The sequence below is a fragment of the Serratia sp. LTN-2 genome (genome assembly GCF_059740205.1).
In genome coordinates, this window is record NZ_JCAXDO010000004.1 from 165,484 (window position 1) to 220,818 (window position 55,335).

Here is a 55,335-nt window from a genome sequence, read left to right on the forward strand (position 1 = left end):
TCACCACCCTGATCACCGCGGTCATCCTGTACGCAGTCGGCACCGGTTCGATCAAGGGCTTTGCGATCACCACCGCTATCGGTGTGGCGACGTCCATGTTCACCGCGATTGTCGGTACCCGTGCCATCGTCAACCTGCTTTACGGCGGCAAACGCATTAACAAGCTGTCTATCTGAGGAGTGCGTTGTGGCACAGGATTATACTGTTGAGCAACTCAACTACGGCCGTAAAGTCTACGACTTTATGCGCTGGGACTACGTGGCCTTCGGCATCTCGTTGGTGCTGTTGGTCGCGTCGATCGCCACCATGTCGGTGCGCGGCTTTAACTGGGGTCTGGATTTCACCGGCGGTACGGTGATTGAAATCAACCTGGAGAAGCCGGCTAACCTTGACCTGATGCGCGATACGCTGGAGAAGGCCGGGTTCCAGGATCCGATCATCCAGAACTTCGGCAGCAGCCGCGACGTGATGGTGCGCATGCCACCGGCGACCGGCACCGCAGGCCAGGAGCTGGGTAACAAGGTGATCGGCGTGATCAACGACTCGGTGGATAAGAACGCCACCGTGAAGCGCATCGAGTTCGTCGGCCCGAGCGTGGGCAGCGAACTGGCGCAAACCGGCGGCATGGCGCTGCTGGTGGCGTTGATCTGTATCCTGATCTACGTCGGTTTCCGCTTCGAATGGCGCCTGGCGCTGGGGGCGGTTATCGCGCTGGCGCACGACGTGATCATCACGCTGGGCGTGCTGTCGCTGTTCCACATCGAGATTGACCTGACCATCGTCGCTTCCCTGATGTCGGTTATCGGTTACTCGCTGAACGACAGCATCGTGGTATCTGACCGTATTCGTGAGAACTTCCGCAAGATCCGCCGCGGCACGCCTTACGAGATCATGAACGTGTCGTTGACCCAGACGCTGAGCCGTACGCTGATGACCTCCGGGACCACCCTGATGGTGGTGCTGATGCTGTACATCTTCGGCGGCGCGATGCTGCAAGGCTTCTCGCTGGCGATGCTGATCGGCGTGTCGATCGGTACCGTTTCCTCTATCTACGTCGCGTCCGCGCTGGCGTTGAAACTGGGGATGAAACGCGAACACATGCTGCAGCAAAAAGTGGAAAAAGAGGGCGCCGATCAGCCTTCGATTCTGCCTTAATCGCCGCAGTATTCAGCGAAATGAGAAGGAGCGCCGATGGGCGCTCCTTTTTTTTGCCTCGGTTTCAGCGCGGCTGCACCACCGCCGGCTGGGCGGTCGAAACCAGGCTGTGCAGACGGATGTAGCCCAATTGTTCCGGCGTCAGGCCGCTGAAGCGCAGCTCGAAGTCCTGGCCGGGTTTCGGCAGCAGCGAGTCGGCGCTGGCGATCGGTTGCGACAGCGCCTCGGCGGTCAACGGCCGGCCGGTGGCTTCATCCAGTGGGCCCCATTCCACCACCGCTTTGAACGGCGGCAGCGTGGCCTGTGAGAGGATGCGCACATGCAGTTGCGCCTGCGTGCCGTTGGCTTCGCTCTTGATGTGGCTCAGCGAAACGCTCAGCTCGCCGATGCCGCTTTGCAAACGGGCGGCGCTGCGGGCCGCCGGCAGCAGGTAGACGCCGTTGTCGGAGTGCTGATTGAGCAGATTCTGTCGCTCCAGCGCGGTGGTTTGGTCGGTCAGCACGCTTACTTTCTGGTTCAACGCGGCGACCTGATGGCGCAGCTGTGGCACGGCGGGGTTGTGCGCGCAGCTCGCCAGCAACAGGGCGGCGGCTAGCAGGCCGATTTTTGGGTAACGGGTTGTCATGACGGCGATTTCCTATGCTGAATCTCCTGCTATCAAGCTTAGCCCGCATGGCGGTGAAAGTCATATCGACGCCGCCTTCCCGCCGCCTGTCGCAACAAATGGCCGCCGCCCTTTGTTGTGGCTGCACTTCGGGTTAAACTGCATTTATCTATAAAAAAAGTTTATCAGGACGTGTTATGCATTGCCCTTTCTGCGCCGCCGTTGATACCAAAGTCATTGATTCCCGCCTGGTGGGGGACGGTTCGCAAGTGCGCCGCCGCCGCCAGTGTCTGGTGTGCAATGAACGCTTCACCACCTTCGAGGTGGCCGAGTTGGTGATGCCGCGAGTGATTAAAAGCGATGAGGTGCGCGAGCCGTTCAACGAAGACAAGCTGCGTCGCGGCATGCTGAAAGCGCTGGAGAAGCGCCCGGTAAGCTCGGACGACGTGGAAAACGCCCTTAACCATATCAAATCCCAACTGCGCGCCACCGGCGAACGCGAAGTGCCGACCAAATTAGTCGGTAATCTGGTGATGGACGCGTTGAAAAAGCTGGATAAGGTGGCCTACATTCGCTTTGCGTCGGTATACCGCAGCTTCGAAGACGTGCGCGAGTTCGGCGAAGAGATCGCCCGCCTGCAAGACTAAAGGATCTTTCATGCATCACGACGAATTTTACATGGCGCGCGCCTTCGAGCTGGCGCGGCTGGGGCGTTTCACCACTGCGCCCAATCCGAACGTCGGCTGCGTTATCGTGCGCGACGGCGAAATTGTCGGTGAAGGCTATCATCTGCGCGCCGGCGAGCCGCACGCGGAAGTGCATGCGCTGCGCATGGCGGGCGACAAGGCGCGCGGCGCCACCGCCTATGTCACGCTCGAACCGTGCAGCCATCACGGCCGCACGCCGCCCTGCGCCGATGCGCTGGTGGCCGCCGGCGTAACGCGGGTGGTCGCGGCGATGCAAGATCCCAATCCGCAGGTGGCGGGGCGCGGGCTGTACAAGCTGCAGCAGGCCGGCGTCGAAGTGCGTCATGGCCTGATGCTGGCCGAAGCCGAAGCGGTCAACCTGGGCTTCCTCAAACGCATGCGCACCGGTTTCCCCTATGTACAGCTGAAGTTGGGTGCGTCGCTGGACGGCCGCACGGCGATGGCCTCCGGCGAAAGCCAGTGGATCACTTCACCCGAAGCGCGTCAGGACGTGCAGCGCCTGCGCGCGCAAAGCGCCGCGATTCTCAGCACCAGCGCCACCGTGCTGGCGGACGATCCGTCGCTGACGGTGCGTTGGGATGAGCTGGACGCCGAAACCCAGCGCCTCTATCCGCGCGAAAATCTGCGTCAGCCGCTGCGCATCCTGCTGGACAGCCAAAATCGCATTACCCCGCAACACCGCGTGGTGCAGCAGCCGGGCGCCACCTGGCTGGCGCGCCTGCAGGCGGATGAACAGGCCTGGCCGCAAGACGTCGAGCAGTTCATCTGCCCGGCGCACGGTGGCGGGGTCGATCTGGTGGTGATGATGATGCTGTTGGCCAAGCGCCAGGTGAATTCAATCTGGGTGGAGGCGGGGGCGACGCTGGCCGGTGCGCTGCTGCAGGCCGGCCTGGTGGATGAGCTCATTTTGTACATCGCGCCAAAACTGTTGGGCGATAATGGCCGCGGCCTGTGTCATTTGCCGGGCCTGGAGCGTTTGGCCGACGCGCCGGAATTCGTCTTTAGCGACGTGCGGCAGGTTGGCCCCGATCTGCGTTTGCGCCTGCGGGCGAAACACTGAATCTCGCGCCCGCGCGCCGGTTTTACAAAAGCGCCGCGCAGGCGATGAAAGAATATGATAGAATCCGCCCCCCTGCGGGGTATTGAACCCATTTTTAAGGAAAGCCCATGAAAGTTATCGAAGGTGTTGTTGCTACTCCAAATGCCCGTGTGGCGATCGCAATTGCACGTTTTAACAATTTCATCAACGACAGCCTGCTGGAAGGTGCCATCGACGCGCTGAAACGCATTGGTCAGGTTGCTGACGACAACATCACCGTTGTCTGGGTCCCGGGCGCTTACGAGCTGCCGTTGACGGCGAGCGTATTGGCCAAAACCGGCAAATACGACGCGGTTATCGCGCTGGGCACTGTTATCCGTGGGGGCACCGCGCACTTCGAATATGTGGCGGGCGAAGCCAGCTCCGGCATCGGCAACGTTGCGATGAATGCCGAAATCCCGGTTGCCTTTGGCGTGCTGACCACCGAAAGCATCGAACAGGCGATCGAACGCGCCGGCACCAAAGCGGGCAACAAAGGCGCTGAAGCCGCGCTGACCGCACTTGAAATGATTAATGTTATCAAAGCTATTAAAGCCTGAATTTAGTTAAGGGGAATTCCGTGAAACCTGCTGCTCGTCGCCGCGCTCGTGAGTGCGCTGTTCAAGCGCTTTACTCTTGGCAGTTGTCTAAAAACGACCTTGCCGATGTTGAACACCAGTTCCTGACGGAGCAGGATGTCAAAGATGTTGACGTCGCCTATTTTCGCGAGTTGCTGTCCGGCGCGGCAGTGAATGCAGGTATGCTGGACGAACTGATGGCGCCATACCTGTCGCGTCAGCTCGAAGAGCTGGGCCAGGTGGAGCGCGCAGTGCTGCGCGTCGCGCTGTTTGAACTGAAAATGCGCGAGGATGTCCCTTACAAGGTGGCGATCAACGAAGCGATCGAACTGGCGAAAACCTTCGGCGCGGAAGACAGCCACAAGTTTGTGAACGGGGTGCTGGATAAAGTAGCGCCAACCCTTCGCAAGAAAAAGTAAAACATTAAGGCCGGTATCCCCGGCCTTAATTTCTTCTAGTGGAATATCGATATGGCATGCGGCGAATTTGACCTCATTGCCCGCTATTTTGACCGGTTTAAGCGCGTGCGCCGGGATGTACAGTTGGGCATTGGAGATGACTGCGCACTGCTGGCAGTGCCGGAAAAACAGCTGGTGGCCGTCAGTACCGATACGCTGGTGGCGGGCATTCACTTCCTGCCGGACATCGATCCGGCCGATCTTGGTTACAAAGCACTGGCGGTCAATCTCAGCGATCTGGCGGCGATGGGCGCCGATCCTGCGTGGCTTTCGCTGGCCCTGACGCTGCCGGAGGTGGACGAACCCTGGCTGAAGGCCTTCAGCGACAGCCTGTTCGATCAGCTCAACTATTACGGTATGCAGCTGATCGGCGGTGATACCACGCGTGGCCCGCTGAGCATGACCTTGACCATTCAGGGGCTGATCCCGGCCGGCCGGGCGCTGACCCGCAGCGGTGCGCGCATCGGCGACTGGATCTACGTGACCGGCACGCTGGGCGACAGCGCCGCCGGTTTGGCGATCCTGCAGGATCGTCTGGCGGTGACGGATACGGCGGCGCGCGATTACCTGATCGCTCGCCATCTGCGCCCGCAGCCGCGGGTGTTGCAGGGGCAGGCGCTGCGCGATCTGGCCAGCTCGGCGATCGACATCTCCGACGGCCTGATCTCCGATCTGAAACACATCCTGAAGGCCAGCGACTGTGGCGCACGCATCGTGCTGGACGAGCTGCCGATGTCGCAGGCGCTGAGCAGCCACGCGGATGCCGAGCAGGCGCTGCGTTGGGCGCTGGCGGGCGGCGAAGATTACGAGCTGTGCTTCACCGTGCCGGAAATCAACCGCGGCGCGTTGGAAGTGGCGCTGAGCCATCTCGGGGCCGACTACACCTGTATCGGCCAGATTGGCCCGCTGTCTGAAGGCATTCGCTATTATCGCAACGACGAGGCGGTGGAGCTGGACTGGGTCGGGTTCGACCATTTCAATGCGGAGCCGGGCAACCATGGATGAAGCCAAGCGCCGGCTGCGGATGAGCAATCCGTGGCACCTGTTGGCCACCGGCTTCGGCAGCGGTTTGTCGCCGATCATGCCGGGCACCATGGGATCGCTGGCGGCGATCCCGTTCTGGCTGTTGCTGATCCAACTGCCGTGGCAGCTCTACTCGCTGGCGGTGATGTTCAGCATCTGCATCGGCGTCTATATTTGCCATCGCACGGCGAAAGACATGAAGGTGCACGATCACGGCAGCATCGTCTGGGATGAGTTCGTCGGCATGTGGATCACGCTGATGGCGCTGCCGGTCAACGACTGGCGCTGGGTCGCCGCCGGTTTCGTCATCTTCCGCATTTTGGACATGTGGAAGCCGTGGCCGATCCGCTGGTTCGATCGCAACGTGCATGGCGGCATGGGCATCATGGTCGACGACATCATCGCCGGCGTGTTGTCCGCCGGCATCATCTACCTGATTGGGCACCACTGGCCGATCGGGTTGTTCTGACAGACGGGCGCGGTGTTTCGCACCCGCTGCTCTTTATTCAAACCCCGTCACCCGATGCGGCACGTAAGCCGTCTCCAGTTCTGCCACCTCTTGCGGCGACAAACTCAAATCGACCGCGGCGATGGCGTCGTCCAGCTGTTCGCTGCGCGAGGCGCCGACGATCGGCGCGCTGACCGCCGGTTTGTTCAGCAGCCAGGCCAGTGCGATCTGCGCCCGCGAGACGCCGCGTTCTTCGGCGAGGCTGGCGACGCGTTCGGCGATGATGGCGTCGATGCCTTCGGTTTCCTCATACAGGCTCTTGCCGAACTGGTCGGAAACCAGCCGCGCGGTGGTTTCGCCCCAGGGGCGGGTCAGGCGGCCGCGCGCCAGCGGGCTCCACGGCAGCACGGCGATGCCTTCGGCGGCGCACAGCGGGTGCATTTCGCGCTCTTCTTCGCGCTGGATAAGGTTGTATTGATCCTGCATGCTGACGAAGCGCGTCCAGCCGTGCAGATCGGCGGTATACAGCGCCTTGGCGAACTGCCAGGCGTACATCGAGGAAGCGCCGATGTAACGCGCCTTACCGGCTTTCACCACGTCGTGCAGCGCTTCCAGCGTCTCTTCCAGCGGCGTTTCGTAATCCCAGCGATGGATTTGCAGCAAATCGACATAGTCGGTGCCGAGACGGCGCAGGCTGTCGTCGATGGACTGCATGATGTTGGCGCGCGATAAACCGCGCTTCAGATTGCTCAGCGGGAAATAGACCTTGGTGGCGACTACCACGTCTTCGCGGCGGGCATAGTCGCGCAGCGCCCGGCCGAGGATCTCCTCGCTGCTGCCGTCGGAATAGCTGTTGGCGGTGTCGAAAAAGTTGATGCCGGCTTCCAGCGCCTGTTTCAACAGCGGGCGGCTGCTCTCTTCCGGCAGCGTCCAGGCGTGATTGCCGCGGCTCGGTTCGCCGTAGGTCATGCAACCCAGGCAGATGCGCGAGACGTTCAGATCGGTGTTGCCCAGTTTCAGGTACTTCATGCTTGCCTCCCATTCACAGCTCAGACAGTAACTGTAGCGCGGATCCCGGAGGGCGGAAATGAAAACGCCCCCGGGAGCGGAGGCGTTTTTTCAGGCGCGGGCGGCGATTACTGCGCCAGCCAGGTTTCGATTTGGCGCTGAATGCCGGCGGCGTCCAGCCCCAGATCGGCGCGCAGCTCTTCCTGGGTGCCCTGCGAGACGAAGCTGTCCGGCAGGCCGAGGTTCAGCACTGGCACCGGACGGCGTTTGGCCATCAGCAGTTCGTTGACGCCGCTGCCGGCGCCGCCCATGATGGCGTTCTCTTCCAGCGTGACCAGCGCGTCATGGCTGGCGGCCAGTTCGAGCACCAGCTCCTCGTCCAGCGGTTTGACGAAGCGCATGTCGACCAGCGTGGCGTTGAGCGCTTCCGCCGCTTGCGCGGCCTCCGGCAGCAGGGTGCCGAAGTTGAGAATGGCGATCTTTTCCCCCTGGCGGCGCACCACGCCTTTGCCGATCGGCAGCAGGCTGAGCGGCTCCAGCGCCGCGCCGGTACCGGTGCCGCGCGGATAACGCACGGCGCTCGGGCCGGCATTGTAGTGATAGCCGGTATACAGCATCTGGCGGCATTCGTTCTCGTCGCTCGGCGTCATGATCACCATGGTCGGGATGCAGCGCATGAACGACAGATCGAACGCCCCCTGGTGGGTCTGGCCGTCGGCACCGACGATGCCGCCGCGATCGATGGCGAACATCACCGGCAGGTTTTGGATCGCCACGTCGTGGATCAACTGATCGTAGGCGCGCTGCAGGAAGGTGGAGTAGATCGCCACCACCGGCTTGTAGCCGCCGATCGCCAGCCCGGCGGCGAAGGTGACCGCGTGCTGCTCGGCGATCGCCACGTCGAAGTACTGCTGCGGATAGTCGCGGGAGAACTGCACCATGCCGGAGCCTTCGCGCATCGCCGGGGTGATCGCCATCAGCGAGCTGTCTTTGGCGGCGGTTTCACACAGCCAGTCGCCGAAGATTTTCGAATAGGTCGGCAGACCGCCGGCGCTTTTCGGCAGCGTGCCGCTGGCGGGATCGAACTTCGGCACCGCGTGGAAGCTGATTGGGTCCTTCTCCGCCGGCGCGTAACCACGGCCTTTCTTGGTCATGATGTGCAACAGCTGCGGGCCTTTCAGATCGCGCATGTTTTTCAACGTGGCGACCAGCCCCTGCACGTCGTGCCCGTCTACCGGGCCGATGTAGTTGAAGCCCAGCTCTTCGAACAGCGTGCCAGGCACCACCATGCCTTTCAGGTGCTCTTCGGTGCGTTTCACCAGCTCCTTGATCGGCGGCACGCCGGCCAGCACTTTCTTGCCGCCTTCGCGCAGGGTGGAGTAAAGTTTGCCGGACAGCAGCTGCGCCAGATGGTTGTTCAGCGCGCCGACGTTTTCCGAGATCGACATCTCGTTGTCGTTCAGCACCACCAGCATGTCCGGGTTGATGTCACCGGCGTGGTTCATCGCTTCGAACGCCATGCCGGCGGTGATGGCACCGTCGCCGATCACGCACACCGTGCGGCGGCCCTTGCCCTCACGCTCCGCCGCCACCGCCATGCCGAGGCCGGCGCTGATCGAGGTCGACGAGTGGCCGACCGACAGCACGTCGTATTCGCTTTCGGCGCGCCACGGGAAGGGGTGCAGGCCGTTCTTTTGCCGGATAGTGGCGATGCGGTCGCGGCGACCGGTCAGAATTTTGTGCGGGTAGGCTTGGTGGCCGACGTCCCACACCAGATGATCGAACGGCGTGTTGTAGACGAAATGCAACGCCACCGTCAGTTCGACGGTACCCAGCCCGGAGGCAAAGTGGCCGCTGGAACGACTGACGCTGTTCAGCAGGTATTGCCGCAGCTCATCGCACAGCTTCGGCAAGCTCTCTTTGGGCAGCGAACGGAGTTCCTCGGGGTTTTCCGCTAGCGCCAGGGTTGGGTATTTGGCTATATCAAGACTCATTCGATACTCATATCAGAGGAGTTAACGTCACACGTTAATTGTCGCGTTCAATAATGAAGCTGGCTAACGCTCGCAATGGCGCTGTGTTATAAGATTGCGCTGCCAAAGTGTCTAATGCAGCTAATGCTTCCTGATAGAGATCCCACGCTTTTGCTTTCGCGCTGTCAAGCCCGAGTAACGCCGGGTAGGTACTCTTTCCGTGTTGTTGGTCCGCTCCCTGGCGCTTGCCGATTTTCTCAGTTTCGCCGACAACGTCCAAAATGTCATCCTGCACCTGGAACGCCAGGCCGACCGCAGCGGCGTAACGATCCAGCTGCGGTAGCGCCGCTCGTCCGGCTTCGCCGGCGCTCAGCGCGCCCAGTCGCACCGCCGCGCGGATCAACGCGCCGGTTTTGTGGCGGTGGATCTGCTCCAGCGCCTGCAGGTCGACGTGCTTGCCTTCGGCTTCCAGATCCAACGATTGGCCGCCGCACATGCCGGCTACGCCGCTGGCGCTCGCCAGTTCGGAGACCATCGCCAGCCGATCGCGCAGCGCCACGTCGGGCATCTCGGCATCGGCCAGGATTGAAAATGCCAGCGTTTGCAGCGCATCGCCGGCCAGGATAGCGTTGGCTTCGCCGAATTTAATGTGACAGGTCGGCTGGCCGCGGCGCAGATCGTCATCGTCCATCGCCGGCAGATCGTCGTGGATCAGCGAGTAGGCGTGAATGCATTCCACCGCCGCCGCCGGCGCGTCCAGGTTGGTCAGCGACACGCCGAACATTTGGCCGGTGGTGTACACCAGGAACGGGCGCAGGCGCTTGCCGCCCAGTAAGGCGCCGTGACGCATCGCCGCCACCATGTTGCCGTCGTTGAACGGCAGCGGGGCGATGAAATCCAGCAGCGCGCGATCGGCGCGCTGGCGGAACATCTGCAATTGATCGGCAAAAGCGGCCGATGGGGCGATCTCAGACATGTCGGTTACTCGGCATCCGGTGTGAAAGGCGCCAGCGCCGCATCATCGGCGCTGTCGTTAAGGAGTATCTGCACACGCTGTTCCGCCTGTTGCAGTTTTTGCTGGCCTTGACGCGCCAGCTGCACGCCGCGTTCGAATTCGTTCAGCGCGTCTTCCAGCGGCAGTTCGCCTGACTCCAGACGCGTCACGATGCTTTCCAGCTCGCCGAGGGCGCTTTCAAAGCTGGCAGTTTGCTCTGTACTGGCTGATTGTGCTGGTTTTTTCGGCATAATTTTCTTTTTACGTCATCATGTGAACCGTGGCGCCAGAGCCTATCCTAGCGGATCTTGATTAGCAAATCATGGCGCTCATGTGTGGTTTTGTGCGCAGAGCACGGCGATATGGTGATATACTCCGCGCCGTAATTCTTATCTGACAACAAAGACCGCCATGAAGTTTATCATTAAATTGTTCCCGGAAATCACCATCAAGAGCCAATCTGTGCGCTTGCGCTTTATCAAGATTCTCTCGACCAATATTCGCAACGTCCTGAAGCAGTATGATGAAACGCTGGCGGTCGTCCGTCACTGGGATCATATCGAAGTTCGCGCCAAAGATGAAAACCAGCGGCCGATCATCGCCGACGCGCTGACGCGCATTCCCGGCATCCACCATATTCTGGAAGTGGAAGATCGCGCTTATACCGATATCCACCACATCTTCGAGCAGACGCTGGAAGCCTACCGCGCCCAGCTGGAAGGCAAAACCTTCTGCGTGCGCGTCAAGCGCCGCGGCAAGCAGGCGTTCAACTCACAGGACGTGGAGCGCTACGTCGGCGGCGGTTTGAATCAGCATATCGAGAGCGCGCGCGTTAACCTGACCCGCCCGCAGGTCACGGTAAACCTGGAGATCGAAGACGACAAGCTGATGCTGGTCAAACGCCGTCTCGAAGGCATCGGCGGTTACCCGGTCGGCACCCAGGAAGACGTGATGTCGCTGATTTCCGGCGGTTTCGACTCGGGCGTGTCCAGCTATATGCTGATGCGTCGCGGTTGCCGCGTGCACTTCTGCTTCTTCAACCTGGGCGGCGCCGCGCACGAGATCGGCGTGAAGCAGGTGGCGCATTATCTGTGGAATCGCTTCGCCAGTTCGCACAAGGTGCGCTTCGTCGCCATCGACTTCGAGCCGGTGGTGGGTGAGATCCTGGAGAAAGTCGACGACGGTCAGATGGGCGTGGTGCTCAAGCGCATGATGGTGCGTGCCGCTTCGCAAGTGGCCGAACGCTACGGCGTGCAGGCGCTGGTGACCGGTGAGGCGCTGGGGCAGGTCTCCAGCCAGACGCTGACCAACCTGCGTCTGATCGATAACGCGTCCGACACCCTGATCCTGCGTCCGCTGATTTCGCACGATAAAGAGCACATCATCAAGCTGGCGCGCGAAATCGGCACCGAAGACTTCGCCAAAACCATGCCGGAATATTGCGGCGTGATTTCGAAGAGCCCGACGGTGAAAGCCGTCAAGGCCAAGATTGAAGAGGAAGAGAGCCACTTCGATTTCAGCATTCTCGATCGGGTGGTGAGCGAGGCCAAGAACGTCGATATTCGCTCTATCGCCGAGCAGGCGCAGGAGCAGGTGACCGAGGTGGAAACCGTCGCGGCCTTCGGTGCCGACGAGGTGATCCTGGATATCCGTTCCAACGACGAACAGGAAGAGAAGCCGCTGCAGCTGGAACAGGTTGAAGTGAAAGCGCTGCCGTTCTACAAGCTGAGCACCCAGTTCGGCGATCTGGATCAGAGCAAAACCTATCTGCTGTACTGCGAGCGCGGCGTGATGAGCCGTCTGCAGGCGCTGTACCTGCTGGAGCAGGGTTTCAGCAACGTGAAGGTTTATCGCCCGTAACGCGCGGAGCGCCATAAACGATAAGGGCTGAACCGGTGTTCAGCCCTTTTTTTATCGGCAAATCGTTCAGTCGCGGAAATCGTACATCCCGGGGATCAACACCAGCTGCGCGGCGATCTCCGCCGCCTTGGCCTTGCCAAGCAGCAGATCGATCAGTTTCAGCGCAAACTCCATTGCGGTGCCCGGCCCCTGGCTGGTGAGCAGGTTAACGCGAGCGTCGTACACCACGCGGCGTTCCATCCATTTATCCGCCGGTATCTGGTCTTTCAGGCCCGGGAAGCCGGTCATGTTGCCGACCGGGAACAGATCGTGGTGCTGCAGCACCAGCGCAGGCGCTGCGCAGATGGCGGCGACGATGTTGCCCTGCAGATGCATTTGCCGCACCTTTTCCACCAGCAGCGGGCTGTCGCGGAAGCATTCCGCTCCCTTCAGGCCGCCGGGCAGTACGATGGCGTCGAAAGGCTCATCGACGATTGCCACCAGCGGCGCATCGGCCAGCAGTTTGACGCCGCGCGAACAGACGATAGTCAACTCGCCGTCGCCGGCAACGCTGGCGGTGGTGACTTTTACGCCCGCCCGCACCAGCAGATCGATGGTGGTGACGGCTTCGGTTTCTTCACTACCAGGTGCCAGGCAGACCAGCGCCGATACGCTCATATTCATTTTCCTTTCGTTTAATCAGTTCAAACAGTCGCGCATTCTCCGGCAGCGTGAGGCCGTGGCTGCGCGCGCGGCGCAGCAGGTAGCCGGTGATGTAGTCGATCTCGGTGTGCCGCTGGCTGCGGATATCCTGCAGCATCGACGAAACGTTGTCGGCGGTGCTGTGGATTACGTCCATGACATATTGCATCAGGCCTTCGCAAGAGGTGTGGTAACCCTCCATCGCCATCACACTGGCGACTTCACGACACAGCGTTTCGATCTGCTCCGGGTAGCGCTGCAGATCGCCGTTGCGGCAGCCGTACAGCGCCGTCAGCGGGTTGATCACGCAGTTGACCGCCAGCTTGCGCCAGTTGGCCGAGGCGATGTTGTTGTGCCAGGCGACGTCGGGCAGCGCCTGATGCAGCACTTCCGCCAGGTGGCTGAGGCGTTGGGCGGCCGGCGAGGTCGGCCCGATGTGGGTGATGCCGGTGGCGACGTGAATAATGGTGCTGCCTTCGTGGCGCGCGGCGTGGGTGGTGGTGCCCTGCAGAATGGGCTGGCCGTTCGGCGGCAGCTCCTCCTGAGTGCCCATGCCGTTGTGCAGCAGCAAGATGGCGCACTGGGGGTTAAGCTTCGGCAGCAGCGCGCTGACCGCGCTGGACACTTGCCAGGCTTTCAGCGTCACCAGCAACAGCTCGCTTTGCGCCAGATGCTCCGGATCGTTGGTGGGCAGATTGCGATTGAACGAGACGCCTTCCGGCTCTATCACGTTCACGGCGCAAAAAGGCTGAGGCACTCTTAGCCATCCCTGTACATCGTGGCCCTGCTGATACAGCCGGGAGAGCCACAGTTGTCCGAGCGCGCCGCAACCAAGAATGGTTATTTTCATTCAGTCTCCTTGGAAACACGGGAATACCGCTCAATTACCGTGAATTAACTATAGGCTTTATGGCAGCCCGAAGCGCTATCCCTGCGTGCGTTCAGCAGATTTTGTCTGAGGCGGCAAAGCGGTTATCATGCTCGGCATCAAAATCGCCTAAGCTATTAGGCACTCATTCAGGAGGAAGAAGTATGCCATCTTTCGACATCGTTTCCGAAATTGATATGCAGGAAGTGCGTAACGCCGTTGAGAACGCCACCCGCGATCTCGGCACCCGCTGGGATTTTCGCAACGTGCCGGCCAGCTTTGAGCTAAACGAGAAAGACCAAAGCATCAAGGTTGCCACCGAGTCTGATTTCCAGGTGCAGCAGCTGCTCGACATTCTGCGCGAAAAGCTGAGCAAGCGCAGCATCGACGGCGCCGCGCTGGAGATCCCGGAAGAATTTACCCACAGCGGTAAAACTTACAGCGTGGAAGCCAAGCTGAAGCAGGGGATTGAAACCACCGTGGCGAAGAAAATCGTCAAGCTGATCAAAGACAGCAAGCTGAAGGTGCAGGCGCAGATCCAGGGCGAAGAAGTGCGGGTGACCGGCAAGTCGCGCGACGATTTGCAGAGCGTGATGGCGCTGGTGCGCGGCGGCGATCTGGGGCAGCCGTTCCAGTTCAAGAACTTCCGCGATTAATCTCTACAGGGCCGGCATTGCCGGCCCTGATTCTTTACAGCGAATTGACCAGCGCTTCCAGCTGACCGCGATTGGTCTGCTTGGTATCCACCTTGACGTAGGCGCTGCGCTCCTCCGGCACCACGATCGCCTCGGCCACGCCGGGTTGCGCCTTCAGGCGGCTTTCCAGCGCCGAATCCTTCACCGCCAGTTCCGACAGCGTAATGCGCAGGCTGCTGACATACGGCGGCTCTTTCATCGTGCTGCTGACCAGGAACCAGACTGCAGCCAATACGGCGCCGGCGATAAACACCAAGCCTGCCCCCTGCAAACCGTAAAGCCAGCCGCCAAGGCTGCCGCCGATCGCCACGCCGATAAACTGGCTGGTGGAGTAGACCCCCATCGCCGTGCCTTTGTAGCCGGCCGGTGATTCTTTGCTGATCAGCGAAGGCAGAATGGCTTCCATCACGTTGAAGGCCATAAAGAACAGCTGCACGCCGGCGATGATGCCCCACAGGTGCATGCCGGAGAGCCACAGCAGCACTTCGGCACAGAACAGCACCGCCACGCAGCCCATAAATACCTGCTTCATGCGGCGATATTTTTCGGCATAGATGATGAAAGGCACCACGGCAGCGAACGACACCAGCATGGTCACCAGATAGACGATCCAGTGCTCGCTGGCCGCCAGCCCGGCTTTTTCCATCGCCAGCGGCAGCGCCACGAAGCTGGACATCAGCAGGATATGCAGACACATGATGCCAAAGTTGAGCTTCAGCAGGCGCGAATTGCTCAGCACTTTGCGGAAGCTGCCGCGCACGATGCTGGACTCGCGATTCAACAGATGGGTGTCGGCGGAAGGCACCACCGTCAAGGTGATGACAATGCCGGCCAGCGCCAGCACGGCGATCATCCAGAACAGCGCGTGCAGGCCGAAAGCGTGGGTGATGACAGGCCCCACGACCATGGCGATGGCGAAGGTGATGCCGAAGCTAACGCCGATAAACGCCATCGCCTTGGTACGGTTCTGCTCGCGGGTCAGATCGGAGAGCAGCGCCATCACCGCGGCGGCGATGGCGCCGGAGCCCTGCAACGCGCGGCCGAGGATCACGCCCCAGATAGAGTCGGTGACGGCGGCAATCACGCTGCCGAGGGCAAAGATCAGCAGGCCGCCGACGATCAGCGGCTTGCGGCCGATGCGATCGGACACCAGGCCGAATGGGATCTGAAACACCGCCTGCGCCAGGCCGTAGATGCCGATGGCGATGCCGATCAGCGCTTCGCTGGCGCCGTTGAGCGCCATGCCGTAGGTAGTCAGCACCGGCAATACCATAAACATGCCGAGCATGCGCAGGGAAAATACGGTGCCCAATCCCCAGGTGGCGCGGCGCTCCTGCGGGGTCATTGAATTATCGTTCACATCAAACCTCGGTAAAAACCATGCCATCAGACGTTGAGACAGCGCCTGATGGCATGATTTCTGTAAAGCTGCGTCATTTTAGTGTGCAGGGCAGGGGGGGTAAATCGAATGTTGTTTAACAGATATTACAGTTCGAGCGCTTTTCGGCGTGACAAATAAAATGGGCCGCATACGCGGCCCATTCACAGATGATTTGGCTTACCAAACGTAGGTCACCAGCGCTTCAGGCGCCGCCGTGGCGCTGAAGTCGATCGACATCATCACGCTCAGCGAGGTGATGGCGACGATGGAGAACACGAACAGTTTACGCGCCCAGACGCTGTCGTTTTCGGTTTTGTAACCGCGCAGCGCCATGCCGAGCCACCATACGCTCACCGCCGCAGCGACGATCAGGTATTTGTAGCCGGCATAACCCACCAGAGTCAGCATCAGCGTGGCGATCATAAACGCCAGGATGTAGACCGTGATGTGGTTCTTGGCGACGGAAATGCCTTTCACCACCGGCAGCACCGGAATGTTGGCCGCCTGGTAATCTTTAAAGCGGAAGATAGCGATCGCATAAGAATGCGGCATCTGCCACAGGCTAAAGATAGCCAGCAGGATCAACGCGCCGGCGTCGAACTCGTTGGTCACTGCGCAGTAGCCGATAACCGGCGGCGCAGCGCCCGACAAGCTGCCGATCAGCGTGCCGTAGACCGAGTGGCGTTTCATGTACAGGCTGTAAACGCCGACATAAACCACGAAGCCCATCACCGCCAGCCACATGGCCAGCGGGTTGGCCGCGATATACAGCAACGCGAAGCCCACAATACCCAACACGGTCGCATAAACCAGGGTGACACTCGGCGCGATCAGGCCTTTTACCAGCACCCGATTCTTCGTTCTCTCCATTTTCTTGTCGATGTCGCGGTCGATGTAGTTGTTAAACACACAGCCCGACGCGACCACCAACGAGACACCCACCAGGGTGGCGAGAAACAGGGGATAGTCGATGCTCCCTTTGGAAGCGAGCAGGAATCCCCCAACGACAGAAATTAAATTGCCGAAAATAATTCCTGGTTTAGTGACTTGCAGGTATTGCTTAATCATCACGTGCAGCTCAGCTCTTAATCGACCATCATATTGATGTTGAGGTTGTACATAATCCAGAGTGAACCTACAACAACGATACCGATGATCATAGCGGTGAACAGCAATGCCACCAGGTTCCAGCGCTCTTCCGATGAGGTGTTCATGTGCAGGAAGTAAACCAGGTGAACAATCACCTGGATAACCGCCATACCGACAACAACCGCCAGGATGGTGGAATGAGAGGCTGTGCCGTTCATCACCATCGCAAATGGAATTACCGTCAGGATGATCGACAGGATAAAGCCGACCAGGTATGACTTCACGCTGCCGTGGCTTGCGCCGCCGTGAGAGGTTTCATGGGATGAATGGCTCATTACATAACCCCCAGCAGGTAGACAACGGTAAATACGCAGATCCAGACCACGTCCAGGAAGTGCCAGAACAGGCTCAGGCACATCAGGCGGGTTTTGTTGGTCGCGGTCAGGCCGAACTTGCTCACCTGAATCATCATCACGATGATCCAAATCAGGCCGGAAGTTACGTGCAGACCGTGGGTGCCGACCAGCGCGAAGAAGCTGGACAGGAACGCGCTGCGATCCGGACCGAAGCCTTCGGCGATCAGGTGATGGAATTCATAGATTTCCATCGCCACGAAGCCCAGACCAAACAGGAAGGTCAGGAACAACCACGTGTTTACACCGCCAACTTTACCCTTGTTCATGGCGATCATCGCCATGCCGTAGGTGATGGAGCTGAACAACAGCAGGAAAGTTTCGACCAGGACAAACTTCAGGTCGAAGATGTCTTTGCCGGAGGGACCGCCTGCGGTCCCGTTCACCAGGACTGCATAAGTCGCGAACAAGCTCGCAAACAAAATACAGTCGCTCATCAGGTAGATCCAGAATCCGAAGACCTTGGTCTCACCCGCGTCGTGGTGCCCATGCTCTGCATGGGCTGCGTTATGATTGGTCAGAGTTTCAGTTGACATGGTTCACGCCTGCTTTACGGATTTGTTCGTAGTGTTGGTTCTCAATGCGCTCGATTTCATCAACCTGCACATAGTAGTCAACATCGTGATCGAAGCTCTTGCCGATCCAGACAACGATCATACCGATGAAGCCAGCCAGAGCCATCCACCAGATTTCCCAAATCATTGCGAAACCGAATACCAGGCTGAAGAAGGCGATGATAACGCCGGCGCCGGTGTTCTTAGGCATATGAATCGGTTCGTATTTAGCCGGTTTCTTATAGGCTTCGCCTTTTTCTTTCATGTCCCAGAACTCGTCACGGTCATGAATCTGCGGTACTACGGCAAAGTTATAGAACGGCGGTGGAGACGAAGTTGACCACTCCAGAGTACGAGCACCCCATGGGTCACCGGTCAGATCGCGGTTCTGTTCGCGGTCACGGATACTGACGAAGATCTGGGTCAGCTGGCACAGGATGCCGCAGGCGATCAGCGCCGCACCGCCGGCTGCAACCAGCAGCAGAGGGTGGAACTCAGGGTTGATGTTCTGGCTGATACGACGGGTCATGCCCATAAAGCCCAATGCGTACAGCGGCATGAAGGCGGTGAAGAAGCCGATGATCCAGAACCAGAACGCGCGGATGCCCCATTTTTCGTTCAGCGTGAAGCCGAAGGATTTCGGGAACCAGTAGGTCAGGCCCGCGAAGCAACCGAACACCACGCCGCCGATGATGACGTTGTGGAAGTGAGCGATCAGGAACAGGCTGTTGTGCAGCACGAAGTTCGCGCCCGGCACCGCCAGCAGAACGCCGGTCATACCACCCACGGAGAAGGTGATGATGAAGCCAACGGTCCACAGCATCGCGGAGTTGAGCTTGATACGGCCCTGATACATGGTGAACAGCCAGTTGAAGATTTTCACCCCGGTCGGGATGGAAATGATCATGGTGGCGATACCGAAGAAGGCGTTAACGTTCGCGCCGGACCCCATGGTGAAGAAGTGGTGCAGCCAGACGATGAACGACAGAACGGTGATCGCGATGGTTGCCCATACCAGTGAGGTATAGCCGAACAGGCGTTTTCTGGAGAAGGTCGCGGTGACTTCGGAGAATACGCCGAACACCGGCAGAACCAGGATATACACCTCTGGGTGACCCCAGGCCCAAATCAGGTTGATGTACATCATCATGTTGCCGCCCATATCATTGGTGAAGAAATGGGTGCCCAGATAGCGATCCAGGGTCAGCAACGCGATGGTGACGGTCAGAATTGGGAAAGAAACGATGATCAGGACGTTAGTACACAGCGCCGCCCAGGTGAACACCGGCATCTTCATCATAGGCATGCCAGGGGCACGCATCTTCAGAATGGTGGCGAAGAAGTTCACGCCGGTCAGCAGGGTACCCAGACCGGAAATCTGCAGACTCCAGATCCAGTAATCGACCCCGACGCCAGGACTGTACTCTTTACCCGACAGCGGCGGATACGCCAGCCAACCGGTCTGAGCGAACTCACCGACCCCCAGGGAGATGTTGATCAGCACAACGCCCACCACGAAGAACCAGAAGCTCAGGGAGTTCAGGAACGGGAAGGCGACGTCGCGCGCACCGATTTGCAGCGGCACCACGACGTTCATCAGGCCGACCACGAAAGGCATCGCCATGAAGAAGATCATGATAACGCCGTGCGCGGTGAAGATCTGGTCGTAGTGGTGCGGCGGCAGGAACCCGGCTTCGCCGGCGGACGCCAACGCCTGCTGGCTACGCATCATGATGGCGTCGGCGAAGCCGCGCAGCAGCATGACCATCGCCACGATGATGTACATGATACCAATTTTTTTATGGTCGACCGAAGTCAGCCATTCGCTCCACAACCACTTCCATTTGCCGAAATATGTCAGCAGCGCCAGCACTGCCAGGCCCCCGACGATAATTGCGGCTACGGTGACCATGATGATCGGTTCGTGGTACGGAACCGCATCAAGTGTTAATTTTCCCAACATCAGTTATTCCTCGGCTCCGGCGTGAGCAGCATGTTCACCCATGTCCATACCTTGGCTCATGTCCATGCCTTCGTGCGCGCCAGCGCCCTTGTGCATATCCATGTCGCCCATGAATTTGGCAATTGTTTCTTTGAACAAATTCGGTTTGACAGCGGCAAAGTACTCAACCGGGTTGTTTTCACTCGGCTCTGCCAGTTTGTTAAAGTCGTCGGTGGTGTTCAGGTTTTTAGACGATGCCTTCACCTTGGCCACCCACTGATCGAAGTCGCCTTCGGTCGGGGTAACGATCGCGGTGAATTTCATACCGGAGAAGCCTGCGCCGCTGTAGCTGCTCGAGATGCCCTTGTAGGCACCGGCTTCGTTGCCGATCAGGTGCAGTTTGGTCTGCATGCCGGCCATCGCATAAATCTGTCCACCCAACTGCGGGATAAAGAACGAGTTCATTACCGAGTTAGAGGTGATCTTGAATTCGACTGGAACATCTTTCGGGAAAGCCAGCTCATTAACAGTCGCAATGCCTTGTTCCGGGTAGATGAACAGCCATTTCCAGTCGAGCGACACCACTTCGATCGTCATCGGCTTCTTGTCGGTGACAATCGGCTTGAACGGGTCGAGTTCGTGGGTGGTCTTCCAGGTAATGGTGCCAAGGATGGCGATGATAATGATAGGAATGGTCCAGACGACCGCTTCGATCTTGTTGGAGTGGGCCCAGTTCGGACTGTACTTGGCGTCTTTGTTGGAAGCGCGATACTTCCAGGCAAAGGCGAACGCCATGAAGATAACTGGCACCACCACGATCAACATCAACGCGATTGCAGTGATAATCAGTGTCCGTTGCTCAACACCAATTGCTCCTTTGGGATTCATCAAAACCATATCGCAGCCACTGAGCAATACAGTGCCTGCGATTAATGACAGCATCCCAATACTTTTATTGTATTTCTTAAGTCTCATCTAACGACCTCAATAACAAAGGCTCAATTGTCGTTTCATGTGTGCGGGCATTTTACGGGAAGGTTGCAGTACTGTAAACATGCTTAAGGGAGTGTCAGCGGCTTGTTGACACTTTCTGTTAAGGGGGTCACAGATGTAACCTTGCGTGACAATTTACCAATGACAACAACGCGTTGGCACGCTGAATCGTGACGAGCAGCCCGTATGTTAAGGAAAACTAAAGGTATGATGAATTTGGCGAAGAAATGCACGGCGGGGAAATACGCAGAAAAGGTTTATTTAATGTAAAATAATTGTGTCTTAAAGGTGAATTTAATTTTATTTCCGAGTGCGGCAGTCGGATAAAAAAATAATTTCCGCGCCGATTATCTTTTTTTACCAAAATAAATATACCCGCGGATCGCTTTTTTTTTCGGCCGGCGCAATCGCCGGCCGGTCAGATTATGCCAAACGGGTGCGGCGCAGCGCCAGGTAATCCAACGTACTGCCCATTGCGATGCCGAGCAGGCTCAGCGCGGCGCCGGCCTGCAGCAGCCGATCGGCCAACTGTGGGGCCTGGGTCCAGTCCAGCGCATTGGCGATCAGCAGCAGCAGCCACAGGCCCAGCAGCGAACAGCCCAGCGTCAGCAGGCGCAGCGCCCAGCGGTAAGACCCTGAAAACTCGGTGCGCGGCATAAAGTCGCCATGCTGCTGGGTGTGCTCCAGCGTTTGGCGGCAGACGCCGAGCAGCAGCAAGCCGGGCAGGGCGGCGGCGATCGAGAACAGGTAGAACAGCGGCCAGCCGTGAGCTTCGACGAACCAGCCGGCGATTGGGCCGACATAAACGCGGCCCACGGCGGACAGCGCCGACAGCAGCGCGAACTGGGTGGCGGAGAACGACCGGTTGCACAGCGTCATCAGCAGCGCGACGAAGGCCGCGGTGCCCATGCCGCCGCACAGGTTTTCGAGGAAAATGGCGCTGCCCATGGTGAGCAGGCTCTTGTCGGTCACCGCCAGGATCCAATACCCGAGGTTGGACACCGCCTGCAGGATGCCGAACAGCATCAGGGCGCGGAACAGGGTAAGGCGCTGCATCAGCACGCCGCCGAACAGGGCGCCGACGATGGTGGCGAACAGGCCGAGGGTCTTGTTCACCAGCCCCACTTCACCGGCGTCGAACCCCACGCCGCGGATCAGGAAGGTGGTACTCAGGCTGCCGGCGAAGGCGTCGCCCATTTTGTACATCACGATCAGCAGCAGGATCAGCCACGCGTTGTTGCGGCCAAAGAAATCGCGCAGCGGCGCGACGACCGCCTGTTCCATGGTGCGCGGCGCCGGGATGCTTTCATCCGGCTCCGGCGCCAGCAGCGTGGCGGCTACGCCGATCAGCATCAATCCGGCCATCAGCCAGTAGGTGGTTTGCCAGCCGAAATAGCGATCCGCCAACCACAGCGCCAGGCCGCCGGAAACCAGCATCGCCAGCCGGTAACCCAGCACCGAGATCGCCGCGCCCGCGCCGCGTTCTTCGGCTTTCAACAGATCGGTTTTATAGGCGTCGAACACGATATCCTGCGAGGCGGAGCAGAACGCCACCAGCACCGCCAACGCCGCCAGCCACCACAGATGCTGCGCGGGCTGCATAAAGCCCATCGCCACGATCGCCGCCACCAGCAGCAGCTGGCTGATCAGCAGCCAACCGCGCCTCCGCCCAAGGAACGGGGGGGTATAGCGGTCCATGAAGGGTGACCAGAGGAATTTGAAGACGTAGGCCTGGCCCACCAGCGAGAAGATGCCGATGGTTTTCAGATCGATGTTTTCGACGGTCATCCAGGCTTGCAGCGTGCCGGAGGTCAATGCCAGCGGCAGACCCGACGCGAAGCCCAGCAGCAGCAGAATGGCGGAGTTACGCTGGGTGAAGATGTTCAGATAGTGTTTCGACATGAGTTCCCTGTCTGCGCCGCCCGATCCGCCGGGCGGCGCAAGGCGCGTCGATTAACGCGCGTTTTGCTTGATAAAGTCGTTGACGCTGGTGTCCTGCGCCATGTCGGCGATCACGTCGCCCAGCACGGAGTTGACGGCGTCGGTGATCTTCTCATTGGTGGCCGTGAAGGCGCCCTGCACGTTATAGGTGGAGCGGTAATTTTTCACCTGCTTGTTGCCGTTCTTCGCCTGGGCGATGATCGAGATGTCGGCTTTGGTGGTGATGTTGTAGCGCAGGTTGCCTTCGGAGACGTCCGCGTACAGGTTATTGACGACGATCTGCAGCGCGACCGGGCCGTCGGCGCCGATCATGTAACCGCGAGCGCCCATCTGTTTCTCCAGCACTTCCTGCAGCAGGAAGCGCAGATCGCGCGATGGCGTCAGCGTGACCAGTTGGCCGTCGCGATTCACCTTGGCCAGCGCCTGATCGGTACGCTGATCCGCGCCGTTGATGCTGATGGTGATGCCCTGCAGGGTAGGATCCTGCTGCGGCAGAACGATTTTCGGCGTGACGTTCAGGGTGTTGCTGCTGGTCGCGCAGCCGGCCAGCAGCAGGGCGGCCAGCAAAGGAAGACAAAGTTTCTTTAACATGTTTTCTGTCTCATTCTCGATGGATTTAGCAATAATCAGAGCGGGATAGCCGACAACAAATTGCCGACATCATAGCATCGCCGCCGTGCGGTGGAAGCGCGGAAGGCGCCTGAGTGACAAATTTTTACCTGCCGTTGATAAAAACACGCTTTTTTGGCCCGCTCAATCGGCTAATCCCCCAAGCGGCGGGGATGGTGCTCATCCTCTGACCGCAGAAAAGAGAAATTTGTCCAGGTGATGGTCTAAACGGGGGAAAACCGGCTAATATTGAACTAGATGGGCACGGTCCTCTGCCGGTGTTGTAAGGAGATCCTATGATTCGCGAGCAAATAGAAGCAAAGTTAAGGGCGGCGTTTGAGCCCGCGTATCTGGAAGTCGTTGATGAAAGCTATCGTCATAACGTTCCGGCGGGTTCAGAAAGTCATTTCAAAGTGGTATTGGTCAGCGATCGCTTCGTCGGCGAACGCTTTCTGACGCGTCACCGCTCCATCTACGGCGTACTGTCGGAAGAGCTGGCCGATGGCGTACACGCGCTGGCGCTGCACACCTATACGCTCAAAGAGTGGGAAGGATTGCAGGATACCGTGCCGGCCTCGCCGCCGTGCCGCGGCGCCGGGACGCTGGCCTGAGGGGGAAATTTTCAGGTATCAGTGGAACTTTGCCCTCGAATTAGGGTATTACTACTGACGAATTTTGAAACGGCCTGCGGGCCGTTTCTGTTTTTGACGACGACGCGGCCGATGCGCAATATGGCCAACGTTCGGTCTGTTTTGGCGGCCTTTTGGCGATTGAATCGACAAAAGTGTGAGTTTTAGCGCGCCTGCGCCGCCTAGCTTTCCTCGACTCGCCATGCATGCGCCGCTATAATGTCGCGTCTTATTTTTCCGGAATGGTTTCGGGACGCTTCTGTCATCAGGGAACTCGGTTCTTATTTGTAGCCGTCCTGGTTCTTGGAACGGAGTTGACCGAGCACTGTGATTTTTTTGAGGTAACAAGATGCAAGTTTCAGTAGAAACCACTCAAGGCCTTGGGCGCCGTCTCTCTATTACTGTACCGGCTGATACTATCAAGCAGGCGGTGAAGAAAGAGCTGATCAACGCAGCGAAAAGCGTGCGTATCGACGGCTTCCGCAAAGGCAAAGTGCCGATGAACATCGTGGAACAGCGTTACGGCGCCTCTGTTCGTCAGGACGTGCTGGGCGAAGCGATGCAGCGCAGCTTCGTTGACGCGATCATCAAAGAAAAGATTAATCCGGCCGGCGCACCAAACTACGTGCCGGGCGAGTACAAAGAAGGTGAAGACTTCACTTTCGCCGTTGAATTCGAAGTGTATCCAGAAGTTGAGCTGAAAGGCTTGGAAAACATCGAAGTTGAAAAACCAGTGGTTGAAGTGAACGACGAAGACGTCGACGCGATGCTGGACACTCTGCGCAAGCAGCAGGCGACCTGGAAAGAAACCGATCGCGCAGCGGAAGCTGAAGATCGCGTGACCGTTGACTTCACCGGTTCTATCGACGGTGAAGAGTTCGAAGGCGGCAAAGCGTCCGACTTCGTGCTGGCAATGGGCCAGGGCCGCATGATCCCAGGCTTCGAAGAAGGTCTGGTCGGCCACAAAGCGGGCGAAGAGTTCTCCATCGACGTGAACTTCCCGGAAGATTACCACGCGGAAAACCTGAAGGGCAAAGCGGCCAAGTTCGCTATCGTGCTGAAGAAAGTTGAAGAGCGCGAGCTGCCGGAACTGACCGAAGAGTTCATCAAGCGTTTCGGCGTGGCGGACGGTTCCGTTGCCGGCCTGCGCACCGAAGTTCGCAAGAACATGGAGCGCGAGCTGAAAGGCGCCGTGCGTAACCGCATCAAGTCTCAGGCGATCGAAGGCCTGGTGAGCGCGAACGAAATCGACGTGCCTGCTGCACTGATCGACGGCGAAATCGACGTGCTGCGCCGTCAGGCTGCACAGCGTTTCGGCGGCAACGAGAAGCAAGCGCTGGAACTGCCACGCGAGCTGTTCGAAGAGCAAGCGAAACGCCGCGTAGTGGTTGGCCTGCTGCTGGGCGAAGTGATCAGCACCAATGAGCTGAAAGCTGACGAAGACCGCGTGAAGACGCTGATCGAAGAAATGGCTTCCGCCTACGAAGATCCGAGCGAAGTCATCGAGTTCTACAGCAAAAACAAAGAGCTGATGAACAACATGCGCAACGTGGCTCTGGAAGAGCAAGCGGTTGAAGCCCTGCTGGCCAAAGCGAAAGTGACTGAAAAAGCCACTACCTTCAGCGAGCTGATGAACCAGACCCAACAGGCGTAATGCCTGCGTGACGGGCGCGATGAACGGCGCCCCCGGTTTCGCCTGGCGAACCGGCGCGCGATGAAAAAGCCCGCAACCCCAGGTTGCGGGCTTTTCTTTTGGCCACGTTGCTGATTAATCTCAGGTTAAGCGGGGCAATATGCACTATATTTACCCTGTTGCCTGGGGAACTGGCTGGCATGATAAAGGTCAGAATAACGGCATCGTTTCCGGCGCGCGGAGAAAATCGGCCTCTGGGCTTGAAATCGCGCCGGGCTCCCCCCATCTGTAAAGAATAATTCTGGGGCTGTTTGCCAAAGTGCGCGGGATGAAATAACCGTCGGGTACGTGTGGCGCGGGTCGAATGCTTGAGCATAGTCATCATGGCCGTTCTCAAGTAGAATCGGCGTATTAGGGTGACACCCTGGCCGCCAAGGCAATTTCTATTAGGAGACGGTAATGTCATACAGTGGCGAACGAGATCAATTTGCACCGAACATGGCGCTGGTGCCGATGGTGGTAGAGCAGACTTCACGCGGGGAGCGTTCTTACGACATCTATTCCCGCCTGCTGAAAGAGCGCATCATTTTCCTGACCGGCCAGGTGGAAGATCACATGGCCAACCTGATCGTGGCGCAAATGCTGTTCCTCGAGGCGGAAAGCCCGGAAAAAGACATTTTCCTCTATATCAACTCGCCGGGCGGGGTGATCACCGCGGGCATGTCGATTTACGACACCATGAAGTTCATCAAGCCGGACGTCAGCACCATCTGTATGGGCCAGGCGTGCTCGATGGGTTCCTTCCTGCTGACCGCAGGCGCCAAAGGCAAACGTTTCTGTCTGCCGAATTCGCGCGTGATGATTCACCAGCCGCTGGGCGGCTACCAGGGCCAGGCGACGGACATCGAAATCCACGCGCGCGAAATCCTCAAGGTGAAAGCGCGCATGAATGAACTGATGGCCGAGCATACCGGCCAACCGCTGGAGCAGATCGAGCGCGACACCGAGCGCGATCGCTTTATGACCGCGGAAGAAGCCGTGGAATACGGCCTGGTTGACGGCATTCTGACACACCGCAGCTAGAACCACGCGGCGCCGATGGACTATAGTAATCAGAGTGGGCGGGGGCTCGCTCTGTTGTGGCCCCTCGGCGTTCCCGATATGAGTTTGGGCGCACTGCCGCCGTGATTTTCCTGCGGGACAAGACTAAAGAAGAGGTTTGACTGATGACAGATAAGCGCAAAGACGGTTCAGGAAAGCTGCTGTACTGCTCTTTTTGCGGCAAAAGCCAGCATGAAGTGCGTAAGCTGATTGCCGGGCCGTCAGTGTATATCTGCGATGAATGTGTCGATCTGTGTAACGACATTATTCGCGAAGAGATTAAAGAAGTTGCCCCGCATCGTGAGCGCAGTGCGCTGCCGACGCCGCACGAGATCCGCCACCACCTGGATGACTACGTCATCGGCCAGGAGCAGGCGAAGAAAGTGCTGGCGGTTGCGGTGTACAACCACTACAAACGCCTGCGCAACGGCGATACCAGCAACGGTATCGAGTTGGGCAAGAGCAACATCTTGCTGATCGGCCCGACCGGCAGCGGCAAGACCCTGCTGGCGGAAACGCTGGCGCGCTTCCTGGACGTGCCGTTCACCATGGCCGACGCCACCACGCTGACCGAAGCCGGTTACGTGGGCGAGGACGTGGAAAATATTATCCAGAAGCTGCTGCAAAAATGTGACTATGACGTGCAGAAAGCGCAGCGCGGCATCGTTTATATCGATGAAATCGATAAGATTTCCCGCAAGTCCGACAACCCGTCGATCACGCGTGACGTTTCGGGTGAAGGCGTGCAGCAGGCGCTGCTGAAGCTGATTGAAGGCACCATCGCCGCGGTTCCGCCGCAGGGTGGGCGCAAGCATCCGCAGCAGGAGTTCCTGCAGGTCGACACCTCCAAGATCCTGTTTATCTGCGGCGGCGCATTCGCCGGCCTGGATAAGGTGATCGGCCAGCGTGTCAACACCGGTTCCGGCATCGGTTTCGGCGCGACCGTCAAGGGCGAATCAGAGAAGGCCACCGAAGGCGAACTGTTGCTGCAGGCCGAGCCGGAAGACCTGATCAAGTTCGGTCTGATCCCTGAGTTCATCGGCCGTCTGCCGGTGGTGGCGACCCTGAGCGAGCTGAGCGAAGACGCGCTGATTCAGATCCTGAAAGAGCCGAAGAACGCCCTGACCAAGCAGTATCAGGCGCTGTTCAACCTGGAAGGCGTGGAGCTGGAGTTCCGCGACGAAGCACTGAACGCCATCGCCAAGAAAGCCATGGCGCGCAAAACCGGCGCCCGCGGCCTGCGTTCCATCGTGGAAGGCGCGCTGCTCGATACCATGTACGATCTGCCGTCGATGGACAGCGTAGACAAAGTGGTGATCGACGAGTCGGTCATCGCCGGCCAATCCAAGCCGCTGCTGATTTACGGCAAGCCGGAAGCGCAGGCTTCTGGCGAATAATTAGCCAGTTAAACCAGAGCGTTATCAGCAAAATGGGGGATTTCATCCCCCATTTCTTTTTCCTGCATTCTTGCCGTTGAATGTAAGAGATTCATCCCCATATACTCATTAACCAGATTTTATGAAACGTTAGATGCTTGCGTCTCATGAGATTCCCCCTCAACCTGGCGGAAATTAAACTAAGAGAGAGCTCTATGAACCCTGAGCGTTCCGAACGCATTGAAATCCCCGTCTTGCCATTGCGCGACGTGGTGGTTTATCCGCACATGGTGATCCCGTTATTTGTTGGCCGGGAAAAATCGATTCGGTGCCTCGAAGCCGCAATGGATCACGATAAGAAGATCATGCTGGTGGCACAGAAAGAGGCCTCAACGGATGAACCTGGCATTAACGACTTGTTCTCGGTTGGCACCGTAGCGTCGATCCTGCAGATGCTGAAGCTGCCGGACGGCACGGTAAAAGTGCTGGTCGAGGGGCTGCAGCGCGCACGCATCACTACGCTGTCCGACAGCGGTGAGCATTTCGCCGCGCAGGCGGAATACCTCGAGTCGCCGGCGATTGACGAGCGCGAGCAGGAAGTGCTGGTGCGCACCGCGATCAATCAGTTTGAAGGCTATATCAAACTGAACAAGAAAATCCCGCCGGAGGTGCTGACTTCACTGAACAGCATCGACGACGCCGCGCGCCTGGCGGACACCATCGCCGCCCACATGCCGCTGAAACTCAGCGACAAGCAGTCGGTGCTCGAGATGTCCGATATCACCGAGCGTCTGGAATACCTGATGGCGATGATGGAGTCGGAGATCGACCTGCTGCAGGTTGAGAAACGCATCCGCAACCGCGTCAAGAAGCAGATGGAGAAGAGCCAGCGCGAGTACTATCTGAATGAGCAGATGAAGGCGATTCAGAAAGAACTGGGCGAGATGGACGACGCGCCGGACGAGCACGAAGCGCTGAAGCGCAAGATCGATGCGGCGAAGATGCCGAAAGAGGCGCGCGAGAAAACCGAAGCGGAACTGCAAAAGCTGAAGATGATGTCGCCGATGTCGGCGGAAGCGACCGTGGTGCGCGGCTACATCGATTGGATGCTGCAGGTGCCGTGGAACGCGCGCAGCAAGGTGAAAAAAGACCTGGTCAAGGCGCAGGAAGTGCTCGATACCGATCACTACGGCCTGGAGCGGGTCAAGGATCGCATCCTCGAGTACCTCGCGGTGCAGAGCCGCGTCAGCAAAATCAAAGGGCCTATCCTGTGTCTGGTAGGGCCGCCGGGCGTGGGTAAAACCTCGCTGGGGCAGTCGATCGCCAAAGCGACCGGGCGCCAGTACGTGCGCATGGCGTTGGGCGGCGTGCGTGACGAAGCGGAAATCCGCGGCCACCGCCGTACCTACATCGGATCGATGCCGGGCAAACTGATCCAGAAAATGGCCAAGGTGGGGGTGAAGAACCCGCTGTTCCTGCTGGATGAGATCGACAAGATGTCTTCCGACATGCGCGGCGATCCGGCTTCCGCTCTGCTGGAGGTGCTGGATCCGGAACAGAACGTGGCGTTCAACGACCACTACCTGGAAGTGGATTACGATCTGTCCGACGTGATGTTCGTCGCCACCTCGAACTCGATGAACATTCCTGCGCCGCTGCTGGACCGTATGGAAGTGATCCGCCTGTCGGGTTACACCGAGGACGAGAAGCTCAATATCGCCAAGCAGCACCTGCTGCCGAAGCAGCTTGAGCGCAATGCGCTGAAAAAAGGCGAACTGACGGTCGACGACAGCGCCATTATCGGCATCATTCGCTTCTACACCCGCGAAGCCGGGGTGCGCAGCCTGGAGCGCGAAATCTCCAAACTGTGCCGTAAAGCGGTGAAAACGCTGCTGATGGACAAAAAGCGCAAGCATATCGAGATCAACGGCGACAACCTGAAGGATTACCTGGGCGTGCAGCGCGTCGATTACGGCCGTGCGGATACCGAAAACCGCGTGGGCGAAGTCACCGGGCTGGCGTGGACGGAAGTGGGCGGCGATCTGCTGACCATCGAAACCGCCTGCGTGCCGGGCAAAGGCAAGCTGACCTACACCGGTTCTCTGGGTGAAGTGATGCAGGAATCGATTCAGGCTGCGCTGACCGTGGTGCGCGCGCGCGCGGAGAAACTGGGCATCAACGCCGATTTCTACGAGAAGCGCGACATCCACGTGCACGTGCCGGAAGGGGCGACGCCGAAAGACGGCCCGAGCGCCGGTATTGCGATGTGCACCGCGCTGGTCTCCTGCCTGACCGGCAACCCGGTACGCGCCGATGTGGCGATGACCGGCGAGATCACGCTGCGCGGTCAGGTGTTGCCGATCGGCGGCCTGAAAGAGAAGCTGTTGGCGGCGCATCGCGGCGGCATCAAAACCGTGCTGATCCCTTACGAGAACAAGCGCGATCTGGAAGAGATTCCGGACAATGTTATCGCCGATCTGGAGATTCATCCGGTGCAGCGAATCGATGAAGTTTTGAACATTGCGTTGCAAAACCCGGCCTTCGGCGCACTGCCGGTAGCGGCAAAATAGTGACGAATCGCAAAAACCATTGATAAAACTTATACTGGCAAGCCATTTCGGACTTGCCAGTATTTTTTTGTACCGCTAAGTTAGATCTCTGTCGGCCCGCGTTTTGCCACCCAGTCGGTGGCTTGCCAAGGTTCGATGGGATTGATATAACAGCTGCGCTGTCGCAACCGTAGGGATTTTTCGGTGCGACGATAGAATTCTAGAGGGGATGATAGAGTGAATAAGTCACAACTGATCGACAAGATTGCCGCAGGTGCTGATATTTCCAAAGCGGCAGCTGGACGTGCTTTAGACGCAGTAATCGCTTCCGTTACCGACTCTCTGAAAGCAGGGGATGACGTGGCTCTGGTAGGTTTCGGTTCCTTCACCGTGCGTGAACGTTCGGCTCGTACCGGCCGTAACCCGCAGACCGGTAAAGAAATCAAGATCGCGGCAGCCAAAGTACCGGCCTTCCGTGCAGGGAAAGCGCTGAAAGACGCTGTAAACTGATTTGGCGTCTAACCGTTTAGCGTAACAGGGTTTTGTAATAAACAATCACCTGACGCAGCGGTGCTGGTAAGGTAAGATACAAGGCGCATCGGACTGATGCGCTTTTTTTATTTTTGTCGCAGGGAACGCGCCTGCACAAGGGTTGTTAATCCACATCACAGCGGAGTGTTGTCACACTATGATGGACAATTTACGCGCGGCTGCTAATCACGTCGTGCTCAAAATCATCCTGGCCCTGATCATCCTGTCATTCGTTCTGACCGGGGTGGGTAACTACCTGATCGGCGGCTCCGGCGATTATGCTGCGAAAGTAAATGGTCAGACGATCGAACGCGCTCAGCTGGAACAGGCTTTCCAGAGCGAACGCAGCCGCATGCAGCAGCAGTTGGGTGACCAGTTCTCCGCGCTGGCCGGCAACGAAGGCTACATGCAGCAGATGCGCCGTCAGGTGTTGTCCCAGTTGATCGACAACATGCTGCTCGACCAGTACGCCAAGAAGCTGGGCCTGGCGGTCAGCGACGATCAGATCAAGGACGCCATCCGCAAGGCGCCTTACTTCCAGACCAACGGCCAGTTCGATAACGCCAAATACCTCGACCTGATCGGCCGCATGGGCTATACCGCCGACAACTTCGCGCAGTCGATGCGCCAGCAGTTGGTCAATCAGCAGCTGATCCAGGCCTTCGGCGAATCCGGCTTCGTGCTGCCGTCCGAATCGCAAGCCATGGCGGCGCTGGTGCTGCAGGAGCGCGACGTGCGCCTGGCGACCATCGATCTGAAGGCGCTGCAGGCGAAACAGAGCGCCGGCGACGACGAACTGAAGGCGTATTACGATCAGAACAAAAACAGCTTCATCGCACCGGAGCAGGTGAAGGTGAGCTATATCCCGCTGGACGCCGCGTCCATGCAGGACAAGGTGAAAGTGAGCGAAGAGGACATCAGCGCTTACTACGACCAGCACAAGAGCAGCTACGGCCAGCCGGAGCGTAAAAACTACAGCGTGATCCAGCTGAAAACCGAGGCGGAAGCCAACGCGGCGCTGGATGAACTGAAGAAGGGCGCTGATTTCGCCACCCTGGCGAAAGAAAAATCCACCGACATCATTTCACGCCGCACCGGCGGCGAGCTGGGTTGGCTGGAGCCGGAAACCACCGCAGACGAGCTGAAGCAGGCCAACCTGACCGAGAAAGGGCAGTTGTCTGGCGTAGTGAAATCCTCCGTCGGTTACCTGATCGTGCGTTTGAACGACATCGAACCTGAGAAACTGAAGCCGCTGAGCGAAGTGCACGACGCTATCGCCAAGCAGGTGCAGCAGGAGAAAGCGGTAGACGCCTATTACGCGCTGCAGCAGAAGGTGAGCGAAGCGGCGACCAGCGATAACGAATCTCTGGCCTCGGCCGAAGAAGCGGCCGGCGTGAAAGCGGCGCAAAGCGACTGGTTCACCCGCGACAACATCCCTGCCGCGCTGAACTTCAAGCCGGTGGTGCAGGCGATCTTCGACGGCTCGCTGATCGGCGAGAACGGCGCGCCGGGCAGCAACTCCGACGTGATCACCGTAGACGGCGACCGCGCCTTCGTGGTGCGCGTGAGCGGCCACAAGCCGGAAGGCATTGAGCCGTTCGACCAGGTGAAGGATCGCGTAGCGGATCTGGTGAAACGCAACAAGGCGGTGCAGGAAGCGAAGCTGCAGGGCGAGAAGCTGCTGGTTGAGCTGAAGCAAGGCAAGGGCGATGAGGCGATGAAAGCCGCCGGCCTGAGCTTTGGCGCCGTGCAGAAGATGGCGCGCGCACCGGAAGACAGCCAGCTGGTGGAAAGCGTGTTCGCGCTGCCGCACCCGCAGGATGGTAAGCCGGTTTACGGCATGTCGCAGGATCGCCAGGACAACGTGGTGTTGATCGCACTCGATGCGGTGAAGCCAGGCACGCTGCCGGAAGACGAAATGAAAACCTTCGTCGGCAAGATGGAAGAGGGAGCGACCGGCGTCTCCTTCGATTCGCTGCTGGCGAGCCTGCGTAAAGAAGCCAAGATCAAAATGGGCGCCGCTGAGCAACAGCCGCAGTAATCGCCGCATTTTTCTGCAACGCAGTGCAACAAACAAAGGCCGCTTTCGCGGCCTTTTCCACATCTGGCATCCGCCGATTGCTGAATATCCCCCGCCGCGGCAAGGTAGCCGTGCTGTCACACACAAGGAGGATACAGCATGCAACATACAGAGAAAAAAACGCTTTCCGGTTACCGTCATCACGTTGCAGCCGCGCTGACCGCGCTGTTGTTATGTCTGGCCGCAGGGCCGGCCGCCGCGGCGGAAAAAGCCGAAGCGCCGGCGCCGATGCTTTCGGCCCCGGCGATCAACGGCGGGCAACCGGCGATAACCAAGGCGGCTGAAGAGGCGGCGGTCAGCATCAATCAGGCCACCGCCGAGCAGTTGGCCGCCGCCTTGAGCGGCGTCGGCCTGAAGAAGGCGGAAGGCATCGTGCGCTATCGCGAACAGAATGGGCCGTTCACTCAGGTGGAACAATTGCAGGAGGTGCCGGGCATCGGGCCGGCGCTGTTTGAGAAGAACCGCACCCGGCTGAAAATGTGATCCCGGTCGCGGCTGCGTGGCAAAATGCCGCTGAGGCCGTCACTCCTCTGCTACATTTTACAGGTCTTACCAGTTTGGCGCATTGACCAAACGGGCGAGGGAGCCAGCGCGGCTCCCTTTTTCTGTAATCACCAGGCAGGAGCGATCGTTCCCTATGCAAACCTTTATCAAAGTTCGCGGTTATCACCTTGATGTCTATCAGCACGTCAACAACGCCCGCTATCTGGAGTTTCTGGAAGAAGCGCGCTGGGAGTGGCTGGAGAACGAGGCCGGGTTCCGCTGGATGACGGAAAACAACATCGCTTTCATCGTGGTGAACATCAATATCAACTACCGCAGCCCGGCGGTATTGGGGGATAAGCTGCGTATCGACAGCCAGATGGTACAGCTCAATGGCAAGAGCGGGGTGCTGAGCCAAAAGGTAACGCAGGATCCGGCCGGGACGGTGGTGGCCGACGCGCTGCTGACTTTCGTGTGCGTCGATCTGAAAACGCAGCGGGCGCTGCCGATTGAAGGGGAGCTGCGCGAGCACCTGGAAGCGCTCACGCCAAGATAACATTCGCAATCAACTCACCGGCGGCAGGGGCTGCCGCCGTCACTGCCTCAGGCCAGACCGGCCTTCTGTTTCAACGCCGCCATCACTTCCGCCTGGTTGGCTCGATACTGCGTCAGGCCATTGGCGCGCAGGTTGCAGGCGGCGCATTCGCCGCAGCCGTCGCCCTTGATGCCGTTGTAGCAGGTCAGCGTATCCTGGCGCACGCGATCCAGCTGGTGGTAATAATCCGCCAACGCCCAGGTTTCAGCCTTGTTCAGCCACATCAGTGGCGTTTCGAAGCGGATATCGCGGGCGATGCCCAGCACTACCGCCTGGTTCAGCGCTTTGACGAACTCGTCGCGACAGTCCGGGTAGCCGGAGAAATCGGTTTCACACACGCCGGTGATCACCGCTTCCGCTTCCACCTGGTAAGCGTAGATCGCTGCCAGCGTCAGGAACAGGATGTTGCGGCCCGGCACGAAGGTGCTCGGCAGCGCGTTTTTCTGGTTGGGATCGTAGGCGGGAACCGGGATATTGTCGCGCGTCAGGCTACTGACGGCCAGCTCATTGAGCAGTGTGACGTCCAGCACCTTATGCGCTTTGGCGCCGAGAGCCACCGACAGCTCTTGAGCCACTTCAATTTCGGCGCGATGACGCTGGCCGTAATCGAACGTGACGCAGTGAACTTCGTCATATTGTTGCAATGCCTGGATCAGGCAGGTCGTAGAGTCTTGTCCACCGCTGAAAACGACAACCGCGCGCTTCATAAAATCACCTTTTTGGACTTTGGCCATTCCCGATACACATTCGGGCGGCAGAATAAAAATTGCGTTGCGGCGACAATAGTAGCAGAAAGGGCCGTCAGACGCAGGGCGGTTCGGTTCAGGCCGCTCCGTCGTCTACCGGCGGCGGCAGCCACGCCTGGCAAAAATCGAACCAGCCGTGGGCGGTCAGCGTCACGCCATGCATGCGCGGCGGCGCGCTGATCTGATACTGGTAGTGAAACAGCGGCGTGATGATGGCGGCGGCCATCAGCTGTTGATAATAGGCCTGCAGCCGCTCGAAGCGCGGTTGCTGCGCCTGCAACTGCTGGATCTGCCGCAACGTATCCTGTTGCTGCTGCCAGCGGCTTTCCGTCAGGATGCCGCGCCACAGCGTATCCTGCCGCAGCCAGCTCTCCAGCGTCGCCTCCGGCGCCTCGCCGATCAGGTTGTCCGCCAGCAGCAGGTCGGCCTGGGCGATCTGCGCCTCGCTTTGCCAGCGCTTGCCGGCATAGTAGCGCACCTCCAGCTCGCAGCCGTGCTGCGCCAGCAGCCGTTGCAGCGCGACCGTCACCGTTTCCAGCTCGACCGGCGGCCGATACAGCAGCGTCAGCCGCGCGGGCAGGGGGACGTCCTCCTCGATCCGTTGGCTGGGAATACGCCAGCCGGGCAGCATTTCATGGCTTGGGATGATCACGCTGTTGGGAATAGGCAAATGGCTCAGCAGGCCGGACTGCTGGATCAGCATCAGCAGTTTTTGCCCCTGGGCTTCGCTCAGCACGCCGTGGCGCAGGTTCAGCGCCAGGTAACACCAGCCCAGGCTCATGCTGCGCTGCACCGGCCGGGCCTGCGCCAAATCCTCTTGTTGGCCGATGGTGATGCGCACCGGATGCTGGCAGCTGGTGCCGGAACCGGCGGTGGGCAAATCGGGGGTGATCCAGTATTCGATGGTGTCCAGATACGGATGCTGCAGATGGTAACCGGCGTGCTGCTCCAGCCGCACCAGCTGCGGTTCATTCAATGCCAGTTTGAACGGACCGGCGCCGATGGCGGGCAGTTCCGGGTGCGTCATCAGACAAGGCAGTTCCGCCAACCGGTGGGCTAGCCAATAGTCCGGCAGGCGCAGATCGAACTGAAGGCACAGCGGATGCGGCAAACTGATGTTGGCGACGTTGGCCAGGCTGGGTTGGCTGCGCGGGTGGCGCTGCAGTTTTTCCAGCGTTTGCAGCAGCTGTTGGCCGGTTAACGGTTCGCCGTTGTGCCAGCGCAGCTGGCTGCGCAAAAAGAAGCGCCAGCGTAGGCCGTGCTCGCCAATCTGCCAGTGGTGCGCCAGATCGGGCTGTGGTTCCGGGTTGCCGGTCATCAGGCGCGTCAGCCCGGCGTGCAGGGTCGACACCAGATGTTGTTCGGCACGGCCGGTCAGCGTAAGCGGGTCGAGCGCCTCCAGCGTGCGGTAATAGGGAATGCGCAGCGTCGGGCTGCCGGCCTGCCATTGCCCGCCGAGGTGCGGGCTGAGCAGATCCTGCAGGTGCTGCGGATCGAGCTGCGCCATCTCCAACGCCCCCTGATGGTTGCCCTGTTGCAGCAGCTGTTGCAACAGCTGGGCGCGCAACTCATCCGGGGTTTTCAGGCAGTGCAGGCTGGCGCGTTTGCCGCGGCCCGGCTGCGAATGCCAGCTCAGCCAGCCCTGATCCTGCAACTGCTGCACCAGCGTGCGGGCGTGGCGTTCGCTGCAGTAGAACATCGCCGCCAGCTCGCCGATGGTCACGGCGACCGGCGCGCTGCCGAGCTGTTGGTACAGACGTTGATATTGGCTGAGACGGTGAACCAGGCGCATGAGCAGAAATCCGGAACAGTTTTCTCAAATTGTTCACTATTACTTCCGCAAATACCATCCCATACTGCACGGATTGTAATCGCGTTCACATCCAAGAGGTCTTTATGTATCGCCTGGCAGCTTTCGACATGGACGGCACGCTGTTGATGCCGGATCACCGGGTTGGCCCGGAAACGCTGGCGGTATTGAACCAGCTGGTGGAGCGGGAGATGGTGGTGACGTTCGCCACCGGGCGCCACTACCTCGATGCGCAACCGATCATGGCACAGCTGGGGTTGCAGGGCTATCTGATCACCGGCAACGGCACGCGGGTGTACGACAATCGAGGTCAACAGCTGCACGCCACCGATCTGCCGGCGGCGGTCGCCGAAGAGGTATTGCATCACCATTGGCGCACCAGCGCCAGTATGCACGTGTTTCGCGACGAAGGTTGGTTGACCGAATTTCCCGTGCCGGAAGAGATGCTGCGGGCGCATCACCTGAGCGGCTTTCGTTTTCAGCTGGCCGAGGTGCGCCGCCTGCCGGCGTTCGGCAACAGCAAGGTGTGCTTTGTTGCGCCGCACGAGGAATTGCTGGCGTTACAGCTGCAGCTGCGGGCGCAGCTGGGCGGCGAGGCCGATCTGTGCTTCTCCGCCTACGACTGCCTGGAAGTGTTGCCGCTCGGCTGCAACAAGGGCGCGGCGCTGGAGCGGCTGAGCCGCCATCTGGGGCTGACGATGGCCGACTGCATGGCGTTCGGCGACGCGATGAACGACAAAGAGATGCTGGGGGCGGTGGGGCATGGCGTGGTGATGGGCAACGCCCTGCCGCAGCTGAAATCCCTGTTGCCGCAGCTGCCGGTTATCGGCCATTGCCAACAGCAGGCGGTGGCCCACTATTTACAACATTGGCTGCGTTCACCTTGCCTCACCTATTCCCCCGAAGAATGAGGTTCTCCTTACAGCCGGCCGGGTATGACTACCCGGCTTTTTTTTATCCGGAGCCTGGCGTTATAAATCCGCCAGCTGCGCCAGATAGGGTTGCAGGTCGCCGATGTTGTTGCTGACCCACTCCGGGTTGTAGTAGGTATCCAGGTAACGTTCGCCGCTGTCGCACAGCAGGGTGACGATCGCCCCTTGCTCGCCGTTTTCCCGCATCTGTTTCGCCAGCTGCAGCGCACCCCAGACGTTGGTGCCGGTGGAAGCGCCAACCTTGCGGCCGAGCACGCCTTCCAGCCAGTGAATGGTGGCGACGCTGGCGGCGTCCGGCACCCGCAGCATGTTGTCGACCACCGATGGGATGAACGACGGCTCGGCGCGCGGGCGACCGATGCCTTCGATACGGCTGCCGCAGCTGCCGATCAGGGTGCGATCGCCGTGGTGGAAGCAGTCATAGAACACCGAGTTTTCCGGATCGACCACCGTCAATTGAGTGTCGTGCCCCTGATAGCGGATGTAGCGCCCCAGCGTGGCGGAGGTGCCGCCAGTGCCGGCGCTCATCACGATGTGCTTCGGCACCGGGAAGGGCTCGCGCGCCATCTGGCGGAAAATGCTGTCGGCGATATTGTTGTTGCCGCGCCAGTCGGTGGCGCGTTCGGCGTAGGTGAACTGATCCATATAGTGGCCGTTCAGCTCTTTCGCCAGCTGTTCGGAGGCGGCGTAGATCTGGGCGGCGTGATCGACGAAGTGACAGCGGCCGCCATAGAAGGCGATCTGCTCTACCTTGCGGCGCGCGGTGCAGGACGGCATCACCGCGATGAACGGCAGGCCGATCAGCCGCGCGAAGTAGGCTTCGGACACCGCCGTACTGCCGGAAGAGGCCTCGATGATGGTGGTGTTCTCGGTGATCCAGCCGTTGCACAGGCCATAAAGGAATAGCGAGCGGGCCAGGCGGTGTTTCAGGCTGCCTGTCGGGTGAGTGCTCTCATCTTTCAGGTACAGACAGATGCCGGGAAACGCCGGCAGATTCAGGCGGATCAGGTGCGTATCGGCGGAGCGCTGAAAATCCGCTTCTATTTCGCCGATAGCATATTTTACCCAAGAGTTTGTCATGATTTGGCCTCAGAATAGGGGGCAGGTTTATGGCGTAGCATAGCCTTTCGGCAGGAAAAAAGGATTGCCATTTTCCCTGTTTAATCGCCTAATGGGAGAAAAATTTTCTCCTGGTGTCCGCTATGTTAGATAAAACAGACCGTAAGCTGCTGTGCATGCTGCAGCAAGATTGCACCCAGTCGCTGCAGGCGTTGGCCGATGCGGTCAATTTGACCTCCACGCCGTGCTGGAAGCGTCTGAAGCGCCTGGAAGACGAAGGCTATATTCGCGGCCGGGTGGCCTTGCTGGATAACGAAAAGCTCGGGCTGGGGCTGACGGCGTTCGTGCTGATCAAGACCCAGCAGCACAGCAGCGAGTGGTATCAGGCGTTTGTACAGCTGACCAGCCAGATGCCCGAGGTGCTGGCGTTCTACCGTATGGCGGGAGAGTACGATTACCTGATGCAGGTCGAAGTGGCGGACATGAAAAGCTACGACGGCTTTTATAAGCGCCTGGTGAACGGCGTACCGGGCCTCATCGATGTCACCTCGAGCTTTGCCATGGAAAAAATCAAATACACCACCGCGCTGCCGGTGCCGGAGTGAAAAGTTCACCGGACGGGCGGGGCAACAGTGGTATCCTGCTCCGCTAAAGCAGAAAAAGAGACAAATCCCATAAAACCCTGGAATCAAACTGCGTGAGATTATTTGCACAAATCGGCTGGTACTTCCGCCGGGAGTGGCGCCGCTACCTGGGCGCGGTGGTATTGCTGATCGTCATCGCCATCCTGCAACTGCTGCCGCCTAAGCTGGTCGGCATTATCGTGGACGGCGTCACCGGAAAACAGATGTCTACCGGCGTGCTGATGGCCTGGCTTGGGCTGATGATCGGCACCGCGATCGTCGTTTACCTGCTGCGCTATGTGTGGCGGGTGCTGCTGTTCGGCGCCTCCTACCAGCTGGCGGTCGAGCTGCGGGAAAACTTTTACCGTCAGCTCAGCCGGCAAAACCCGGCGTTTTACCTGCGCCACCGCACCGGCGATCTGATGGCGCGCGCCACCAACGACGTGGACCGCGTGGTGTTCGCCGCCGGTGAAGGCGTGCTGACGCTGGTGGATTCGCTGGTGATGGGATTGGTGGTGCTGGTGGTGATGAGCACCCAAATCAGCTGGCAGCTGACGCTGCTGGCATTGATCCCGATGCCGCTGATGGCGATCGCCATCAAATATTACGGCGACCAGCTGCACCAGCGTTTTAAATCGGCGCAGGCGGCGTTTTCCAGCCTGAACGATCAGGCGCAGGAAAGCATGACCAGCATCCGCATGATCAAGGCCTTCGGGCTGGAAGATCACCAATCCAACCGTTTCGCCGAGGTGGCGGCGCAGACCGGTGCCAAAAACATGCACGTGGCGCGGGTGGATGCGCGCTTCGATCCGACCATTTATATCGCCATCGGCGCCTCCAATCTGCTGGCCATCGGCGGCGGCAGCTGGATGGTGGTGAACGGTTCGCTGACGCTCGGGCAACTGACCAGCTTTGTGATGTACCTCGGCCTGATGATCTGGCCGATGTTGGCGCTGGCCTGGATGTTCAACATTGTCGAGCGCGGCAGCGCGGCCTACGGCCGTATCCGCAGCCTGCTCGACGAGGCGCCGGCGGTGCAGGACGGCCCGCAGGCGTTGCCGGCCGGGCGCGGCGTGCTGGAGGTGGATATCCGCGCGTTCCACTATCCGGAAAATCTGCACCCGGCGCTGCATGACGTGGCGCTGACGCTGAAACCGGGGCAGATGCTGGGGCTGTGCGGGCCGACCGGGGCCGGCAAGTCGACGCTGCTGTCGCTGATCCAGCGTCAGTTCGACGTCGATGAAGGGCAGATCCGCTATCACGGTCTGCCGCTGCCGCAGGTCAAACTCGACGATTGGCGTTCAAGGCTGTCGGTAGTGAGCCAGACCCCGTTCCTGTTCTCCGATACCGTGGCGAACAATATCGCGCTGGGCCAGCCGGGGGCGACGCAGGCGCAGATCGAACAGGCGGCGCGGCTGGCCAGCGTCCATGAGGACATTCTGCGGTTGCCGCAGGGCTATGACACCGAGGTTGGCGAACGCGGCGTGATGCTGTCGGGCGGGCAGAAACAGCGCATCTCCATCGCGCGCGCGCTGCTGCTGGATGCGGAAATCCTGATCCTCGACGACGCGCTGTCGGCGGTGGACGGCCGTACCGAACATCAGATCCTGCACAACCTGCGCAGCTGGGGACAGGATCGCACGGTGATCATCAGTGCGCACCGGCTGTCGGCATTGACCGAAGCCAGCGAGATCCTGGTGATGCAGCACGGCGGCGTGGCGCAGCGCGGCGATCCGGCGTCGCTGGCTGCGCAGCCGGGCTGGTATCGCGATATGTACCGTTATCAACAGTTGGAAGCGGCGCTGGACGAAGCGCCGGAAAACGGTGAGGAGGCGTTGGCCGATGAATAAAGTGCAAAAGCTGTGGCCGACGCTGAAGCGGCTGCTGGCCTATGGCTCGCCGTACCGCAAACCGCTGGGGCTGGCGGTGCTGATGCTGTGGGTGGCGGCGGCGGCGGAAGTCGCCGGGCCGATCCTGGTGAGTTATTTTATCGATAACTACGTTGCCAAAGGGCAACTGCCGATGATGATCGTCGGCGGTCTGGCGGCGGCTTATATTCTCCTGGAGCTGTTGGCGGCGGCGCTGCACTACTTTCAGGCGCTGCTGTTCAACCGGGCGGCGGTGGGCGTGGTGCAACGGCTGCGCACCGACGTGATGGACGCTGCGCTGCGCCAGCCGCTCAGCGCTTTCGACACGCAACCGGTCGGTCAATTGATCTCGCGCGTTACCAACGACACCGAAGTGATCAAGGATCTGTACGTGATGGTGGTCTCCACCGTGCTGAAAAGCGCCGCGTTGATCGGCACCATGCTGGTGGCGATGTTCAGTCTCGACTGGCGCATGGCGCTGGTGGCCATCTGCATCTTCCCTGCGGTGTTTGTGGTGATGGGCATCTATCAATACTACAGCACGCCGATCGTGCGCCGGGTACGCAGTTATCTGGCGGACATCAACGATGGCTTCAACGAAGTGATCAACGGCATGGGCGTGATTCAGCAGTTCCGCCAGCAGGTGCGCTTCGGCGAGCGCATGAGCGCCGCCAGCCAGTCGCACTACCTGGCGCGCATGCAGACTCTGCGGCTCGACGGTTTCCTGTTGCGGCCGCTGCTCAGCCTGTTTTCGGCGCTGGTGCTGTGCGGCTTGCTGATGTTGTTCGGCTTCAGCGGTGAAGGCGTGATTGGCGTCGGCGTACTCTACGCTTTCATCAACTACCTGGGGCGCTTGAACGAACCGCTGATCGAGCTGACGTCACAGCAGTCGATTCTGCAGCAAGCGGTGGTAGCCGGCGAACGTATTTTCGAACTGATGGATCGCAGCCAGCAGAGTTACGGCGCCGACGATCGCCCGTTGGCCGGCGGGCGCATCGACATCACCGACCTGAGCTTCGCCTACCGTGCGGACAAAAAGGTGCTGCAGCATATTTCGCTGGCGGTACCTTCGCGCGGCTTTGTGGCGCTGGTCGGTCACACCGGCAGCGGCAAGAGCACGCTGGCCAACCTGCTGATGGGTTATTACCCGGTCAGCGAGGGGGAAGTGCGCCTCGACGGTCGCCCGCTTGCCAGCCTGTCGCATCGTACGCTGCGCCAGGGCGTGGCGATGGTGCAACAGGATCCGGTGGTGATCGCCGATTCGGTGCTGGCCAACGTCACACTGGGGCGCAACATCGATGAAGAGGCCGTTTGGCGGGCGCTGGAAACGGTGCAGCTGGCGGATCTGGTGCGCGGCTTCCCGCAGGGGATCCATACCCGACTGGGGGAACAGGGCAATAACCTGTCGGTCGGGCAGAAACAGCTGCTGGCGATGGCGCGAGTATTGGTGCAGGCACCGCAGATCCTGATCCTCGATGAGGCGACCGCCAATATTGACTCGGGCACTGAACAGGCGATTCAGCGGGCGCTGCGCGTGATCCGCGAGCACACTACGCTGGTGGTGATCGCCCACCGGCTGTCGACCATCGTCGACGCCGATTCCATTCTGGTGCTGCATCGCGGCCAGGCGGTGGAGCAGGGCAACCATCAGCAGCTGCTGGCGCAACAGGGACGCTACTACCAGATGTACCAACTGCAGCTGGCGGGCGAGCAGCTGGCGGAAGCGGTGCGTGAGGAGAGCCAACCCGCCTGAACATGGGCCGCGATCGCGGCCCATCTTTCTTCCTAACGCACCACCAGCAGGCAACTCGCCAGCGCCATGCCCTCTTTCTGCACTTTTTCGACGCGATGCGCACCAAATCAGTGCGCATTATTTAACCCATTCAAGGTATCGGTGCCGCGCTGCGTCGCGGCGGCATCCGCCTGCCCGCTAATCTTCTGAATCGCCATGGAAAATTAAATTTGGCACAGCCCTTGCTACATATGACGCGTACCAGGGGTGAGTTTGGGCTTAATTCGTGGAGGGGCAATATGAAGCTGGTGACCGTGGTAATCAAACCGTTCAAGTTGGAGGACGTGCGCGAGGCCCTGTCCTCCGTGGGCATTCAAGGGTTGACCGTAACCGAAGTGAAGGGCTTTGGCCGCCAGAAGGGGCATGCCGAGCTGTATCGCGGCGCCGAATATAACGTCAACTTCCTGCCCAAGGTCAAAATCGATATCGCCATCGCCGACGATCAGTTGGATGAAGTGGTTGATGTGATTAGCAAAGCCGCCTACACCGGAAAAATCGGCGACGGCAAAATTTTCGTTGCCGAGTTGCAACGCGTGATCCGCATTCGCACTGGCGAAACCGACGAATCGGCACTGTAACCGCGAACTCAGTTAAGTAATGGGGATGGATTGATAATGAAAAGACTGTTATCCATGTTGGGCCTGAGTTCGGTAACCCTGGTTCCTTCTTTGGCTCTGGCCGCCCCGGCGGTCGCCGATAAGGCCGACAACGCCTTTATGATGATCTGCACCGCGTTGGTGCTGTTCATGACGCTGCCGGGCATCGCGCTGTTTTACGGCGGCCTGCTGCGCGGCAAAAACGTGCTGTCGATGCTGACGCAGGTCACCGTTACCTTTGCGCTGGTCTGCGTACTGTGGGTGCTGTATGGCTACAGCCTGGCGTTCAGCGAGGGCAATGCGGTGTTCGGCGGGTTCGAAACCGCGATGCTGAAAGGCATCGGCATCGACAGCGTTACCGGCAGCATCAGCCAGATGATCCACGTCGCCTTCCAGGCCTCCTTCGCCTGCATTACCGTGGCGCTGGTGGTGGGGGGCTTCGCCGAGCGCATTCGCTTCTCGGCGGTGCTGATCTTCGCGATTGTGTGGTTCACCCTGTCTTATCTGCCGATCGCGCACATGGTGTGGGGCGGCGGCTACCTGGCCACCGACGGTGCATTGGACTTCGCCGGCGGCACCGTGGTGCACATTAACGCCGCCAGCGCCGGGCTGATCGGTGCCTACCTGATCGGCAAACGCGCCGGCTTCGGTAAAGAGGCGTTCAAACCGCACAACCTGCCGATGGTGTTTACCGGGGCGTCCATCCTGTATATCGGCTGGTTCGGCTTCAACGCCGGCTCCGCCAGTGCGGCTAACGGCATTGCGGCGCTGGCGTTCCTCAACACCGTCGTCGCCACCGCAGGCGCCATTCTGTCCTGGACCTTCGCCGAGTGGGTGTTGCGCGGCAAGCCTTCGCTGCTGGGCGCCTGCTCCGGCATGATCGCCGGACTGGTTGCGGTGACGCCGGCGGCGGGCACCGTGGGCGTGGGCGGGGCGTTGATCATCGGCCTGGTGGGCGGCGTCGCCGGCCTGTGGGGCGTGGTGACGCTGAAGAAATGGCTGAAGGTGGACGACACCTGCGACGTGTTCGGCGTGCACGGGGTGTGCGGAATCGTCGGCTGCCTGCTGACCGGCGTGTTCACCGCCTCTTCGCTGGGCGGCACCGGCTATGCCGAAGGGGTGACGATGGGCCATCAGGTCTGGATCCAGCTGGTGAGCGTGCTGATAACGTTGGTGTGGTCGAGCGTCGCCGCCTTTATCGCCTTCAAGATAGCGGGCGCCATGGTGGGGTTGAGAGTACCGGAAGAGCAGGAACGCGAAGGACTGGACGTCAACAGCCACGGCGAGAGCGCCTACAACCAGTAAGACTCGAAGCAGGGCAGTGCGCTAAACAGTAAAATAATGATGAAGCAAAAAGGGACGATGGAAACATCGCCCCTTTCTTTATGTCATGCCGCGGTTCAAGCGTCGCGCTGGCGAATCACCCCTTCCTGCACGGTAGTGGCGACCAGCACGCCGTCGCGGGTGTAGATCTGGCCGCGCACGAAACCGCGTGCGCCGGAAGCGGAAGAGCTCTCCACCGCGTACAGCAGCCAGTCATCCATGCGGAACGGACGGTGGAACCACATCGAGTGATCGATGGTAGCAACCTGCATCCCCGGCTCGAGGAAGCCGACGCCGTGCGGCTGCAGCGCCGTCGGCAGGAAGTTAAAGTCCGACGCGTAGCCCAGCAGATATTGGTGGATGCATTGATCGTCCGGCATGCTGCCGTTGGCGCGGAACCACACGTAGCGATGCGGTTCCTCCACGCTGCCTTTCAACGGGTTGTGGAATTTTACCGGGCGCATTTCAAGCGGCTTCTGGCCGATAAATTTATCGCGCACTTTTTCCGGCAGCATATGCGCCAGCTTCTGGGCGATCTCTGATTCGGACAGCAGCCCTTCCGGCGGCGGCACGTCCGGCATCTGGTTCTGGTGTTCGAAACCTTCTTCCGGGCTCTGGAAGGAGGCGGTCATATAGAAGATGGGTTTGCCGTGCTGAATGGCGCTGACGCGGCGTGCGCTGAAGCTGTTGCCGTCGCGCAGGGTTTCCACGTCGTAGACGATCGGCCTGCTGCTGTCGCCCGGACGCAGGAAGTAGCTGTGGAACGAATGCACGCTGCGCTCATCCGGCACCGTCTGTTTGGCGGCGTAGAGCGCCTGGCCAACCACCTGCCCGCCGAACACCTGGCGCAACCCCAGATCTTCACTCTGGCCGCGGAACAGCCCTTCTTCGATTTTCTCCAGATCCAGCAGATCGAGGAGGTTTTGCAATGCCTGGCTCATAAAATTGTTACCTTTCTAATAATCATTTTGTTCAGTGTGCGGAATATCACGGCGCGGCGTCAACATCCGGCGTTAAAGCGGTGATGAGAATGCTCTTAATAGTGAGCGTTTTCGGCGGGCTAAGTGATTAATAGGTGGGGTAAAGTGGATTTATCAGTGTTTTGTGCTAAGTTTAATGGGTGCGGTGGTTAAAGCCACCAACATGTTGATAATAAAAAAGGAGACCGATCCATGAAACTCTGGCAAATCGTAGGCGGTGCCGCGGCACTGACGATCACGCTGGCAGGATGCGCGCAAAAGAGTGCTGATGTGCCTACACAGACGGCCGGCAACCCGGCGGCTGCGCAAACGCAGATTCAGGGCCCGGCGGTGACAGGTTCGGTTAATATACGTCAGCGCATTGCGCTGCCGCCGGACGCCGTACTGACGGTCACCCTCTCTGACGCCTCGCTGGCGGATGCGCCGTCTAAAGTGATTGCACAGCGCGCGGTACGCACTGAAGGGCAACAGGCGCCGTTCAGCTTTACGCTGCCGTATAACCCGTCCGACATTCAACCGAATGCGCGCATCATTCTGAGCGCGGCGGTGACGGTCAACGGGCGACTGATGTTTATTACCGACACCATCCAGGAAGTGGTCAATCGCAACGGCACCCGTGCCGATCTGTTGCTGGTTCCGGTTCAGGGTGTGCCGATTCAGGCTGCGCCAACCGCCATGCAGTAATCTTACTGCGGTACAGCAAGATGAAATCAACAGCCTTTGCGCTTCGGCCAAAGGCTGTTTTGTTTTACCAGCGCCAGCCGTAGCGATCGAAATCGACCGTGCTGTGCGGGCCGAAAATGATGCCCTCCGCCAGCAAGGCCTGCCGCTGCCGTTGAAAATCCTCCCCCTGCTGCGAGATCTGGCCGTGGCGGTTGATCACCCGGTGCCAGGGCAGGGTGCTGCCTTCCGGCAAACGGCGCAGTACGCCGCCGACCTGACGCGCGGCGCGCGGTGAACCGGCCAGCCGGGCGACTTCGCCGTAGGTGGTGACTTTGCCGTAAGGAATGGCGGCCACGACATGGAATACCCGCTGGCTGAAAGAGGCATCTTCTGGTTGCATGTTGCTGTTCCTGCGCGAATCAAAATCCAGGCGAAGAGTGTGCCACAATGCAGGTGGGCAAGAAAACAGCGGTTGGCCCCGGTTGGCTTGCTATTTGGTGGGGCATCGCCGATAATGCCCACCGCTTCGGAGTACAGAAGCCGTCAATGGGGGCTCTGTTGGTTCTCCCGCAACACTAACTTGTGAACTCGGTCAGGTCCGGAAGGAAGCAGCCGCAGCAGGTGACGTGTGTGCCGGGATGTAGCTGGCAGGGCCCCCACCCATTTGAGCTTCTGCTCGTTGTCTGTTCCTCGTGAATCGCTTCATTTCTCCATGCCCTTTTCCGCCTGGCAGTGAGCGTGCGTTACTTTCCGCCGTTGCCTCCGGCACTTTCCAGATAATGAATGAGTGGCTATTAGGCGAGAGCATATTGGGGCACAGTGACATAACACGCCCTATTTAAAAGAAAATTGTTTCTATTCATTATTACTGGCGAGCGGGAACGTAAATGACATTTTGTTGTCAATAGGAAAAATACGTATTCAGTTTTGACATTGAGGCCGATAAAGGCATCGGCTCAACGCGTTGGGGGCTGATTATCTGACATATTTCCAAACGGAGGTGGGGATTTTGTCATACAGTTTGTTCATGGTGAGCTCTGCCAGACGGTGATCGGCGGCTGAGTAAAACAGCTCCAGTTCATCATCGGAAAGCTCGTACTTATTTTTCTCGATAACACGTTCGAGAGTATCAATCGTGGTGCATTTACGTAAACGCATCAGATAGTCGGTTTTAGTCATGATGGCCTTTTAGTTTAATAACCGTAAAATAGCTCGGGAATAATTATCCCCTAAGTTTTCATTGTCGTACAGATGTCCTCTCCTGAGAACATTCTGAATAATCTCGCCTTGGTTTTTTGCCAACGGCGCAGGTCGGAATCATTGATACCGTAGCTGCTGAACAACGTATAGGTATCGTCGAGATATTCTTCGACTAACTCCGACAGGTCGGATTCGTCCATGTATTTAATTTTATAGCTCATCACAAACGAAGCGATATGTTCAATCAACTCATTCAGCTGCAGGTTGACGGAAGATGTCGGATCGTTAACCCAGCCATGGTGGCTATCTCCCAGGGTGGCGATACCTTCATCATACAAATTTTCGCACAAGAATTTGAGCTGAGCAATATCGTGTCGCTTAGGCGAATACTCATCCATATCATCCCCTCCGTAAGTCTTAATTGCGGTGTGATAACACTATGTGAGTAAGCTGATTTACATCATGAACGGAGGCAGCTTAACGGTGGTTAAATAAACTTCCCGTAAAATTAATATAAATCATTTTTTCGCGTTTGGCCTGCAGTTATTACGTAAACTTACAATTCATCCGCAGTTGATGGCCGCGAGTTATCAATGATGTCGAAGATTAAACCCCGCTCTGTCACACTGAACCGGACGCTATCGCTGAGAGTGTCTTCGCTATTGATATCCAGGCAGGCATTAAAAATTCCCCACTTATAGCGATAACGCATTGAATAATCGCTCTCGCTTTGTCGCACTATATCAAGTATTTCTAATGAATCTTCGGCGTAACGTGCGCTTTCGGAATAAAAATCGAGTCCGCTGGTCAGCGCAGGTACTAACTCCGCAATATTGTCATTAATCACTTTCTTTAATTCTTTAACAGAAAGTGCGTTGACGTCCAGGTTACAGGCAAGGGTAACACGCATTAATCTTGGCCAACAGCAATGTTATCCGCATATCTTACTCCTTTTCTGCTCTCGTCGGTAAAATTTTCGATTTACTTCGGTTTTTTACCTTAAAACAACATTTGCGCAGAATGGGAATATCCCTGTTTTTGATATGGATGACAGTGGCGGAGGGCGGTGTCTCGTCGGTTGTTACGTTCCGTTGCATTAATGGGCACGGTAGGACTTGAGGCGCCAGGGTGATTGTGATGTTATATTATAACCATTAACTCACCTTGCTGGCCACGACATTGACCCCCACTTCGCAAGATGACGCCGTGCCGTCACTGAATTCACTGTTTACCACTTCCGCTGCTGTGCGTTGTGCGGGTGCCGCTGTTTTATTGGCTCTGTTGTGGCTCGGCATTTTTTGGGCGGTATCGCTGCCATGATCACATTACGCCAACTGGCGATAGGTTATGGCACTACGCCGCTTTTCCCGCCGCTGAACGGGCAGTTTAGCGCCGGTTCGTTAACCGCGGTGGTGGGCGTCAACGGGGCCGGGAAGTCGACGTTGCTGAAAACCCTCGCCGGTTTGTTACCGCCGTTGGCGGGCTGCCTGAGTTTTAACGATGCAAAGCCGCCGCGCAGGGCTTATTTACCGCAGCAGGCGGAACTGGATCGGCAATTTCCGATAGCGGTGAGCGATCTGGTGGCGATGGGCTGTTGGTCGCAAAGCGGCATGTTCGGCGGCATGAACAAGCGCGCCGCGAGTCTGGTTAATGAGGCGTTGGCGAACGTCGGCATGAGTGCGCTGGCGCACAGCCCGGTGGGCGAGCTGTCTGGCGGCCAGTTGCAGCGGGTGCTGTTTGCGCGTCTGCTGGTGCAGCAGGCGCCGTTGATCCTGCTGGATGAGCCTTTTACCGGCATCGACAGCGCCACCACGCAGATCCTGCTGCAGGCGATTGCGCAACTGCACCGGCAGGGGAGAACGGTAATCGCCGTTCTGCACGATATGTCGATGGTTGCCGAGCATTTTCCGCAGGTGCTGTTGCTGACCCCGCAGGCGTGCCATTGGGGCGCGGCCGAGCGCGTGCTGGAACAGGTGCCGCGGTATCAGGCCGCCGAACGGCAGCCGGGTCTGCGGGCGGTGGCGCCATGATGCTGTTGCATGGGCTTATCGATCCTTTCCTCTCTTTCGGTTTTATGCGCCGCGCGCTGATGGCGTGCCTGGCGCTGTCGCTCAGCGCAGCCCCGCTGGGGGTGTTTCTGCTGCTGCGCCGCATGAGCCTGGTGGGGGATGCGTTGTCCCACGCGGTGTTGCCTGGCGCGGCGATCGGTTATCTGATTTCCGGCATGTCGCTGGTGGCGATGGGCGTGGGCGGTTTTATCGCCGGGCTGGCGGTGGCGATGCTGTCCGGCCTGGTGAGCCGCCACACGCCGCTGAAAGAGGACGCCAGTTTCGCCGGGTTCTATTTGGGGTCGCTGGCGCTCGGGGTCACGCTGGTCTCGCTGCGCGGTTCCAGCGTGGATCTGCTGCACGTGTTGTTTGGTTCGATCCTGGCGGTGGATGCGCAGGCGATGCTGATGGTCGGCGCGATCGCCACGGTTTCGCTGCTGGCGTTGGCGGCGCTGTACCGCGCGTTGGTGATCGAATCTTTTGACGTCACCTTTTTGCGCGTCAACGCGCCGCGCCGGTTAGCGTTGATCCACGGCCTGTTTTTGGCGCTGGTGGTGGTCAATCTGGTGGCGGGGTTCCAGATCCTCGGTACCCTGATGTCGGTCGGTCTGATGATGCTGCCCGCCGCTAGCGCGCGCTTCTGGGCGCGCAACCTGCCGCAGACGCTGGCGGCGGCGATGGGCATCGGCGCGCTTTCCAGCCTGATTGGGCTGGTGTGGTCCTATTACGCTTCGCTACCCGCCGGCCCGGCGATCGTGCTCAGCGCCAGCGTCATCTTTTTCGTTTCGATCCTGTTTGGAACGCGCGGCGGCATTTACGCCTTCGCGCGCCGTTGAGAAGTGCCATTTGCAAGGAGAAAGTATGAAACGTTTACCTATATCGCTGGCGGTCGCTGCTCTGCTGGCCAGCCCATGGGCGATGGCGAAGACCGTTGACGCCGTCGCCAGCTTTTCCATTTTAGGGGATATCGTCAAGCAGGTGGGGGGCGATCACGTCAAGGTCAGCACGCTGGTGGGGCCGGATGGCGATCCGCACAGCTTCGAGCCTTCGCCGCAGGACGGCAAAAAGCTGGCGCAGGCCGATGTGGTGTTCGTCAGTGGCCTGGGGCTGGAAGGGTGGATCGATCGTCTGGTCGGGGCATCGGGCTATAAAGGGCAGGTGATCACCGCTTCACAGGGCATCAATACCCGCCAGATGGAGGAGGACGGCAAACCGATTACCGATCCCCATGCCTGGAACAGCATGAAAAACGGCGTGCAGTACGCCACCAATGTGATGAACGCCCTGATTGCCGCCGATCCCGAGGACGCCAACTATTTCCGCCAGCGCGGCGCGGAATACATTCAGCAGTTGCAAAAGCTCGACCTGTGGGCCAAAAACCAGTTCGCCGCAGTGCCGCCGCAGAAACGCAAGGTGCTGACCAGCCATGATGCCTTTGGCTACTTTGGACAAGAGTATGGCGTCACCTTCCTCGCCCCGGTCGGATTTTCCACCGAAGCGGAAGCCAGCGCCAGCGACGTGGCGAGCCTGATTAAGCAGATTAAACAGGAGAAGGTTAACGCTTACTTTATCGAAAACCAGACCGATCCGCGGCTGGTAAAACAGATCGCTGCCGCGACCGGTGCCAAGGCGGGCGGTGAGCTGTACCCGGAAGCGCTCTCCCGCGCCGGCGGCCCGGCGGCCACCTATGAGCAGGCGTTCAAACACAATGTCGACACGCTGCTGAGCAGCATGAAGTAATCACTGCCCCCGCCCGCGGGTGGGGGACAGCTTGCAGGCACTTTCTCGTCATAAAAAAAGCCCCGTTGAGCAGCAACGGGGCTTTGCGACAGATGACACTTTGGAGTTAACGCTTTTTCTTACGTCCCTGTACCGCTTTGAATCGCGGATTGCTTTTACAGATCACATAGATGCGGCCACGACGACGCACGACTTTGCAATCCGGGTGGCGGTTTTTCGCCGAACGCAATGAACTCAATACCTGCATGGGCTTTCCTTGTTACTTATTGCCGATAAAGCGGCCAAAGCGCTGCTGGAAGCGCGCCGTGCTGCCTTCTTTGGAGTAGTCTTTCTGCTTGCCGGTGTAATACGGATGCGAAGCGGAAGAGACGTCGAGGGTGACATACGGCCAGCTTTCACCGTCCAGTTCGATGGTGCGATCGGTTTTGATGGTCGATCCCACTTTGAAGTAGGCGTTGGCGCTGACGTCGTGGAATACCACGGTGCGGTAATCGGGATGGATGCCGGGTTTCATGATGGCTCTCTCGTGTAATGTTATACTATAACAATAATTATGCGCCGATCCGGCGTCGCGATCAAGCGTAAATTGTACTCACGAGTGAATTAATGAGAACGGTTTGCATTAAGCAACTGAAGCAAAAGAAAAAGGCCGCATGCGCGGCCTTTTCGATTATCGGGTGGAGCTCACATCACTGAGCGATCAGTGGTGCTCTACCGGATGGCTGTGTTCCAGATCTTCGCTCTTCTTGCTGAAGCGGCGGCGAACCACCACGAAGAACACCGGTACGAAGAAGATCGCCAAGACGGTAGCGGTGATCATCCCGCCCATTACGCCGGTACCCACCGCGTTCTGTGCGCCGGAGCCCGCACCGCTGCTGATAACCAGCGGCAGAACCCCGAGGATGAAGGCCAGAGACGTCATCAGGATTGGACGCAGACGCATACGCACCGCTTCCAACGTCGCTTCGATCAGGCCTTTGCCTTCTTTCTCCATCAGATCCTTGGCGAATTCCACGATCAGGATGGCGTTCTTCGCCGATAGACCGATGGTGGTCAGCAGCCCCACCTGGAAGTACACGTCGTTGTTCATGCCGCGCATCGTCGCGGCCAACAAGGCACCGATAACCCCCAGCGGCAATACCAGCATGACCGAGAACGGCACCGACCAGCTTTCATACAGCGCCGCCAGACACAGGAACACCACCAGAATCGAGATGGCGTACAGCGCCGGCGCCTGGTTGCCCGACAGACGTTCCTGATAGGACATGCCGGTCCAGTCGTAACCGATGCCGCTTGGCAGTTTGGACGCCAGCTGTTCCATCAGGTTCATCGCTTCACCGGTACTCTTGCCCGGTGCAGCTTGGCCGAGAATTTCCATCGACGGCAAGCCGTTATAGCGTTCCAGACGCGGTGAGCCGTATTCCCATTTCGCCGAAGAGAAGGCGGAGAATGGCACCATCTGGCCGCTGGTACCGCGCACGTACCACTTGTTGATGTCTTCCGGCAGCATGCGGAACGGCGCCTCGGCCTGTACGTACACCTTCTTCACACGACCGCGGTCGATGAAGTCGTTGACGTACGAACCACCCAGCGCGGTGCTCAGCGTGCTGTTGATGGTGGTGATGCTGACGCCCAGCGCCTTGGCTTTCTCCTGATCGACGATCAGTTTGAACTGCGGCGTATCTTCCAGGCCGTTCGGGCGCACACCCACCAGCACGTCCGGATGCTGAGCAACCATGCCCAACAGCTGGTTACGCGCTTCGGTCAGTTTTTCGTGCCCCAGGCCGCCCTGGTCGATCAGTTCGAAGTCGAAGCCGGTTGCGGTACCGAGTTCGATGATCGCCGGCAGGTTGAACGGGAACACCAGGCCTTCTTTAATCTGCGAGAACGCACCCATTGCGCGACCCGCGATCGCTTCGACCTTGTTTCCGGCCCCTGGGCGCTCGCCCCAGTCTTTCAGGCTGACGAACGCCAGACCGTTGTTCTGGCCGTTACCGTTGAAGCCGAAGCCCGCGACGGTAAACACCGAGACCACGTTGTCCTTTTCCTTGTTCAGGAAGTAGTCGGAGACTTCTTCCAGCACTTTGTTGGTGCGGGATTCGGTGGCGCCGGCAGGCAGCTGCACCATGGTCAACAGGATGCCCTGGTCTTCATCCGGCAGGAACGAGGAAGGCAGGCGCAGGAACAGCAGGCCCATGCCAACCACGATCAGCAGGTAGATGATCAGGTAGCGACCGGTGCTGCGCAGGATGTTGCCCACGCTGTCGGTGTAGTGATGCGTGCTCTTCTCGAACATGCGGTTAAACCAGCCGAAGAAGCCTGTTTTAACCCCGTGATCGCCTTTCGGGATCGGTTTGAGCATGGTGGCGCACAGCGCCGGCGTCAGGATCAAGGCCACCAGCACCGACAGCGCCATCGCGGACACGATGGTGATCGAGAACTGGCGATAGATGGCGCCGGTTGAACCGCCGAAGAACGCCATCGGCACGAATACCGCCGACAGCACCATGGCGATACCCACCAACGCGCCCTGGATCTGGCCCATCGATTTACGGGTGGCTTCTTTCGGCGGCAGCCCCTCTTCGGACATCACGCGCTCGACGTTTTCCACCACCACGATGGCGTCATCCACCAGCAGGCCGATCGCCAACACCATACCGAACATCGTCAGGGTGTTTATCGAGAAGCCGAACGCCGCGAGTATCGCAAAGGTCCCCAGCAGTACTACCGGCACCGCGATGGTTGGGATCAACGTCGCGCGGAAGTTCTGCAGGAACAGATACATCACCAGGAACACCAGGATGATGGCTTCGATCAGCGTTTTCACCACTTCGTTGATGGAGATTTTAACGAACGGGGTGGTGTCGTATGGATAAACCACTTTCATCCCTTGCGGGAAGAATGGCGCCATCTTGGCCAGCTCGTCTTTCACACCTTTGGCGGTGTTCAAGGCGTTGGCACCGGTAGCCAGTTTGATACCCAGACCGGCGGCAGGCTTGCCGTTATAGCGAGCGGTAACGGCGTAGCTTTCCGCGCCGCGCTCGATGTGAGCGACGTCGCGCAGGCGCACCTGGGAACCGTCGGTATTGACCTTCAGCAGGATCTTGCCGAACTCTTCCGGCGAAGTCAGACGGGTCTGCGCGATGATCGAGGCGTTCAACTGCTGCCCCGGCACCGGCGGCAGGCCGCCCAGCTGCCCTGCGGCGATCTGGTTGTTCTGCTCGGTGATGGCGGAAGTCACGTCCGTGGTCGTCAGCTGGTAGTTGTTCAGCTTGTTCGGGTCCAGCCAGATACGCATCGCGTACTGGGCACCGAACAGCTGCACTTCACCCACGCCGGACGAACGGCTGATCGGGTCCTTGATGTTGGACGCCACGTAGTCCGCAATATCGTCCTGAGTCATGTTCGGATCGTCGGAAACGAAGCCGGCCACCATCAGGAAGCTGCTGCTGGATTTTTCTACTTTCAGGCCCTGCTGCTGAACTTCTTGCGGCAGCAGCGGGGTGGCCAACGACAGTTTGTTCTGGACCTGAACCTGCGCGATGTCAGGATCGGTGCCGGATTCAAACGTCAGGGTAATGGTGACGCTACCAGAGGAATCACTGGTGGAGGACATGTACATCAGGTTATCGATACCGTTCATGTTCTGTTCGATAATCTGCGTGACGGTATCCTGCACCGTTTTGGCATCTGCGCCCGGGTAGTTGGCGGAAATGCTCACCGCCGGCGGTGCAATAGTGGGATACTGCGCAATTGGCAGTTTCATTATTGCAAGCACCCCCGCCAACATGACGATGATGGCGATAACCCAGGCGAAAATTGGGCGATCTATAAAGAACTTAGCCATGTATTACCGGCTCCTTTTTATGACTTCTGCGCTTCAGACTGCGGCTGTTTTTGCGCCTGAGTGTCAACTTCCTGCACTT

The 55,335-nt window shown here is 59.1% G+C and carries 56 protein-coding genes and 1 other RNA gene (2 of these 57 cut by a window edge); 30 read left to right on the forward strand and 27 right to left on the reverse strand.

Features of this window, described 5'->3' with window-relative positions; genetic code table 11:
* Together secD and secF are read left to right on the forward strand one after the other, a co-directional pair.
* Window positions 1–176, forward strand: the end of a protein-coding gene (secD, locus tag AC6BYQ_RS10680) for a protein translocase subunit SecD (protein WP_071845087.1). Its footprint begins 1,672 nt before the window's first position; 176 of the gene's 1,848 nt are visible here — the last part of the coding sequence; its start codon lies beyond the left edge, outside the window; it ends in the stop codon at window positions 174–176.
* A gap of 10 nt (window positions 177–186) precedes the next feature.
* Window positions 187–1,155 (forward strand): protein translocase subunit SecF, encoded by a 969-nt coding sequence (gene secF, locus AC6BYQ_RS10685; RefSeq protein ID WP_019454209.1) that lies wholly within the window; start codon window positions 187–189, stop codon window positions 1,153–1,155.
* Window positions 1,156–1,219: 64 nt separating this feature from the next.
* Here secF and AC6BYQ_RS10690 read toward each other — a convergent pair whose 3' ends face one another.
* Complete coding sequence (locus AC6BYQ_RS10690; protein ID WP_498056858.1) at window positions 1,220–1,780, reverse strand: SadB/YajI family lipoprotein; 561 nt, start codon at window positions 1,778–1,780, stop codon at window positions 1,220–1,222.
* Window positions 1,781–1,956: 176 nt separating this feature from the next.
* Here AC6BYQ_RS10690 and nrdR point away from each other — a divergent pair, with 176 nt between their 5' ends.
* From nrdR to pgpA, 6 genes are all read left to right on the forward strand, one after another.
* The gene (gene nrdR, locus AC6BYQ_RS10695; RefSeq protein WP_004940387.1) at window positions 1,957–2,406 is read left to right on the forward strand and encodes a transcriptional regulator NrdR; all 450 of its coding nucleotides are present in this window, start codon (window positions 1,957–1,959) and stop codon (window positions 2,404–2,406) included.
* A 10-nt stretch (window positions 2,407–2,416) separates the two neighbouring features.
* Entirely contained in the window at window positions 2,417–3,526 is a 1,110-nt protein-coding gene (gene ribD / locus AC6BYQ_RS10700; RefSeq protein ID WP_033642057.1) for a bifunctional diaminohydroxyphosphoribosylaminopyrimidine deaminase/5-amino-6-(5-phosphoribosylamino)uracil reductase RibD, read from the forward strand.
* A gap of 107 nt (window positions 3,527–3,633) precedes the next feature.
* Window positions 3,634–4,104, forward strand: a complete 471-nt coding sequence (gene ribH / locus AC6BYQ_RS10705) for a 6,7-dimethyl-8-ribityllumazine synthase (protein ID WP_004940385.1) — start codon at window positions 3,634–3,636, stop codon at window positions 4,102–4,104.
* Window positions 4,105–4,124: 20 nt separating this feature from the next.
* Complete coding sequence (gene nusB / locus AC6BYQ_RS10710; protein ID WP_004940384.1) at window positions 4,125–4,541, forward strand: transcription antitermination factor NusB; 417 nt, start codon at window positions 4,125–4,127, stop codon at window positions 4,539–4,541.
* 51 nt (window positions 4,542–4,592) lie between these two features.
* A complete protein-coding gene (thiL, locus tag AC6BYQ_RS10715; RefSeq protein ID WP_019454206.1) occupies window positions 4,593–5,585 on the forward strand; it encodes a thiamine-phosphate kinase in 993 nt (330 codons plus the stop codon).
* Window positions 5,578–6,072, forward strand: a complete 495-nt coding sequence (gene pgpA / locus AC6BYQ_RS10720; RefSeq protein ID WP_019454205.1) for a phosphatidylglycerophosphatase A — start codon at window positions 5,578–5,580, stop codon at window positions 6,070–6,072. The genes thiL and pgpA overlap by 8 nt, the downstream gene beginning before the upstream one ends.
* Window positions 6,073–6,105: 33 nt before the next feature.
* Here the strand turns inward: pgpA and AC6BYQ_RS10725 are convergent, their stop codons facing one another.
* The 4 genes from AC6BYQ_RS10725 to xseB form a co-directional block, all read right to left on the reverse strand.
* The gene (locus AC6BYQ_RS10725) at window positions 6,106–7,080 is read right to left on the reverse strand and encodes an aldo/keto reductase (protein WP_498056859.1); all 975 of its coding nucleotides are present in this window, start codon (window positions 7,078–7,080) and stop codon (window positions 6,106–6,108) included.
* Window positions 7,081–7,187: 107 nt separating this feature from the next.
* Window positions 7,188–9,053 (reverse strand): 1-deoxy-D-xylulose-5-phosphate synthase, encoded by a 1,866-nt coding sequence (gene dxs / locus AC6BYQ_RS10730; RefSeq protein WP_154747579.1) that lies wholly within the window; start codon window positions 9,051–9,053, stop codon window positions 7,188–7,190.
* Window positions 9,054–9,087: 34 nt separating this feature from the next.
* The gene (gene ispA / locus AC6BYQ_RS10735; RefSeq protein ID WP_019454202.1) at window positions 9,088–10,008 is read right to left on the reverse strand and encodes a (2E,6E)-farnesyl diphosphate synthase; all 921 of its coding nucleotides are present in this window, start codon (window positions 10,006–10,008) and stop codon (window positions 9,088–9,090) included.
* Between the two features lie 5 nt (window positions 10,009–10,013).
* Window positions 10,014–10,277 carry an exodeoxyribonuclease VII small subunit gene (xseB, locus tag AC6BYQ_RS10740; RefSeq protein WP_015376838.1) on the reverse strand — a complete coding sequence of 88 codons (264 nt, stop codon included), beginning with the start codon at window positions 10,275–10,277 and terminating at the stop codon, window positions 10,014–10,016.
* 160 nt (window positions 10,278–10,437) lie between these two features.
* Here xseB and thiI point away from each other — a divergent pair, with 160 nt between their 5' ends.
* Window positions 10,438–11,886 carry a tRNA uracil 4-sulfurtransferase ThiI gene (thiI, locus tag AC6BYQ_RS10745; protein ID WP_004940377.1) on the forward strand — a complete coding sequence of 483 codons (1,449 nt, stop codon included), beginning with the start codon at window positions 10,438–10,440 and terminating at the stop codon, window positions 11,884–11,886.
* A gap of 66 nt (window positions 11,887–11,952) precedes the next feature.
* Here the strand turns inward: thiI and yajL are convergent, their stop codons facing one another.
* Together yajL and panE are read right to left on the reverse strand one after the other, a co-directional pair.
* Entirely contained in the window at window positions 11,953–12,543 is a 591-nt protein-coding gene (yajL, locus tag AC6BYQ_RS10750) for a protein deglycase YajL (RefSeq protein WP_019454200.1), read from the reverse strand.
* Complete coding sequence (panE, locus tag AC6BYQ_RS10755) at window positions 12,506–13,417, reverse strand: 2-dehydropantoate 2-reductase (RefSeq protein WP_074055229.1); 912 nt, start codon at window positions 13,415–13,417, stop codon at window positions 12,506–12,508. Before panE ends, yajL begins: the two co-directional genes overlap by 38 nt.
* A gap of 182 nt (window positions 13,418–13,599) precedes the next feature.
* Between panE and AC6BYQ_RS10760 the strand changes: the two genes are divergently transcribed.
* Window positions 13,600–14,091, forward strand: coding sequence for a YajQ family cyclic di-GMP-binding protein (locus AC6BYQ_RS10760; RefSeq protein ID WP_019454198.1), 492 nt, complete (start codon window positions 13,600–13,602; stop codon window positions 14,089–14,091).
* 34 nt (window positions 14,092–14,125) lie between these two features.
* Here the strand turns inward: AC6BYQ_RS10760 and AC6BYQ_RS10765 are convergent, their stop codons facing one another.
* From AC6BYQ_RS10765 to AC6BYQ_RS10800, 8 genes are all read right to left on the reverse strand, one after another.
* Window positions 14,126–15,490, reverse strand: a complete 1,365-nt coding sequence (locus AC6BYQ_RS10765; RefSeq protein ID WP_063918841.1) for an MFS transporter — start codon at window positions 15,488–15,490, stop codon at window positions 14,126–14,128.
* A 198-nt stretch (window positions 15,491–15,688) separates the two neighbouring features.
* Window positions 15,689–16,579: a heme o synthase gene (cyoE, locus tag AC6BYQ_RS10770; protein WP_019454196.1), complete on the reverse strand. Its 891-nt coding sequence runs from the start codon at window positions 16,577–16,579 to the stop codon at window positions 15,689–15,691.
* 17 nt (window positions 16,580–16,596) lie between these two features.
* Window positions 16,597–16,935 carry a cytochrome o ubiquinol oxidase subunit IV gene (locus AC6BYQ_RS10775; RefSeq protein WP_019454195.1) on the reverse strand — a complete coding sequence of 113 codons (339 nt, stop codon included), beginning with the start codon at window positions 16,933–16,935 and terminating at the stop codon, window positions 16,597–16,599.
* Window positions 16,935–17,549 carry a cytochrome o ubiquinol oxidase subunit III gene (locus tag AC6BYQ_RS10780; RefSeq protein WP_019454194.1) on the reverse strand — a complete coding sequence of 205 codons (615 nt, stop codon included), beginning with the start codon at window positions 17,547–17,549 and terminating at the stop codon, window positions 16,935–16,937. The genes AC6BYQ_RS10775 and AC6BYQ_RS10780 overlap by 1 nt, the downstream gene beginning before the upstream one ends.
* Window positions 17,539–19,530, reverse strand: a complete 1,992-nt coding sequence (gene cyoB, locus AC6BYQ_RS10785; protein ID WP_004940366.1) for a cytochrome o ubiquinol oxidase subunit I — start codon at window positions 19,528–19,530, stop codon at window positions 17,539–17,541. Before cyoB ends, AC6BYQ_RS10780 begins: the two co-directional genes overlap by 11 nt.
* A 3-nt stretch (window positions 19,531–19,533) precedes the next feature.
* Window positions 19,534–20,484 (reverse strand): cytochrome o ubiquinol oxidase subunit II, encoded by a 951-nt coding sequence (gene cyoA, locus AC6BYQ_RS10790; RefSeq protein ID WP_004940365.1) that lies wholly within the window; start codon window positions 20,482–20,484, stop codon window positions 19,534–19,536.
* 441 nt (window positions 20,485–20,925) lie between these two features.
* The gene (gene ampG, locus AC6BYQ_RS10795; RefSeq protein WP_498056860.1) at window positions 20,926–22,404 is read right to left on the reverse strand and encodes a muropeptide MFS transporter AmpG; all 1,479 of its coding nucleotides are present in this window, start codon (window positions 22,402–22,404) and stop codon (window positions 20,926–20,928) included.
* Window positions 22,405–22,455: 51 nt separating this feature from the next.
* Window positions 22,456–23,034: a lipoprotein gene (locus tag AC6BYQ_RS10800; RefSeq protein WP_025160064.1), complete on the reverse strand. Its 579-nt coding sequence runs from the start codon at window positions 23,032–23,034 to the stop codon at window positions 22,456–22,458.
* A 314-nt stretch (window positions 23,035–23,348) separates the two neighbouring features.
* Here AC6BYQ_RS10800 and bolA point away from each other — a divergent pair, with 314 nt between their 5' ends.
* The 9 genes from bolA (at window position 23,349) to AC6BYQ_RS10845 (ending at window position 33,990) form a co-directional block, all read left to right on the forward strand.
* A complete protein-coding gene (bolA, locus tag AC6BYQ_RS10805; RefSeq protein WP_004940361.1) occupies window positions 23,349–23,663 on the forward strand; it encodes a transcriptional regulator BolA in 315 nt (104 codons plus the stop codon).
* Between the two features lie 367 nt (window positions 23,664–24,030).
* Entirely contained in the window at window positions 24,031–25,335 is a 1,305-nt protein-coding gene (gene tig / locus AC6BYQ_RS10810) for a trigger factor (protein WP_025160063.1), read from the forward strand.
* Between the two features lie 438 nt (window positions 25,336–25,773).
* A complete protein-coding gene (gene clpP, locus AC6BYQ_RS10815) occupies window positions 25,774–26,397 on the forward strand; it encodes an ATP-dependent Clp endopeptidase proteolytic subunit ClpP (protein ID WP_016928858.1) in 624 nt (207 codons plus the stop codon).
* Between the two features lie 143 nt (window positions 26,398–26,540).
* Complete coding sequence (clpX, locus tag AC6BYQ_RS10820) at window positions 26,541–27,812, forward strand: ATP-dependent protease ATP-binding subunit ClpX (RefSeq protein ID WP_004940354.1); 1,272 nt, start codon at window positions 26,541–26,543, stop codon at window positions 27,810–27,812.
* A gap of 194 nt (window positions 27,813–28,006) precedes the next feature.
* Window positions 28,007–30,361 (forward strand): endopeptidase La, encoded by a 2,355-nt coding sequence (gene lon, locus AC6BYQ_RS10825; RefSeq protein ID WP_019454189.1) that lies wholly within the window; start codon window positions 28,007–28,009, stop codon window positions 30,359–30,361.
* Window positions 30,362–30,577: 216 nt separating this feature from the next.
* Window positions 30,578–30,850: a nucleoid-associated protein HU-beta gene (gene hupB / locus AC6BYQ_RS10830; protein WP_004940351.1), complete on the forward strand. Its 273-nt coding sequence runs from the start codon at window positions 30,578–30,580 to the stop codon at window positions 30,848–30,850.
* Between the two features lie 178 nt (window positions 30,851–31,028).
* Window positions 31,029–32,912 (forward strand): peptidylprolyl isomerase, encoded by a 1,884-nt coding sequence (gene ppiD / locus AC6BYQ_RS10835; protein ID WP_074055225.1) that lies wholly within the window; start codon window positions 31,029–31,031, stop codon window positions 32,910–32,912.
* A 138-nt stretch (window positions 32,913–33,050) separates the two neighbouring features.
* A complete protein-coding gene (locus AC6BYQ_RS10840) occupies window positions 33,051–33,434 on the forward strand; it encodes a ComEA family DNA-binding protein (RefSeq protein WP_498056861.1) in 384 nt (127 codons plus the stop codon).
* Window positions 33,435–33,588: 154 nt separating this feature from the next.
* The gene (locus AC6BYQ_RS10845; protein WP_019454186.1) at window positions 33,589–33,990 is read left to right on the forward strand and encodes an acyl-CoA thioesterase; all 402 of its coding nucleotides are present in this window, start codon (window positions 33,589–33,591) and stop codon (window positions 33,988–33,990) included.
* 47 nt (window positions 33,991–34,037) lie between these two features.
* On the opposite strand, the gene queC is transcribed toward AC6BYQ_RS10845, so the two are convergent.
* The gene (queC, locus tag AC6BYQ_RS10850) at window positions 34,038–34,736 is read right to left on the reverse strand and encodes a 7-cyano-7-deazaguanine synthase QueC (RefSeq protein ID WP_063919579.1); all 699 of its coding nucleotides are present in this window, start codon (window positions 34,734–34,736) and stop codon (window positions 34,038–34,040) included.
* 115 nt (window positions 34,737–34,851) lie between these two features.
* Window positions 34,852–36,567: an SgrR family transcriptional regulator gene (locus tag AC6BYQ_RS10855; protein WP_498056862.1), complete on the reverse strand. Its 1,716-nt coding sequence runs from the start codon at window positions 36,565–36,567 to the stop codon at window positions 34,852–34,854.
* Window positions 36,568–36,671: 104 nt separating this feature from the next.
* On the opposite strand from AC6BYQ_RS10855, the gene cof reads away from it, so the two are divergent.
* A complete protein-coding gene (cof, locus tag AC6BYQ_RS10860) occupies window positions 36,672–37,496 on the forward strand; it encodes an HMP-PP phosphatase (RefSeq protein WP_019454183.1) in 825 nt (274 codons plus the stop codon).
* A 60-nt stretch (window positions 37,497–37,556) separates the two neighbouring features.
* Here cof and AC6BYQ_RS10865 read toward each other — a convergent pair whose 3' ends face one another.
* On the reverse strand, window positions 37,557–38,597 hold the full coding sequence (locus AC6BYQ_RS10865; protein ID WP_004940335.1) for a PLP-dependent cysteine synthase family protein: 1,041 nt from the start codon (window positions 38,595–38,597) through the stop codon (window positions 37,557–37,559).
* Window positions 38,598–38,719: 122 nt separating this feature from the next.
* On the opposite strand from AC6BYQ_RS10865, the gene AC6BYQ_RS10870 reads away from it, so the two are divergent.
* The 5 genes from AC6BYQ_RS10870 (at window position 38,720) to amtB (ending at window position 44,760) form a co-directional block, all read left to right on the forward strand.
* Window positions 38,720–39,181: an Lrp/AsnC family transcriptional regulator gene (locus tag AC6BYQ_RS10870; RefSeq protein ID WP_004940330.1), complete on the forward strand. Its 462-nt coding sequence runs from the start codon at window positions 38,720–38,722 to the stop codon at window positions 39,179–39,181.
* Between the two features lie 92 nt (window positions 39,182–39,273).
* Window positions 39,274–41,049, forward strand: a complete 1,776-nt coding sequence (gene smdA, locus AC6BYQ_RS10875; RefSeq protein WP_211129840.1) for a multidrug efflux ABC transporter permease/ATP-binding subunit SmdA — start codon at window positions 39,274–39,276, stop codon at window positions 41,047–41,049.
* A complete protein-coding gene (gene smdB, locus AC6BYQ_RS10880) occupies window positions 41,042–42,820 on the forward strand; it encodes a multidrug efflux ABC transporter permease/ATP-binding subunit SmdB (RefSeq protein WP_019454180.1) in 1,779 nt (592 codons plus the stop codon). Before smdA ends, smdB begins: the two co-directional genes overlap by 8 nt.
* A gap of 278 nt (window positions 42,821–43,098) precedes the next feature.
* A complete protein-coding gene (gene glnK / locus AC6BYQ_RS10885) occupies window positions 43,099–43,437 on the forward strand; it encodes a P-II family nitrogen regulator (protein ID WP_004940327.1) in 339 nt (112 codons plus the stop codon).
* A gap of 36 nt (window positions 43,438–43,473) precedes the next feature.
* A complete protein-coding gene (amtB, locus tag AC6BYQ_RS10890) occupies window positions 43,474–44,760 on the forward strand; it encodes an ammonium transporter AmtB (protein WP_019454179.1) in 1,287 nt (428 codons plus the stop codon).
* A gap of 95 nt (window positions 44,761–44,855) precedes the next feature.
* Here the strand turns inward: amtB and tesB are convergent, their stop codons facing one another.
* Window positions 44,856–45,719, reverse strand: a complete 864-nt coding sequence (tesB, locus tag AC6BYQ_RS10895) for an acyl-CoA thioesterase II (protein ID WP_019454178.1) — start codon at window positions 45,717–45,719, stop codon at window positions 44,856–44,858.
* A 231-nt stretch (window positions 45,720–45,950) separates the two neighbouring features.
* Between tesB and AC6BYQ_RS10900 the strand changes: the two genes are divergently transcribed.
* On the forward strand, window positions 45,951–46,442 hold the full coding sequence (locus tag AC6BYQ_RS10900) for a YbaY family lipoprotein (RefSeq protein ID WP_004940318.1): 492 nt from the start codon (window positions 45,951–45,953) through the stop codon (window positions 46,440–46,442).
* Between the two features lie 64 nt (window positions 46,443–46,506).
* Here AC6BYQ_RS10900 and AC6BYQ_RS10905 read toward each other — a convergent pair whose 3' ends face one another.
* Window positions 46,507–46,821, reverse strand: a complete 315-nt coding sequence (locus AC6BYQ_RS10905) for an MGMT family protein (protein ID WP_019454177.1) — start codon at window positions 46,819–46,821, stop codon at window positions 46,507–46,509.
* Between the two features lie 156 nt (window positions 46,822–46,977).
* Between AC6BYQ_RS10905 and ffs the strand changes: the two genes are divergently transcribed.
* An RNA gene (gene ffs / locus AC6BYQ_RS10910) (signal recognition particle sRNA small type) lies at window positions 46,978–47,074 on the forward strand.
* Window positions 47,075–47,396: 322 nt separating this feature from the next.
* On the opposite strand, the gene hha is transcribed toward ffs, so the two are convergent.
* The 3 genes from hha to AC6BYQ_RS10925 form a co-directional block, all read right to left on the reverse strand.
* Window positions 47,397–47,600: a hemolysin expression-modulating protein Hha gene (gene hha, locus AC6BYQ_RS10915; RefSeq protein WP_004940313.1), complete on the reverse strand. Its 204-nt coding sequence runs from the start codon at window positions 47,598–47,600 to the stop codon at window positions 47,397–47,399.
* A gap of 50 nt (window positions 47,601–47,650) precedes the next feature.
* Window positions 47,651–48,019, reverse strand: coding sequence for an Hha toxicity modulator TomB (gene tomB, locus AC6BYQ_RS10920; protein WP_004940312.1), 369 nt, complete (start codon window positions 48,017–48,019; stop codon window positions 47,651–47,653).
* 158 nt (window positions 48,020–48,177) lie between these two features.
* On the reverse strand, window positions 48,178–48,531 hold the full coding sequence (locus AC6BYQ_RS10925) for a hypothetical protein (RefSeq protein ID WP_019454176.1): 354 nt from the start codon (window positions 48,529–48,531) through the stop codon (window positions 48,178–48,180).
* 406 nt (window positions 48,532–48,937) lie between these two features.
* Here AC6BYQ_RS10925 and AC6BYQ_RS10930 point away from each other — a divergent pair, with 406 nt between their 5' ends.
* From AC6BYQ_RS10930 to AC6BYQ_RS10940, 3 genes are read left to right on the forward strand one after another with little or no spacing between them, the layout of a single operon-like run.
* Window positions 48,938–49,651 carry a metal ABC transporter ATP-binding protein gene (locus AC6BYQ_RS10930; RefSeq protein WP_063918849.1) on the forward strand — a complete coding sequence of 238 codons (714 nt, stop codon included), beginning with the start codon at window positions 48,938–48,940 and terminating at the stop codon, window positions 49,649–49,651.
* The gene (locus AC6BYQ_RS10935) at window positions 49,648–50,505 is read left to right on the forward strand and encodes a metal ABC transporter permease (protein ID WP_498056863.1); all 858 of its coding nucleotides are present in this window, start codon (window positions 49,648–49,650) and stop codon (window positions 50,503–50,505) included. Before AC6BYQ_RS10930 ends, AC6BYQ_RS10935 begins: the two co-directional genes overlap by 4 nt.
* A 25-nt stretch (window positions 50,506–50,530) precedes the next feature.
* Window positions 50,531–51,409: a metal ABC transporter substrate-binding protein gene (locus tag AC6BYQ_RS10940; RefSeq protein WP_019454173.1), complete on the forward strand. Its 879-nt coding sequence runs from the start codon at window positions 50,531–50,533 to the stop codon at window positions 51,407–51,409.
* Between the two features lie 106 nt (window positions 51,410–51,515).
* Here AC6BYQ_RS10940 and ykgO read toward each other — a convergent pair whose 3' ends face one another.
* The 4 genes from ykgO to sdeX all read right to left on the reverse strand — a co-directional run.
* Entirely contained in the window at window positions 51,516–51,656 is a 141-nt protein-coding gene (gene ykgO / locus AC6BYQ_RS10945) for a type B 50S ribosomal protein L36 (protein ID WP_004940304.1), read from the reverse strand.
* A 12-nt stretch (window positions 51,657–51,668) separates the two neighbouring features.
* Entirely contained in the window at window positions 51,669–51,923 is a 255-nt protein-coding gene (locus AC6BYQ_RS10950) for a type B 50S ribosomal protein L31 (RefSeq protein ID WP_004940303.1), read from the reverse strand.
* Window positions 51,924–52,109: 186 nt separating this feature from the next.
* Complete coding sequence (gene sdeY / locus AC6BYQ_RS10955) at window positions 52,110–55,256, reverse strand: multidrug efflux RND transporter permease subunit SdeY (protein ID WP_019454172.1); 3,147 nt, start codon at window positions 55,254–55,256, stop codon at window positions 52,110–52,112.
* A 17-nt stretch (window positions 55,257–55,273) separates the two neighbouring features.
* Window positions 55,274–55,335, reverse strand: partial view of a multidrug efflux RND transporter periplasmic adaptor subunit SdeX gene (sdeX, locus tag AC6BYQ_RS10960; protein WP_498056864.1) — the final stretch only. Its footprint extends 1,126 nt past the window's final position; 62 of the gene's 1,188 nt are visible here — the last part of the coding sequence; the start codon falls outside the window, past its right edge; its stop codon occupies window positions 55,274–55,276.

What these genes read in the sequence shown, in the direction of transcription:
- AC6BYQ_RS10690 (WP_498056858.1), bottom strand. Translation starts at nt 1,780, where the DNA reads ATGACAACCCGTTACCCAAAAATCGGCCTGCTAGCCGCCGCCCTGTTG.
- nrdR (WP_004940387.1), top strand. Translation starts at nt 1,957, where the DNA reads ATGCATTGCCCTTTCTGCGCCGCCGTTGATACCAAAGTCATTGATTCC.
- ribD (WP_033642057.1), top strand. Translation starts at nt 2,417, where the DNA reads ATGCATCACGACGAATTTTACATGGCGCGCGCCTTCGAGCTGGCGCGG.
- ribH (WP_004940385.1), top strand. Translation starts at nt 3,634, where the DNA reads ATGAAAGTTATCGAAGGTGTTGTTGCTACTCCAAATGCCCGTGTGGCG.
- thiL (WP_019454206.1), top strand. Translation starts at nt 4,593, where the DNA reads ATGGCATGCGGCGAATTTGACCTCATTGCCCGCTATTTTGACCGGTTT.
- pgpA (WP_019454205.1), top strand. Translation starts at nt 5,578, where the DNA reads ATGGATGAAGCCAAGCGCCGGCTGCGGATGAGCAATCCGTGGCACCTG.
- AC6BYQ_RS10725 (WP_498056859.1), bottom strand. Translation starts at nt 7,080, where the DNA reads ATGAAGTACCTGAAACTGGGCAACACCGATCTGAACGTCTCGCGCATC.
- dxs (WP_154747579.1), bottom strand. Translation starts at nt 9,053, where the DNA reads ATGAGTCTTGATATAGCCAAATACCCAACCCTGGCGCTAGCGGAAAAC.
- ispA (WP_019454202.1), bottom strand. Translation starts at nt 10,008, where the DNA reads ATGTCTGAGATCGCCCCATCGGCCGCTTTTGCCGATCAATTGCAGATG.
- xseB (WP_015376838.1), bottom strand. Translation starts at nt 10,277, where the DNA reads ATGCCGAAAAAACCAGCACAATCAGCCAGTACAGAGCAAACTGCCAGC.
- thiI (WP_004940377.1), top strand. Translation starts at nt 10,438, where the DNA reads ATGAAGTTTATCATTAAATTGTTCCCGGAAATCACCATCAAGAGCCAA.
- yajL (WP_019454200.1), bottom strand. Translation starts at nt 12,543, where the DNA reads ATGAGCGTATCGGCGCTGGTCTGCCTGGCACCTGGTAGTGAAGAAACC.
- panE (WP_074055229.1), bottom strand. Translation starts at nt 13,417, where the DNA reads ATGAAAATAACCATTCTTGGTTGCGGCGCGCTCGGACAACTGTGGCTC.
- AC6BYQ_RS10760 (WP_019454198.1), top strand. Translation starts at nt 13,600, where the DNA reads ATGCCATCTTTCGACATCGTTTCCGAAATTGATATGCAGGAAGTGCGT.
- cyoE (WP_019454196.1), bottom strand. Translation starts at nt 16,579, where the DNA reads ATGATTAAGCAATACCTGCAAGTCACTAAACCAGGAATTATTTTCGGC.
- AC6BYQ_RS10775 (WP_019454195.1), bottom strand. Translation starts at nt 16,935, where the DNA reads ATGAGCCATTCATCCCATGAAACCTCTCACGGCGGCGCAAGCCACGGC.
- AC6BYQ_RS10780 (WP_019454194.1), bottom strand. Translation starts at nt 17,549, where the DNA reads ATGTCAACTGAAACTCTGACCAATCATAACGCAGCCCATGCAGAGCAT.
- cyoB (WP_004940366.1), bottom strand. Translation starts at nt 19,530, where the DNA reads ATGTTGGGAAAATTAACACTTGATGCGGTTCCGTACCACGAACCGATC.
- cyoA (WP_004940365.1), bottom strand. Translation starts at nt 20,484, where the DNA reads ATGAGACTTAAGAAATACAATAAAAGTATTGGGATGCTGTCATTAATC.
- ampG (WP_498056860.1), bottom strand. Translation starts at nt 22,404, where the DNA reads ATGTCGAAACACTATCTGAACATCTTCACCCAGCGTAACTCCGCCATT.
- AC6BYQ_RS10800 (WP_025160064.1), bottom strand. Translation starts at nt 23,034, where the DNA reads ATGTTAAAGAAACTTTGTCTTCCTTTGCTGGCCGCCCTGCTGCTGGCC.
- bolA (WP_004940361.1), top strand. Translation starts at nt 23,349, where the DNA reads ATGATTCGCGAGCAAATAGAAGCAAAGTTAAGGGCGGCGTTTGAGCCC.
- tig (WP_025160063.1), top strand. Translation starts at nt 24,031, where the DNA reads ATGCAAGTTTCAGTAGAAACCACTCAAGGCCTTGGGCGCCGTCTCTCT.
- clpP (WP_016928858.1), top strand. Translation starts at nt 25,774, where the DNA reads ATGTCATACAGTGGCGAACGAGATCAATTTGCACCGAACATGGCGCTG.
- clpX (WP_004940354.1), top strand. Translation starts at nt 26,541, where the DNA reads ATGACAGATAAGCGCAAAGACGGTTCAGGAAAGCTGCTGTACTGCTCT.
- lon (WP_019454189.1), top strand. Translation starts at nt 28,007, where the DNA reads ATGAACCCTGAGCGTTCCGAACGCATTGAAATCCCCGTCTTGCCATTG.
- ppiD (WP_074055225.1), top strand. Translation starts at nt 31,029, where the DNA reads ATGATGGACAATTTACGCGCGGCTGCTAATCACGTCGTGCTCAAAATC.
- AC6BYQ_RS10840 (WP_498056861.1), top strand. Translation starts at nt 33,051, where the DNA reads ATGCAACATACAGAGAAAAAAACGCTTTCCGGTTACCGTCATCACGTT.
- AC6BYQ_RS10845 (WP_019454186.1), top strand. Translation starts at nt 33,589, where the DNA reads ATGCAAACCTTTATCAAAGTTCGCGGTTATCACCTTGATGTCTATCAG.
- queC (WP_063919579.1), bottom strand. Translation starts at nt 34,736, where the DNA reads ATGAAGCGCGCGGTTGTCGTTTTCAGCGGTGGACAAGACTCTACGACC.
- AC6BYQ_RS10855 (WP_498056862.1), bottom strand. Translation starts at nt 36,567, where the DNA reads ATGCGCCTGGTTCACCGTCTCAGCCAATATCAACGTCTGTACCAACAG.
- cof (WP_019454183.1), top strand. Translation starts at nt 36,672, where the DNA reads ATGTATCGCCTGGCAGCTTTCGACATGGACGGCACGCTGTTGATGCCG.
- AC6BYQ_RS10865 (WP_004940335.1), bottom strand. Translation starts at nt 38,597, where the DNA reads ATGACAAACTCTTGGGTAAAATATGCTATCGGCGAAATAGAAGCGGAT.
- AC6BYQ_RS10870 (WP_004940330.1), top strand. Translation starts at nt 38,720, where the DNA reads ATGTTAGATAAAACAGACCGTAAGCTGCTGTGCATGCTGCAGCAAGAT.
- smdB (WP_019454180.1), top strand. Translation starts at nt 41,042, where the DNA reads ATGAATAAAGTGCAAAAGCTGTGGCCGACGCTGAAGCGGCTGCTGGCC.
- glnK (WP_004940327.1), top strand. Translation starts at nt 43,099, where the DNA reads ATGAAGCTGGTGACCGTGGTAATCAAACCGTTCAAGTTGGAGGACGTG.
- amtB (WP_019454179.1), top strand. Translation starts at nt 43,474, where the DNA reads ATGAAAAGACTGTTATCCATGTTGGGCCTGAGTTCGGTAACCCTGGTT.
- tesB (WP_019454178.1), bottom strand. Translation starts at nt 45,719, where the DNA reads ATGAGCCAGGCATTGCAAAACCTCCTCGATCTGCTGGATCTGGAGAAA.
- AC6BYQ_RS10900 (WP_004940318.1), top strand. Translation starts at nt 45,951, where the DNA reads ATGAAACTCTGGCAAATCGTAGGCGGTGCCGCGGCACTGACGATCACG.
- AC6BYQ_RS10905 (WP_019454177.1), bottom strand. Translation starts at nt 46,821, where the DNA reads ATGCAACCAGAAGATGCCTCTTTCAGCCAGCGGGTATTCCATGTCGTG.
- hha (WP_004940313.1), bottom strand. Translation starts at nt 47,600, where the DNA reads ATGACTAAAACCGACTATCTGATGCGTTTACGTAAATGCACCACGATT.
- tomB (WP_004940312.1), bottom strand. Translation starts at nt 48,019, where the DNA reads ATGGATGAGTATTCGCCTAAGCGACACGATATTGCTCAGCTCAAATTC.
- AC6BYQ_RS10925 (WP_019454176.1), bottom strand. Translation starts at nt 48,531, where the DNA reads ATGCGTGTTACCCTTGCCTGTAACCTGGACGTCAACGCACTTTCTGTT.
- AC6BYQ_RS10930 (WP_063918849.1), top strand. Translation starts at nt 48,938, where the DNA reads ATGATCACATTACGCCAACTGGCGATAGGTTATGGCACTACGCCGCTT.
- AC6BYQ_RS10935 (WP_498056863.1), top strand. Translation starts at nt 49,648, where the DNA reads ATGATGCTGTTGCATGGGCTTATCGATCCTTTCCTCTCTTTCGGTTTT.
- AC6BYQ_RS10940 (WP_019454173.1), top strand. Translation starts at nt 50,531, where the DNA reads ATGAAACGTTTACCTATATCGCTGGCGGTCGCTGCTCTGCTGGCCAGC.
- ykgO (WP_004940304.1), bottom strand. Translation starts at nt 51,656, where the DNA reads ATGCAGGTATTGAGTTCATTGCGTTCGGCGAAAAACCGCCACCCGGAT.
- AC6BYQ_RS10950 (WP_004940303.1), bottom strand. Translation starts at nt 51,923, where the DNA reads ATGAAACCCGGCATCCATCCCGATTACCGCACCGTGGTATTCCACGAC.
- sdeY (WP_019454172.1), bottom strand. Translation starts at nt 55,256, where the DNA reads ATGGCTAAGTTCTTTATAGATCGCCCAATTTTCGCCTGGGTTATCGCC.